Origin of the sequence: Bradyrhizobium sp. Mp27 (genome assembly GCF_029953005.1) — a bacterium.
In the GTDB taxonomy this organism is placed as follows: domain Bacteria; phylum Pseudomonadota; class Alphaproteobacteria; order Rhizobiales; family Xanthobacteraceae; genus Bradyrhizobium; species Bradyrhizobium barranii.
Genome location: NZ_JASAUS010000005.1, coordinates 114,156 through 171,409, shown reverse-complemented (window position 1 = coordinate 171,409; position 57,254 = coordinate 114,156). Strand labels below are relative to the sequence as shown.

The 57,254-nt window shown below is 64.4% G+C and carries 50 protein-coding genes and 1 pseudogene (2 of these 51 cut by a window edge); 38 read left to right on the top strand and 13 right to left on the bottom strand.

From position 1 onward, the window contains the following. From QJT78_RS05805 to QJT78_RS05755, 11 genes are all read left to right on the top strand, one after another. A protein-coding gene (locus QJT78_RS05805; protein WP_038942032.1) for a CmpA/NrtA family ABC transporter substrate-binding protein crosses the window boundary here: on the top strand, positions 1-797 show its 3' portion. 514 nt of this gene lie to the left of the window's left edge; 797 of the gene's 1,311 nt are visible here — the last part of the coding sequence; its start codon lies beyond the left edge, outside the window; its stop codon occupies positions 795-797. 60 nt (positions 798-857) lie between these two features. Then, positions 858-1,754, top strand: a complete 897-nt coding sequence (ntrB, locus tag QJT78_RS05800) for a nitrate ABC transporter permease (RefSeq protein ID WP_281460192.1) — start codon at positions 858-860, stop codon at positions 1,752-1,754. Between the two features lie 13 nt (positions 1,755-1,767). Then, complete coding sequence (locus QJT78_RS05795) at positions 1,768-2,562, top strand: ABC transporter ATP-binding protein (RefSeq protein ID WP_028146781.1); 795 nt, start codon at positions 1,768-1,770, stop codon at positions 2,560-2,562. A 336-nt stretch (positions 2,563-2,898) separates the two neighbouring features. Beyond that, positions 2,899-4,290, top strand: a complete 1,392-nt coding sequence (locus tag QJT78_RS05790) for an MFS transporter (RefSeq protein WP_028146782.1) — start codon at positions 2,899-2,901, stop codon at positions 4,288-4,290. Positions 4,291-4,411: 121 nt separating this feature from the next. After that, the gene (locus QJT78_RS05785; RefSeq protein WP_028146783.1) at positions 4,412-4,840 is read left to right on the top strand and encodes a globin family protein; all 429 of its coding nucleotides are present in this window, start codon (positions 4,412-4,414) and stop codon (positions 4,838-4,840) included. A gap of 10 nt (positions 4,841-4,850) precedes the next feature. Continuing rightward, on the top strand, positions 4,851-6,068 hold the full coding sequence (locus tag QJT78_RS05780; protein ID WP_193375898.1) for an FAD-dependent oxidoreductase: 1,218 nt from the start codon (positions 4,851-4,853) through the stop codon (positions 6,066-6,068). A 14-nt stretch (positions 6,069-6,082) separates the two neighbouring features. Then, positions 6,083-8,788, top strand: coding sequence for a nitrate reductase (locus QJT78_RS05775; RefSeq protein ID WP_038942036.1), 2,706 nt, complete (start codon positions 6,083-6,085; stop codon positions 8,786-8,788). A gap of 261 nt (positions 8,789-9,049) precedes the next feature. Further along, the gene (locus tag QJT78_RS05770) at positions 9,050-9,946 is read left to right on the top strand and encodes an SMP-30/gluconolactonase/LRE family protein (protein ID WP_049807419.1); all 897 of its coding nucleotides are present in this window, start codon (positions 9,050-9,052) and stop codon (positions 9,944-9,946) included. A gap of 71 nt (positions 9,947-10,017) precedes the next feature. Beyond that, on the top strand, positions 10,018-10,857 hold the full coding sequence (locus QJT78_RS05765) for an aldo/keto reductase (protein WP_038942037.1): 840 nt from the start codon (positions 10,018-10,020) through the stop codon (positions 10,855-10,857). 188 nt (positions 10,858-11,045) lie between these two features. Further along, a complete protein-coding gene (locus QJT78_RS05760) occupies positions 11,046-11,987 on the top strand; it encodes a DMT family transporter (RefSeq protein WP_028146787.1) in 942 nt (313 codons plus the stop codon). 60 nt (positions 11,988-12,047) lie between these two features. After that, complete coding sequence (locus tag QJT78_RS05755) at positions 12,048-13,127, top strand: zinc-binding dehydrogenase (RefSeq protein WP_038942038.1); 1,080 nt, start codon at positions 12,048-12,050, stop codon at positions 13,125-13,127. 108 nt (positions 13,128-13,235) lie between these two features. Here QJT78_RS05755 and ppk2 read toward each other — a convergent pair whose 3' ends face one another. Continuing rightward, positions 13,236-14,156, bottom strand: a complete 921-nt coding sequence (gene ppk2, locus QJT78_RS05750) for a polyphosphate kinase 2 (protein ID WP_028146789.1) — start codon at positions 14,154-14,156, stop codon at positions 13,236-13,238. Positions 14,157-14,252: 96 nt separating this feature from the next. Beyond that, complete coding sequence (locus tag QJT78_RS05745) at positions 14,253-14,714, bottom strand: Lrp/AsnC family transcriptional regulator (protein WP_014497003.1); 462 nt, start codon at positions 14,712-14,714, stop codon at positions 14,253-14,255. A gap of 135 nt (positions 14,715-14,849) precedes the next feature. Here QJT78_RS05745 and QJT78_RS05740 point away from each other — a divergent pair, with 135 nt between their 5' ends. Next, complete coding sequence (locus QJT78_RS05740; protein WP_038942039.1) at positions 14,850-17,213, top strand: transketolase; 2,364 nt, start codon at positions 14,850-14,852, stop codon at positions 17,211-17,213. Between the two features lie 269 nt (positions 17,214-17,482). Then, positions 17,483-18,913, top strand: a complete 1,431-nt coding sequence (locus QJT78_RS05735) for an aldehyde dehydrogenase family protein (protein WP_028146791.1) — start codon at positions 17,483-17,485, stop codon at positions 18,911-18,913. Between the two features lie 245 nt (positions 18,914-19,158). On the opposite strand, the gene QJT78_RS05730 is transcribed toward QJT78_RS05735, so the two are convergent. Then, entirely contained in the window at positions 19,159-20,127 is a 969-nt protein-coding gene (locus tag QJT78_RS05730) for an SMP-30/gluconolactonase/LRE family protein (protein WP_028146792.1), read from the bottom strand. A gap of 91 nt (positions 20,128-20,218) precedes the next feature. On the opposite strand from QJT78_RS05730, the gene QJT78_RS05725 reads away from it, so the two are divergent. Further along, the gene (locus QJT78_RS05725; RefSeq protein WP_028146793.1) at positions 20,219-21,043 is read left to right on the top strand and encodes an NAD(P)-dependent oxidoreductase; all 825 of its coding nucleotides are present in this window, start codon (positions 20,219-20,221) and stop codon (positions 21,041-21,043) included. A gap of 70 nt (positions 21,044-21,113) precedes the next feature. On the opposite strand, the gene QJT78_RS05720 is transcribed toward QJT78_RS05725, so the two are convergent. Both QJT78_RS05720 and QJT78_RS05715 read right to left on the bottom strand, forming a co-directional pair. Then, the gene (locus QJT78_RS05720) at positions 21,114-21,944 is read right to left on the bottom strand and encodes a potassium channel family protein (RefSeq protein WP_193375899.1); all 831 of its coding nucleotides are present in this window, start codon (positions 21,942-21,944) and stop codon (positions 21,114-21,116) included. Between the two features lie 31 nt (positions 21,945-21,975). Continuing rightward, positions 21,976-22,881, bottom strand: coding sequence for a transglutaminase family protein (locus QJT78_RS05715; RefSeq protein WP_038942041.1), 906 nt, complete (start codon positions 22,879-22,881; stop codon positions 21,976-21,978). A 192-nt stretch (positions 22,882-23,073) separates the two neighbouring features. On the opposite strand from QJT78_RS05715, the gene QJT78_RS05710 reads away from it, so the two are divergent. From QJT78_RS05710 to QJT78_RS05700, 3 genes are all read left to right on the top strand, one after another. Continuing rightward, a complete protein-coding gene (locus QJT78_RS05710; protein WP_028146794.1) occupies positions 23,074-23,337 on the top strand; it encodes a GlsB/YeaQ/YmgE family stress response membrane protein in 264 nt (87 codons plus the stop codon). Next, positions 23,334-23,747, top strand: coding sequence for a hypothetical protein (locus QJT78_RS05705; RefSeq protein WP_028146795.1), 414 nt, complete (start codon positions 23,334-23,336; stop codon positions 23,745-23,747). The genes QJT78_RS05710 and QJT78_RS05705 overlap by 4 nt, the downstream gene beginning before the upstream one ends. Positions 23,748-23,868: 121 nt before the next feature. Next, positions 23,869-24,108: a hypothetical protein gene (locus QJT78_RS05700; protein ID WP_155257695.1), complete on the top strand. Its 240-nt coding sequence runs from the start codon at positions 23,869-23,871 to the stop codon at positions 24,106-24,108. Positions 24,109-24,192: 84 nt separating this feature from the next. On the opposite strand, the gene QJT78_RS05695 is transcribed toward QJT78_RS05700, so the two are convergent. Beyond that, positions 24,193-24,879 carry a GntR family transcriptional regulator gene (locus QJT78_RS05695; protein ID WP_028146797.1) on the bottom strand — a complete coding sequence of 229 codons (687 nt, stop codon included), beginning with the start codon at positions 24,877-24,879 and terminating at the stop codon, positions 24,193-24,195. Positions 24,880-25,054: 175 nt separating this feature from the next. On the opposite strand from QJT78_RS05695, the gene QJT78_RS05690 reads away from it, so the two are divergent. From QJT78_RS05690 to QJT78_RS05675, 4 genes and pseudogenes are all read left to right on the top strand, one after another. Next, a complete protein-coding gene (locus QJT78_RS05690) occupies positions 25,055-26,773 on the top strand; it encodes an IlvD/Edd family dehydratase (protein WP_049810226.1) in 1,719 nt (572 codons plus the stop codon). Between the two features lie 61 nt (positions 26,774-26,834). Beyond that, positions 26,835-27,829, top strand: a pseudogene (locus QJT78_RS05685) (TRAP transporter substrate-binding protein). Positions 27,830-27,975: 146 nt separating this feature from the next. Then, positions 27,976-28,551, top strand: a complete 576-nt coding sequence (locus QJT78_RS05680; protein WP_028146800.1) for a TRAP transporter small permease — start codon at positions 27,976-27,978, stop codon at positions 28,549-28,551. Further along, positions 28,548-29,888 (top strand): TRAP transporter large permease, encoded by a 1,341-nt coding sequence (locus QJT78_RS05675; RefSeq protein ID WP_038952432.1) that lies wholly within the window; start codon positions 28,548-28,550, stop codon positions 29,886-29,888. The genes QJT78_RS05680 and QJT78_RS05675 overlap by 4 nt, the downstream gene beginning before the upstream one ends. On the opposite strand, the gene QJT78_RS05670 is transcribed toward QJT78_RS05675, so the two are convergent. Together QJT78_RS05670 and QJT78_RS05665 are read right to left on the bottom strand one after the other, a co-directional pair. After that, a complete protein-coding gene (locus tag QJT78_RS05670) occupies positions 29,881-30,462 on the bottom strand; it encodes a histidine phosphatase family protein (protein WP_038942045.1) in 582 nt (193 codons plus the stop codon). The two genes, QJT78_RS05675 and QJT78_RS05670, sit on opposite strands and share 8 nt — an antisense overlap. Continuing rightward, entirely contained in the window at positions 30,459-31,253 is a 795-nt protein-coding gene (locus QJT78_RS05665) for an enoyl-CoA hydratase/isomerase family protein (protein ID WP_028146802.1), read from the bottom strand. The genes QJT78_RS05670 and QJT78_RS05665 overlap by 4 nt, the downstream gene beginning before the upstream one ends. 242 nt (positions 31,254-31,495) lie before the next feature. On the opposite strand from QJT78_RS05665, the gene QJT78_RS05660 reads away from it, so the two are divergent. After that, positions 31,496-32,716 carry an FAD-dependent oxidoreductase gene (locus tag QJT78_RS05660; protein WP_038942046.1) on the top strand — a complete coding sequence of 407 codons (1,221 nt, stop codon included), beginning with the start codon at positions 31,496-31,498 and terminating at the stop codon, positions 32,714-32,716. Between the two features lie 40 nt (positions 32,717-32,756). Here the strand turns inward: QJT78_RS05660 and QJT78_RS05655 are convergent, their stop codons facing one another. After that, a complete protein-coding gene (locus QJT78_RS05655) occupies positions 32,757-33,662 on the bottom strand; it encodes a ribokinase (RefSeq protein ID WP_028146804.1) in 906 nt (301 codons plus the stop codon). A gap of 19 nt (positions 33,663-33,681) precedes the next feature. Further along, a complete protein-coding gene (locus QJT78_RS05650) occupies positions 33,682-34,575 on the bottom strand; it encodes a sugar kinase (protein ID WP_028146805.1) in 894 nt (297 codons plus the stop codon). A 208-nt stretch (positions 34,576-34,783) separates the two neighbouring features. On the opposite strand from QJT78_RS05650, the gene QJT78_RS05645 reads away from it, so the two are divergent. The 10 genes from QJT78_RS05645 (at position 34,784) to QJT78_RS05600 (ending at position 45,242) form a co-directional block, all read left to right on the top strand. Further along, on the top strand, positions 34,784-35,632 hold the full coding sequence (locus QJT78_RS05645) for a VOC family protein (RefSeq protein WP_281460194.1): 849 nt from the start codon (positions 34,784-34,786) through the stop codon (positions 35,630-35,632). A gap of 223 nt (positions 35,633-35,855) precedes the next feature. Further along, entirely contained in the window at positions 35,856-36,563 is a 708-nt protein-coding gene (locus tag QJT78_RS05640; protein WP_193375900.1) for a TetR/AcrR family transcriptional regulator, read from the top strand. Positions 36,564-36,885: 322 nt separating this feature from the next. Next, positions 36,886-37,695, top strand: coding sequence for an ABC transporter permease (locus QJT78_RS05635; protein WP_028146808.1), 810 nt, complete (start codon positions 36,886-36,888; stop codon positions 37,693-37,695). A gap of 56 nt (positions 37,696-37,751) precedes the next feature. Beyond that, a complete protein-coding gene (locus QJT78_RS05630) occupies positions 37,752-38,744 on the top strand; it encodes an ABC transporter substrate-binding protein (protein WP_028146809.1) in 993 nt (330 codons plus the stop codon). Then, positions 38,741-39,589, top strand: coding sequence for an ABC transporter ATP-binding protein (locus tag QJT78_RS05625; protein WP_028146810.1), 849 nt, complete (start codon positions 38,741-38,743; stop codon positions 39,587-39,589). The genes QJT78_RS05630 and QJT78_RS05625 overlap by 4 nt, the downstream gene beginning before the upstream one ends. A 5-nt stretch (positions 39,590-39,594) precedes the next feature. Then, positions 39,595-40,992: a hypothetical protein gene (locus tag QJT78_RS05620; protein ID WP_038942048.1), complete on the top strand. Its 1,398-nt coding sequence runs from the start codon at positions 39,595-39,597 to the stop codon at positions 40,990-40,992. Next, positions 40,989-42,140, top strand: a complete 1,152-nt coding sequence (locus QJT78_RS05615; protein WP_038942049.1) for a Gfo/Idh/MocA family oxidoreductase — start codon at positions 40,989-40,991, stop codon at positions 42,138-42,140. The genes QJT78_RS05620 and QJT78_RS05615 overlap by 4 nt, the downstream gene beginning before the upstream one ends. A 10-nt stretch (positions 42,141-42,150) precedes the next feature. Next, positions 42,151-43,341 (top strand): dihydrodipicolinate synthase family protein, encoded by a 1,191-nt coding sequence (locus QJT78_RS05610; protein WP_028146813.1) that lies wholly within the window; start codon positions 42,151-42,153, stop codon positions 43,339-43,341. Further along, a complete protein-coding gene (locus QJT78_RS05605; RefSeq protein ID WP_028146814.1) occupies positions 43,341-44,204 on the top strand; it encodes a sugar phosphate isomerase/epimerase family protein in 864 nt (287 codons plus the stop codon). The genes QJT78_RS05610 and QJT78_RS05605 overlap by 1 nt, the downstream gene beginning before the upstream one ends. 801 nt (positions 44,205-45,005) lie before the next feature. Beyond that, the gene (locus QJT78_RS05600; protein WP_038942050.1) at positions 45,006-45,242 is read left to right on the top strand and encodes a hypothetical protein; all 237 of its coding nucleotides are present in this window, start codon (positions 45,006-45,008) and stop codon (positions 45,240-45,242) included. 163 nt (positions 45,243-45,405) lie between these two features. Here the strand turns inward: QJT78_RS05600 and QJT78_RS05595 are convergent, their stop codons facing one another. From QJT78_RS05595 to QJT78_RS05585, 3 genes are all read right to left on the bottom strand, one after another. Beyond that, entirely contained in the window at positions 45,406-46,995 is a 1,590-nt protein-coding gene (locus QJT78_RS05595) for a Spy/CpxP family protein refolding chaperone (RefSeq protein WP_028146816.1), read from the bottom strand. Positions 46,996-47,505: 510 nt separating this feature from the next. Next, the gene (gene rocD, locus QJT78_RS05590) at positions 47,506-48,723 is read right to left on the bottom strand and encodes an ornithine--oxo-acid transaminase (RefSeq protein ID WP_028146817.1); all 1,218 of its coding nucleotides are present in this window, start codon (positions 48,721-48,723) and stop codon (positions 47,506-47,508) included. Between the two features lie 75 nt (positions 48,724-48,798). Further along, on the bottom strand, positions 48,799-50,031 hold the full coding sequence (locus QJT78_RS05585) for a cytochrome P450 (protein ID WP_028146818.1): 1,233 nt from the start codon (positions 50,029-50,031) through the stop codon (positions 48,799-48,801). Positions 50,032-50,139: 108 nt separating this feature from the next. On the opposite strand from QJT78_RS05585, the gene QJT78_RS05580 reads away from it, so the two are divergent. The 6 genes from QJT78_RS05580 to QJT78_RS05555 form a co-directional block, all read left to right on the top strand. Beyond that, entirely contained in the window at positions 50,140-50,682 is a 543-nt protein-coding gene (locus tag QJT78_RS05580) for a phosphonopyruvate decarboxylase (RefSeq protein ID WP_038942052.1), read from the top strand. After that, positions 50,679-51,269 (top strand): thiamine pyrophosphate-dependent enzyme, encoded by a 591-nt coding sequence (locus QJT78_RS05575; RefSeq protein ID WP_028146820.1) that lies wholly within the window; start codon positions 50,679-50,681, stop codon positions 51,267-51,269. Before QJT78_RS05580 ends, QJT78_RS05575 begins: the two co-directional genes overlap by 4 nt. 139 nt (positions 51,270-51,408) lie before the next feature. After that, positions 51,409-52,110, top strand: a complete 702-nt coding sequence (locus tag QJT78_RS05570) for a TetR/AcrR family transcriptional regulator (RefSeq protein ID WP_071915901.1) — start codon at positions 51,409-51,411, stop codon at positions 52,108-52,110. Position 52,111: 1 nt separating this feature from the next. Next, the gene (locus tag QJT78_RS05565; protein WP_028146822.1) at positions 52,112-53,305 is read left to right on the top strand and encodes an efflux RND transporter periplasmic adaptor subunit; all 1,194 of its coding nucleotides are present in this window, start codon (positions 52,112-52,114) and stop codon (positions 53,303-53,305) included. Between the two features lie 70 nt (positions 53,306-53,375). After that, complete coding sequence (locus QJT78_RS05560) at positions 53,376-56,471, top strand: MexW/MexI family multidrug efflux RND transporter permease subunit (RefSeq protein ID WP_028146823.1); 3,096 nt, start codon at positions 53,376-53,378, stop codon at positions 56,469-56,471. A 149-nt stretch (positions 56,472-56,620) separates the two neighbouring features. Further along, positions 56,621-57,254, top strand: partial view of a HAMP domain-containing histidine kinase gene (locus tag QJT78_RS05555; RefSeq protein ID WP_028146824.1) — the 5' end (the start) only. The gene runs 1,415 nt beyond the window's last position; 634 of the gene's 2,049 nt are visible here — the first part of the coding sequence; its start codon is at positions 56,621-56,623; its stop codon lies beyond the right edge, outside the window.

The window sequence follows — 57,254 nt, the reverse complement described above, 5'->3', positions numbered from 1 at the left end:
GCGGCAAGGCCGTGAAGGCCGCGATGACCTTCCCGGGCGGCACGCATGATCTCTGGATCCGCTACTGGCTCGCCGCCGGCGGCATCGATCCCGACAAGGACATCGAAACCATCGTGGTCCCGCCGCCGCAGATGGTCGCCAACATGAAGGTTGGCACCATGGACTGCTTCTGCGTCTGCGAGCCCTGGAACCTGCAGCTCATCCATCAGGAGATCGGCTACACCGCGATCACCACCGGCGAGCTCTGGGACAAGCATCCCGAAAAATCGTTCGGCATGCGCGCGGCCTGGGTCGACAAATATCCGAAGGCGGCGAAGGCGCTGCTGATGGCGGTGATGGAAGCCCAGCAATGGGCGGAGAAGGTCGAGAACCGCGAAGAGGCCGCGGTGATCTGCGCCAAGCGGCAATGGATCAACTGCCCGGTCGAAGACATCACCGACCGCATGAAGGGCAAGTTCGACTACGGCACCGGCCGCGTCGTCGACAATTCGCCGCAGCAGATGCGCTTCTGGAAGGACCAGGCGTCCTATCCGTTCCAGAGCCACGACCTCTGGTTCCTCACCGAGGACATTCGCTGGGGCAAGTACGAGGCCGGCTTCGACACCAAGGCGCTGATCGCCAAGGTGAACCGCGAGGACCTCTGGAAGGATGCGGCCAAGACGCTGGGCGTCGCGGCTTCGGAGATCCCGGCCTCCACTTCGCGCGGCAAGGAGACCTTCTTCGACGGCAAGGTGTTCGATCCCGAAAATCCGGCTGCCTATCTGAAATCGCTCGCGATCAAGCGCGTCGAAGTCTGATGGAGCCTGCGGCCGCCGTCAGGCGGCCGCGTCGTCCTTGAAGCCGGAGAGGGATTTTCAATGAACATGCCTGCCACGAAGATTGAGGTTGGGACCGCAACGCCTGCGGGTGCCGCCGCGTCGGTCGTCGCGATGACGCTCAAGCGTCCGCCGCGCGGCGAGGCCTACGCCCGCATCGCCAGGGAGACCGCCGTGCGCGTGATTCCGCCGTTGGTCGTGATCGCGCTGCTGGCGCTGGTGTGGGAGCTGGTGTGCCGCCGCGCCGGCTCGGCGCTGCCGCCGCCGTCAAAGGTGTTCAAGGATACCAAGGAGCTGATCTTCGATCCGTTCTTCGATCATGGTGGCATCGACAAGGGCCTATTCTGGCATCTCTCCGCCAGTCTCCAGCGCGTCGCGCTCGGCTATTCGCTGTCCGCGGTCGCCGGCATCGCGCTCGGCGTGCTGGTCGGGCAGTCGGTCTGGGCGATGCGCGGGCTCGATCCGCTGTTCCAGGTGCTGCGCACCATCCCGCCGCTGGCCTGGCTGCCGCTGTCGCTCGCGGCGTTCCGCGACGGCCAGCCCTCGGCGATCTTCGTCATCTTCATCACCTCGATCTGGCCGATCATCATCAACACCGCGGTCGGCATCCGCAACATCCCGCAGGACTACCGCAACGTCGCCGCGGTGGTGCAGCTCAATCCGCTCGAGTTCTTCGGCAAGATCATGATCCCGGCGGCGGCGCCCTACATCTTCACGGGCCTGCGCATCGGCATCGGCCTGTCCTGGCTCGCCATCATCGCGGCCGAAATGCTGATCGGCGGCGTCGGCATCGGCTTCTTCATCTGGGACGCCTGGAATTCCTCGCATATCAGCGAGATCATCCTGGCGCTGTTCTATGTCGGCATCGTCGGCTTCGTGCTCGACCGCCTGATCGCGGGTCTCGGCAAGATCGTCACCCGCGGCACGGCGCAGAACTGAGGGAGAAGGGCACATGAACGCCTATCTGAAGCTCGACCATATCGACAAGGTCTTTACCCGCGGCGCCGCCAGCACGGAGGTGTTGAAGGACATCAATCTGACGATCGAGAAGGGCGAATACGTCTCGATCATCGGCCATTCCGGCTGCGGCAAGTCGACCCTGCTCAACATCATCGCAGGCCTGACCGGCGCCACCACCGGCGGCGTGCTGCTCGAGAACCGCGAGGTCAACTCGCCGGGTCCCGATCGGGCCGTGGTGTTCCAGAACCACAGCCTGCTGCCGTGGCTGACCGTCTACGAGAACGTCAAGCTCGGCGTCGACAAGGTCTTTGCCAGGACCAAGTCCCGCGCCGAACGCGACGCCTGGGTCATGCACAATCTCAACCTGGTGCAGATGGCCCATGCCAGGGACAAGCGTCCCTCGGAAATCTCCGGCGGCATGAAGCAGCGCGTCGGCATCGCCCGTGCGCTGGCGATGGAGCCGAAGGTTCTGCTGCTCGACGAGCCGTTCGGCGCGCTCGACGCGCTGACCCGCGCGCATCTGCAGGATTCGGTGATGGCGCTGCATCAGAAGCTCGGCAACACCATTCTGATGATCACCCACGACGTCGACGAGGCGGTGCTGCTCTCCGATCGCATCGTCATGATGACGAACGGGCCGAGCGCGCGCATCGGCGAGGTGCTGGAGGTGCCGCTCGCACGTCCGCGCAAGCGGCTCGATCTCGCGACCAACTCCACTTATTTGAAGTGCCGCCACCGCGTGCTCGAGTTCCTCTACGAGCGTCATCGCTTCGTCGAGGCCGCGTAAACGAAGGTTAAACGCGGAAGATTGGCGCGCCTAAATAATCGACACCTCGCTCAATCCTTGTGCGCCGCACAAGGATTGAGCGAATCGCAAAATTTGCGAGCGAAATACACCTGGAACAATTTCGGGCAAGGCGAACAAGCCCCTGAATTCCCTGTATTTCCCGAACGCGCGCAATTGGCACGGAAATTGAAATACCTTTTCCGACGCCAACGACGACGTCCCTCAACATCATCAATCAGCATCGTGAACTCGCCACCGGGGCATGGCCTCGGCGCGCGCCTCCGCGTGGAGGCTGAGCCTGCAACGACGCAGCGGTGAGCCTAGAAGGGATTATCAATGACGACGAATCCGACTCGAAGTCCGACGTGGATTTCTGATTGGCGCCCCGAAGACGAGGCGTTCTGGAATGCGGGCGGCAAAGTGATCGCCCGGCGCAACCTGATCTGGTCGATCGTGGCCGAGCATATCGGCTTCTCGGTGTGGCTGATCTGGAGCATCGTCACCACCAAGCTGCCGCAGGCGGGCTTCCACTACACCACCGACCAGCTGTTCCAGCTCGTGGCGGTGCCCGGGCTGATCGGCGCATTGATGCGCTTCCCCTATACGTTCGCGGTCACGACCTTCGGCGGCCGCAACTGGACCATTTTCAGCGCGGCTGTCCTGTTCATCCCGACGCTGTCGCTCGCCTATTTCGTCGGCCAGCCCGACACCCCGTTCTGGCTGATGCTGCTGATCGCATCGACCGCGGGTCTCGGTGGCGGCAATTTCGCCTCCAGCATGACCAACATCTCCTTCTTCTTCCCCGACCGGATGAAGGGATGGGCGCTGGGACTGAACGCGGCGGGCGGCAATATCGGCGTCTCCAGCGTGCAGCTCTTGACCCCGATCCTGATGACGCTCGCGGTCATCAACCTGTTCCAGGCGAGCCCCGTCGACGGCATCTTTCTTCAGAACGCCGGCCTGATGTGGGTGCTGCCGATCGCGATCGCGGTGTTCGGCGCGGTGTTCTTCATGAACAACCTGACCACGGCCAAGTCGTCGATCAAGAACCAGCTTGCCGTCGTCAAGCGCAAGCACACCTGGATCATGGCGTATCTCTATATCGGCACGTTCGGATCCTTCATCGGCTACTCGGCGGCGTTCCCGCTGCTGATCAAGACGCAGTTTCCGGCGATCTCGATCTCGATCGCGTTCCTCGGGCCGCTGGTCGGTTCGCTGTCGCGACCGCTCGGCGGCTTGCTGGCCGACAAGATCGGCGGCTCCATCCTCACCTTCTGGAATTTCATCGCGATGGCGGCGGCGACGGTCGGCGTGCTCTACTTCGTCGGGCACAAGGACTTCACCGGCTTCCTTGCGATGTTCCTGATCCTGTTCGTGACGACGGGCATCGGCAACGGCTCGACCTACCGCATGATCCCTTCGATCTTCCGCGAGCAGAACCTGTTCAGGGTGCGGGGCAAGGGCGATGCGGCGCGCGCGGCGGCCTTGAAGACCGCGAGCATCGAGAGCGGTGCAGCGGTCGGCTTCATCGGCGCGATCGGCGCAGTCGGCGGCTATCTGATCCCGACCGGTTTCGGCAAGTCGATCGCCATGACCGGCGGGCCGTCGCTCGCGCTCGCGATCTATCTCGCTTTCTACGCCTCTTGCCTCGGACTGACCTGGTGGTTCTACCTGCGTCGCAGCCCGCAGGGTGAGGGCGCGTCAAGCCTCGCGGAAGCGCGAGTCTGAGTTTGGCACGAATGTCGCTTCTCCCCGTACGCGGGGAGAAGACTCTCTGATGACGTTTGACCCATGAACCTTGTTCGCAACGGCGCGGACAAAGGCAGACCGAAACAGGCAGGAGAACATCATGACTTCAGAACAGATCACCCTCGTCCAGCAGAGCTTTTCCAAGGTCGCGCCGATTTCAGAGGCGGCCGCGGTGCTGTTCTACGATCGCCTGTTCGAGGTAGCGCCGTCCGTGCGCGCGATGTTTCCCGAGGACATGACCGAGCAGCGCAAGAAGCTGATGGGCATGCTCGCCGCCGTCGTCGGCGGACTGTCGAAGCTCGAGACGATTCTTCCCGCGGCCTCGGCGCTCGCCAAGCGTCACGTCGCCTATGGCGCCAAGGCCGAGCACTATCCGGTGGTCGGCGCGACCTTGCTCTGGACCCTCGAGAAGGGCCTCGGCGAGGCCTGGACGCCCGAGCTCGCCGCGGCCTGGACCGACGCCTATGGCGTGCTGTCCGGCTACATGATTTCCGAGGCCTATGGCGCACAGGCGCAGGCCGCCGAATAGGAGATGCCTTGTGAGTGAACCGCTGGTCATCGTCGGTAACGGTATGGCGGCCGCGCGTCTGGTCGACGAGCTCGCCAAGACCTCGCTCGGCCGCTACGCGGTCGCGGTGATCGGCGAAGAGCCGCGGCTCGCTTACAATCGCGTGCTGCTCTCCTCCGTGCTGGCCGGCGAGACCGGCTCGCACGAGATCGAGCTGAGGCCGGCGGACTGGTGGCGCCATCGCGGCGTCACCGTGCGCTACGGCTACCGCGTCACCGAGATCGACACCGGCCGCCGCGAGCTGAAGATCGAAGGTGAAGAGAGCGTCGAATATTCCAAGCTCGTGCTCGCCACCGGCTCGACGCCGCTGCGGCTCAACGTGCCGGGCGCCGATCTCACCGGGGTGCACACCTTTCGCGATACGCGCGACGTCGATCTGCTGCTGACGCTCGCCGCGGCGAAGAAGCGTGTCGTCGTGGTCGGCGGTGGCTTGCTCGGGTTAGAGGCGGCCTATGGTCTTGCGAAAGCCGGCGCGCCGGTGACGCTGCTGCACCTGATGGACCGGCTGATGGAGCGCCAGCTCGACCTGCCGGCCGCCGACCTGCTGAAGACGCTGGTCGAGCGCAAGGGCATCCGCATCCAGCTCAACGCCTCCACTGCGCGCATTCACGGCGAGGGCCATGTCGAAGCCGTCGAGCTCGCCGACGGCACGCGCATCGAGGCGGATGCCGTGATCTTCGCCGCCGGCATCAGGCCGAATGTGGCGCTTGCCAAAGAGGCGGGCATCGCGGTCAACCGCGGCATCGTCGTCAACGACGAGATGCAGACGGCCTCGCCCGACATCTACGCGCTCGGCGAATGTGCCGAGCATCGCGGCACCTGCTACGGCCTGGTCGAGCCCGCTTACGAGCAGGCGCGCGTGCTGGCGCGGCATCTCGCCGGACGTCCCGCCGCCTATCAGGGCAGCGTGGTCTCGACCAATCTGAAGGTGTCTGGCGTCAGCGTCTTCTCCGCCGGCGACTTCATGGGCGGGGACGGCAGCGAGAGCCTGGTGCTGTCAGACCGCAGGCGCGGCACTTACAAGAAGCTCGTGATCGCCGACGGCCGGCTCACCGGCGCGGTGCTGATCGGCGATACCGTCGATGCGCTCTGGTATCTCGAGCTGATCCGCAATCGCGACAAGGTGACGGCGATCCGCACCGACATGATGTTCGGCCGCGCGCTGGCGCGTCCCTCCAAGGCGGCTTGATAAGGCAGCTCGATATGACGGCGATCGATCCCACGCTCCGCGCCACCAAGACGACCTGTCCCTATTGCGGCGTCGGCTGCGGCGTGCTGGCGACGCCCGACGGCAACGGTGGCGCGGCGATCGCGGGCGACCCGGATCATCCCGCCAATTTCGGCCGGCTGTGCTCGAAGGGCTCGGCGCTCGGCGAGACCGTCGGGCTGGAGAGCCGGTTGCTCTATCCGATGATCCGCTGCAAGGGCGTGCTGGAGCGTGTCGCCTGGAGCGATGCGCTCGATCACGTCGCCCATCGCATGCAACACATCGTGGCGCGCGACGGCGCCGATGCGGTCGCGTTCTATCTCTCGGGCCAGCTCCTGACCGAGGACTATTACGTCGCCAACAAGCTGATGAAGGGCTTTGTCGGCACGGCGAATGTCGACACCAATTCGCGGCTCTGCATGTCGTCCTCGGTCGCCGGCCACCGCCGCGCCTTCGGTGCCGACACCGTGCCGGGCTGCTACGAGGATCTCGACCAGGCTGACTTGCTCGTGTTCGTCGGCTCGAACGCGGCCTGGTGCCATCCCGTGCTGTTCCAGCGCATGCTGAAGAACCGGCAGGAACGCGGCGCGCGCATGATCGTGATCGATCCGCGCCGGACCGACACCGCAAGCGACGTCGATCTTTTTCTGGGCCTCAAGCCCGGCACCGACACCGCCTTGTTCTCCGGCCTGTTCGTCCATCTCGCCGACAATGGCGCGCTGGACCAGGATTACATCGCGCAGAACACATCGGGCTTCGATGACGCGCTGGCACGCGCGCGCAACATCGCCGGCAGTGTCACCGCGACTGCGCTGGCGACGGGCCTGTCCGAACAGGACGTTGCCGCCTTCTTCAAGATGTTCCGCGACACCGAGGGCGTCGTCACGCTCTATTCGCAGGGCGTCAACCAGTCGGCGCAGGGCACCGACAAGGTCAACGCGATCCTGAACTGCCATCTCGCCACGGGGCGCATCGGCAAGCCGGGCGCCTCGCCGTTCTCGCTCACCGGCCAGCCCAACGCGATGGGCGGCCGCGAGGTCGGCGGCCTCGCCAATATGCTCGCCGCACACATGGGTTTCACGCCGCCGGACATCGATCGCGTGCGGCGGTTCTGGAAGGCGCCGCGCATCGCGACCCATGAGGGATTGAAGGCGGTGCAGCTTTTCGAGGCCATCAACCGTGGCGAGGTCAAGGCGCTGTGGGTGATGGGCACCAACCCGGCGGTGTCGCTGCCCGATGCGGACTTCGTGCGCGAGGCGCTGAAGAAGCTCGAGCTGTTCGTGGTGTCCGAGAACGTGCTCTCCAACGACACGGTCGAGGCGGGGCCGCATGTTCTGCTGCCAGCGCTCGCCTGGGGCGAGAAGTCGGGCACGGTGACCAACTCCGAACGCCGCATCTCGCGCCAGCGCTCGTTCCTGCCGGCGCCGGGCGAGGCGCGGCCGGACTGGTGGATTCTGAGCGAGACCGCAAAGCGGCTCGGCTTCGGCGACAGCTTCAACTACAAATCCGCCGCCGATATTTTCCGCGAGCATGCCGCGCTCTCTGCTTTCGAAAACGAGGGCAGCCGCGATTTCGACATTGGCGCGCTGACCGCGCTCTCGGACGAGGCCTTCGACGCCTTGAAGCCGGTGCAGTGGCCGGTGCGCGAAGGCGAGGCGGCCGGCGCGCGGTTCTTCGCAAACGGCGGATTCTTCACCAATGACGGCAAAGGCCGCTTCGTCGCGCCGGACGTGCCGTCGCTGCGCGGCGAGACCGGCCCGTCGCGCCCCCTGCGGCTCAACACCGGACGTATCCGCGACCAGTGGCACACCATGACGCGCACGGGTCTCAGCCAGCGTCTCGGCGCGCATCTGCCGGAGCCGTTCGTCGAGATCCACCCGGATGATGCCAGCAAACACGGCATCGCACATGACGGCTATGCCCGCATCACCACCGATTACGGCCAGTGCATCCTGAAGGTCGTCGTCAGCGACCGTCAGCAGCGCGGTACGCTGTTCGCGCCGATCCACTGGAGCGCGATGAACGCCTCGCACGGCCGCGTCGGGGCGCTCGTGCAGTCCTTCACCGATCCGTTCTCGGGCCAGCCGGAGTCGAAAGCCACGCCGGCGGCGATCTCGCCTTATGAATACGTCTTCCGCGGCTTTGCGCTGTCGCGCAAGCAGCTCGATCTGCCGCCGAACCTGATGTGGACCCGTGTCACGGTTTCGGGCGGCTTCGGCTATCTCTTCGCCGACAATGCGGATCTGTCGCGCTGGCCGGCCTGGCTCGACGGCGTCGCCGGTGAGGACGTCGCCGACTATCGCGACTTCGGCGGCGGCGTTTATCGCGCGGCCTCGTTCGCAGACGACCGCATCGAGACCTGCCTGTTCGTCGGCCCCGCGCATGACGCCGGCGACTGGGAGGTGGTGAAGAGCCTGTTCGTGGCCGATCACGTCACCGACGAGCAGCGCCGCATGCTGTTGTCAGGCAAATCGACGGAGGGCGCGGCCTCGACCGGCCCCATCGTCTGCGCCTGCTTCGGCGTCGGCCGCGGCACCATCTGCGACACCATCGCGAGCGGCGCGCGCACGGCGGCCGAGATCGGCGCCAAGCTCAAGGCCGGCACCAATTGCGGGTCATGTATCCCCGAGCTGAAGCGGCTGATCGCGACGACGGATGTGGCGCCGGCGAAGCAGGCGAAGGTCGCGGCGGCTGCGGGGTAGGGGATCTCTCCAGACTGGGAGACGGTCTCGTGCCCCGGACGCTGCGCAGCACGAAGTGATGCGCTGCAGAGCCGGGGCCCATCAAACAGCAGAGTGTTTGGCCTTTCTGGGTCCCGGCTCTGCGCAGCAGCGTTTCACGCTGCAGCGCGTCCGGGACACGAGAGTGACGTGGACGCAGCCATGTCCTTCGCCCAATCGACGCGCCCGCGATTGTGCCCTATGTTGCCGCGATCCCCCTCCACATGCACAAAAACAACAATGATGTACCTGGAAACGCCGCCGCGCCTGATCGAAACCAAGATCTTCTCCGCCATGCCGGACCAATTCCGCCGCAAGGGCGTGCGGACCGATTGGGCCGACGCCAACCGGCCGGGCGTGCCGACCGATAGTTTTGTCGAAGGGCCGTCGTTCGACAAGGACGGCAATCTCTACATCGTCGACATTCCCTTCGGCCGCATCTTCCGCATCGCGCCTGATGGCGCGTGGTCGCTCGTGATCGAATATGAGGGCTGGCCGAACGGGTTGAAGATCGCCGCCGACGGCCGCATCCTCGTTGCCGACTACATGCACGGCATCATGGAGCTCGACGCCGGGGCAGGGCGCATCAGGCCCATCCTGACCGCGCGCAATTCAGAATCGTTCCGTGGCTGCAACGATCTGCATCTCGCCTCCAACGGCGACATCTTGTTCACCGATCAGGGCCAGACCGGCCTGCACGACGCAAGCGGCCGTGTCTATCGCCTGACGCCGAGCGGCCGGCTCGATTGCCTGCTCGACACCGGCATCAGCCCGAACGGCCTGGTGCTCGACCCCAGCGAAACCGTGCTGTTCGTCGCCATGACGCGCGACAATGCGGTGTGGCGGTTGCCGTTCATGAAGGACGGCAGCGTGTCGAAGGTCGGCCGCTTCTGCTCGCTGTTCGGCACCAGCGGTCCTGACGGCATGACGATGGACGCGGCCGGTCGCCTGTTCGTCGGCCACGCCTCGCTCGGCCACGTCTTCGTGTTCGCGCCGAACGGAGAGCTGATCGCGCGGATCAAGTCGTGCGCGGGTCCGAGCTGCACCAATGTCGCCATCGGTGGCGTCAAGAAAGATCGGCTCTATATCACGGAGTCAGGGACCGGCAGCGTGCTGGTTGCGGATATCAGCGGATTGTAGTTCTTCGCCTCTCCCCGCTTGCGGGGGCCCCGTGAGGACGGGGAGAGGGAGAATGAACAGCGGAGAATGACATGAACACAAAACCCTTCGGCAAGATCGGCGCCAACGTATCCGTCATCGGGCAGGGCACCTGGTATCTCGACCATGGCGACCGCAAGCGCGCAATCGCGGCGCTTCAGCGCGGGCTCGATCTCGGCATGACCCACATCGACACCGCCGAGATGTATGGCGATGCCGAGCTCGTCATCGCCGATGCGATCGCAGGCCGCCGCGATGAGGTGTTCCTCGTTTCGAAGGTGCTGCCGAGCAACGCCTCGCGCGGCGGTACCATCACGGCGTGCGAACGCTCGCTGAGGCGGCTGAAGACCGATCGTCTCGATTGCTATCTGCTGCACTGGCGCGGTTCTCATCCGCTCGAGGACACGGTCGCCGCGTTCGAAGAGTTGGTGAAGGCCGGCAAGATCAAATCCTGGGGCGTCTCCAATTTCGACGCCGACGATCTCGACGAAATTCTCGACGTCTCCGGCGAAGGCCGCATCGCGTGCAATCAAGTGCTCTATCATCTGAAGGAGCGCGCGATCGAGCATGCGGTGATCCCGTGGTGCGAGAAGCATGGCGTCGCTGTCGTCGCATACTCTCCGTTCGGCCACGACGATTTTCCCGCAAGCAGCAGCAAGGGAGGCGCGGTGCTGGCACGCATCGCGGAGGCGCGTCGTGTGACACCGCGGCAGGTCGCGCTGAGCTTCCTCACCCGTGCAACTACGGTGTTCGCGATCCCGAAGGCCTCGTCCGCGGAACATGCCGGCGAGAATGCGGCGGCCGGCGATCTCGTGCTGACGAAAGAGGAGATTTCGGCGCTCGATGCGGCGTTTCCGCGCGGTCCGAAGCCGCGCAGTCTGCCCATGTTGTAGTGCACAAACGCCTATTATTAATGGAGTATTGACGCGCGGGGTCATCAGCGCATATCGGCATCCTGTTTTCGGAAGTTGTGAAAGCGGCGCATTTGTCGTTTTTTACGATCGTTCCCGAATCGTAGTTTTCCCAGGTTCCAGCCGTGACACCGCCGCCCGCCGTAGCCGCAAGGCTCGACAGTATTCCCATGCCCGTGCCGGAGAAGAAGCAGGAGGCTCGCCGCGCGCCTGCGCGCGTCGATCACCCCTTCAAGGGCATCGCGCTGGTGCTGCTCTCGACGGTATTCCTCGGCTGCTCCGACGTCACCGCAAAGTATCTGTCGACGAGCCTGCCGTCGATCGAGATCACCTGGATTCGCTTCGTCACGTTCGCGCTGATGTTCACGCCGGTGATGCTGCCGGGCTCGCCGCTGCATGCGATGCGCACCGATCGCCTCGGCCTGCAATGCATGCGCGGCGTCGCGCTGCTCGGCTCCTCGCTGTTCTTCATCACCGGTCTCCGTTTCCTCCCCATCGCGGAAGCCTCGGCCACCGGCTTCGTCTCGCCGCTGTTCGTCACCGCGCTGTCGATCATCTTCCTGAGCGAGAAGGTCGGCATGCGCCGCTGGATCGCGACCGCGATCGGTCTCATCGGCGTGATGATCATCCTGCGTCCGGGCTCCAATGCGTTTCACGCCGCCGCGTTCTTCCCGATCATCTCGGCATTCTGCTGGGCCGCTGCGCTGATCCTGACGCGCATGATGAGCGGGCGCGAAGCCGTCCTCACCACCATGGCCTATTCGGCGCTTACGGGCGTTGCGATCCTCAGCCTGATGGTGCCGTTCGTCTGGGTGACGCCGAGCTGGACCGCGATCGGGCTCGGCATCGTGATCGGCGTCGCGTCGACCGTGGGCCAATGGATCATTGTGCTGGCCTATCGCTACGGCGATGCCTCGGTGCTGGCGCCGTTCTCGTACACGCAGTTGCTGTGGGTCAGCATTCTGGGCTTCTTCCTGTTCGGCGAAGTGCCTGACGTCTGGACCGTCACTGGTGCGGCCTTCATCGTCGCCAGCGGTCTCTACATCGCCCATCGCGAGCGCATCCGCCGCGCCCAGTTGCTGGTGCTGGAAGAGCGCTCCCCGAACCCCTGACGCAAGTTCGCAGCTTCCGCTTCGTGCTATCAACGGCTCCAACAATACGGGAGGAGCCGGATGCGCGCTGCGATTTTCAGGAACGGTGAGATTGTCGTCGACCGGATGGCCGAGCCGAAGCCGGGCAACGGTCAGGTGCTGGTCAGGACGCTCGCCTGCGGCATCTGCGGCTCCGACCTTCATGCGCGCCTGCATGCCCCCCGCATGGTAGAGATGGCGAGGAAGACCGGCCGCAAGCCGATGGATCTCGCCCGCGACGTCGTGTTCGGCCATGAGTTCTGCTGCGAGATCGTCGATTACGGTCCCGGAACCGCGCGCAAGCTCAAGCCCGGCACCCGCGTCTGCTCGCTGCCGGCGCTCGTGACGCCGCAGGGCATCGAGGGCATCGGCTATTCCAACGACAATATCGGCGGCTATGCCGAGGCGATGCTGCTCAGCGAGCCCCTGCTGCTTGAGGTGCCCAACGGTCTCGCGCCCGAACATGCGGCGCTGACCGAGCCGCTCGCCGTCGGCGTCCACGCCGTGGCGAAAGCCAACATCCGGGGCGGCGAGGTACCGTTCGTGATCGGCTGCGGCCCGGTCGGCCTCGCGGTGATCGCGGCGCTGAGGATCAAGGGTCTGCATCCGATCGTCGCGGCCGACTATTCGCCGGCACGGCGTGCGCTCGCGGTAAGGCTGGGCGCCGATATCGTCGTCGATCCCAAGGTGACGCAGCCCTACGCGACCTGGGCCGAGCACGCGCAGATGTCGGAGGCCGAGAAGGCGGCGCGGCCGCCGTTGCAGGCCATGCTGCCGGCACTGAAGCCCGCGATCATCTTCGAATGCGTCGGCGTGCCAGGCCTGTTGCAGCAGGTATTCGAAGGCGCTCCGCGTGACGCGCGCATCGTGGTGGTCGGCGTCTGCATGGAGACCGACAGGAGCGAACCCATGCTCGGCATCATGAAGGAGCTCAATGTCCAATATGTGCTCGGCTACACGCCGGAGGAGTTCGCAAGCTCGCTGCGCCTGATCGCGGAAGGGCAGGTGGATGCGGCGGCGATGGTGACCGCCGAGGTCGGCCTCGACGGCGTCGCAAGAGCGTTCGCTGATCTCGCCAACCCCGGGGCGCACACCAAGATCATCGTGCAGCCGTGGAGATGACAGCCAAGTAGGGTGGGCAAAGCGTAGCGTGCCCACCATTCTCACCACAAACGTGGACGCATGGTGGGCACGGCGCGCTGCGCCTTTGCCCACCCTACGATACCTCCGTCAATATTTCGACGGCACGTACATCTCCGGCGGAGTCGGGTCGCGGTGATAGTCGGGGTTGCGGACGCGCGGCGGCAGCACCACGGGCACGCGGGCGACTCCCTGGTACGGCATCTGGCTGAGCAGATGCGCGATGCAGTTGAGGCGGGCGCGCTTCTTGTCGACGGCGTCGACGATCCACCACGGCGAGTCCGGGAGATGCGTGTGCTCCAGCATCGTCTCCTTGGCCTTGGTGTACGCCTCCCAGCGGCTGCGCGCCTCGACGTCCATCGGGCTCAGCTTCCATTGCTTCAGCGGATCCCTGATGCGCATGCTGAAGCGAAACTGCTGCTCGTCGTCGGTGATCGAGAACCAGTATTTGACGAGAGTGATGCCGGAGCGGATCAGCATCCGCTCGAACTCCGGCACCGTCTTGAAGAATTCCTGGTACTCGTGCTCGGAGCAGAAGCCCATCACACGCTCGACGCCCGCGCGGTTGTACCAGCTGCGGTCGAACAGCACGATCTCACCGCCGGCCGGCAAATGCGATACGTAGCGCTGGAAATACCATTGCGTGCGCTCGCGCTCGCTCGGCGCCGGAAGTGCCGCGACGCGGCAGATGCGGGGATTGAGCCGCTGGGTGATGCGCTTGATGACGCCGCCCTTGCCGGCGGAATCGCGGCCCTCGAACAGCACCACGACCTTCTTCTTCTCGCTCTGCACCCAGTCCTGGAGCTTGACCAGTTCGCCCTGGAGGCGGAGCAATTCCCGGAAATAGAGCCTGCGATCCACCGTTGGGCGGAGCGCGTCCGTCTCGTCGAGCAGCTCGTCGAGCCTGCTGTCATCGAGCTCCATCTCCAGCTCTTCGTCGAGATCGTCGGTCATTTCCCGGATGATGCGCTCGCGTTTGGCCATTTCAGGGGTGCGGTCGGATGCGGTCATGGATCCTTCTTTCGGCAGGGTGCCTGTCGCCCGTGACCATCGGCGGGGTTTATTGCGCCCATGTGACACCGGTTCCGAAATAGCCCGGCGGGGCCGTCAGACCGGCAGGGCGATCGAATATTTGACCTGGCTCAGCGCGAAGCTCGACTCGATCGAGGCAATGCCGTCGAGCCGGGTCAGCTTGGTCTTCAGGAAGGTCTCGTAGGAGGCGAGGTCGGCCGCCACCACGCGCAGGAGATAGTCGCGGTTGCCGGTCATCAGATAGCACTCCAGCACCTCGTCCCATTTCGAGATCGCGCGGGCGAAACGATTCAGATCCTCCTCCTTCTGCCGCGCCAGCTTGATTGAGATGAAGACGCTGACATGCAGCCCCAGCGCCTTCTGGTCGACGGTGGCGATGTAGCGGCTGATGACGCCGCGCTCCTCCAGCAGCTTGACCCGGCGATGGCAGGGCGACACCGAGAGCCCGACCTTGTCGGCCAGTTCCTGCATGGTCAGCCGGCTGTCGTTCTGGAGCAAAGCGAGGATTTTCCGGTCGATGGCGTCGAGGTCTGGCATTGGGATGAAACCTGTCTGAAGTGCTGATCCATTGGTAAGATATCCCAATATTTTGAGGCATGGCGCGAAAAATTGAGAAGTTTGGCGCCGCCCGCAGGCGTATCATCGTCCGAACTGTTTCCGGGAGCCATTGTCATGCCCGTTGATACCGCCCGTCTGGACACGTTGACCGCGCTGGCCCGCAAGGCGCTGTGGCTGTCGTCATGGACCATCCATCACGCCAACCACATCCGCGCCAACGCGGACGGGCTCAAGGTCGGGGGACACCAGGCCTCGTCCGCCTCGCTCGCGACCATCATGTCGGCGCTGTATTTTAGCGTCCTGCGCCCCGAGGATCGCGTCGCGGTGAAGCCGCATGCGAGCCCGGTGTTCCACGCCATCCAGTTTCTGTTCGGCCGGCAGACGCGCGAGAAGCTGGAGAACTTTCGCGGGTTCAAGGGCGCGCAGTCCTATCCCTCGCGCACCAAGGATGTCGACGACGTCGATTTCTCCACCGGCTCCGTCGGCCTCGGCGTCGCGCAGACGCTGTTTGCCTCGCTGGTGCAGGACTACGTCAAGGCGCATGGCTGGATGAAGGATCGCCGCGAAGGGCGGATGATTGCCCTGGTCGGCGATGCCGAGATGGACGAGGGCAACATTTTCGAAGCGCTCGCCGAAGGCTGGAAGCACGGCCTGCGCAACACCTGGTGGGTGGTCGACTATAACAGGCAGTCGCTCGACGCCGTCGTGCGCGAGGGGCTCTGGGAAAAGTTCGAGACCATGTTCCGCAATTTCGGCTGGGACGTGGTGATCGTGAAATACGGTCGCCTGATGCGCGAGGCCTTTGCCGAGCCGGGCGGCGAGGCACTGAAGCGCTGGATCGACAATTGCCCGAACGCGCTCTACGCCGCGCTGTGCTTCCAGGGCGGTGCCGCCTTCCGCAAGCATCTGCACGACGAGATCGGCGACCAGGGCCCGATCACCAAGCTGATCGACAGGCGCAGCGACGAGCAGCTGCTGGCGCTGATGTCGAACCTCGGCGGCCACGACATGGCGAGCATGTTGGAGGCGTTCGAGTCCATCGACCACGATCGCCCGGTCTGCTTCATCGCCTACACCATCAAGGGCGTCGGCCTACCGTTCCAGGGCCATAAGGACAACCACGCCGGCCTGATGACGGTCGCGCAGATGGAGAAATATCGCGAGAGCCAGAACATCCGTCCAGGCCACGAATGGGACAAGTACGAAGGCCTCGCGCTAGCTCCTGCCGAGCTCGACGCCTTCCTCGCGCGCGTGCCGTTCAACCAGGACGGCCGCCGGCTGACGGCGCCCGTCGTCGAGGTGCCCCAGCAACTCGCGTTCAAGCCGTCGCCGCAGATGTCGACCCAGCAGGGCTTTGGCCTCGTGCTGAACGAGATCGCGCGCGGCGACAGCGAGCTGGCGAGGCGCATCGTCACGACCTCGCCCGACGTCACGGTCTCGACCAATCTCGGTCCGTGGGTGAACCGGCGCGGCCTGTTCGCGCGGGGCGAGAAGGCGGACTTATTCCGCAGCGAGAAAATTCCCTCCACGTTCAACTGGGACTTCTCGCCCAAGGGCCAGCATCTCGAGCTCGGCATCGCCGAGATGAACCTGTTCATCATGCTCTCGGCGCTCGGTCTGTCGCACCAGATCAATGGCGAGCGACTGCTGCCGGTCGGCACGCTTTACGATCCCTTCATCGAGCGCGGCCTCGATGCGCTGAACTACGCCTGCTACCAGGATGCGCGCTTCATGGTGGCAGCGACGCCATCGGGCATCACGCTGGCGCCTGAGGGCGGCGCGCACCAGTCGATCGCGACGCCGTTGATCGGCATGGCGCAGGACGGGCTCGCCTCGTTCGAGCCGGCTTTCGTCGACGAACTCGCCGTGATCATGGCGTGGGGCTTCAATCACATGCAGCGCGATCCGGGCGAGGGCGGCTCGGTCTATTTGCGGCTCTCGACGCGCAGCATCGAGCAGGCGCAGCGGATCATGACGCCGGAGCTTGCGCAGGGCATCACCGACGGCGCCTATTGGCTGCGCAAGCCGGGGCCCAATGCCGAACTCGTGATCGCCTATACCGGCGCGGTCGCGCCCGAAGCGATCGAGGCGACCGGCTTCATCGGCGAAAGCCGCCGCGACATCGGCCTGCTCGCGATCACCTCGGCGGATCGCCTGCATGCGGGTTGGACCGCAGCGCGGAAATTGCGGCGCGATCGGCGTGGTGTGCAGCATCTCAGCCACATCGAAAAGCTGCTCGCGCCGCTGCCGCGCGACTGCGGCATCGTGACCGTGATCGATGGCCATCCCTCCGCGCTCGGCTGGCTCGGCGGCGTCCGCGGTCATCGCGTCGAGGCGCTTGGCGTCGAGCAGTTCGGCCAGACCGGCACGATCGCGGACCTCTACCGCCATTACGGCATCGATGCGAACGCCATCATCGATGCGGCCGAAAGCCTCACCACCGGCGCGCCGGTGCTGCATCGGAAGATGGCGGTGTAGTCGAGGTAACTGCCGTGTCATTCCGGGGCGACGCGTAGCGTCGAGCCCGGAATCCATGCTCCCGATCATGGTTATGGATTCCGGGCCCGCGCCAAGTGGCGCGTCCCGGAATGACACCTGAGGGAGCCTTGCCTCGTTCCCGTCATCGGCTCATATATCCTCCGTCCGCCGCAACGCTGGCCCCGCATATGGCGGGTTCAATTGCCGGCGCTTTCGTGCAAGGATGCCTGCCGAAACGCCCCCTCCAAGCCCCCAAGAAGAGGTTAACGATGGTCAATCGCATGCAATTCTACATCGACGGCGCCTGGGTCGATCCCGCCGTCAAGAAGTCCGCTGCCGTGGTCAATCCCGCGACGGAAGAGGCGATGTACGAGGTTGCGCTGGGCTCCAAGGCTGACGTCGACAAGGCCGTCACTGCTGCCAAGCGCGCCTTTGCAACTTTCTCCCAGACCAGCCGAGAGGAGCGCGTCGCGCTGCTCACGAAAGTCATCGAGATCTACAAGGGCCGCCTCAAGGAGATCGGCGCCGCCGTCTCCGACGAGATGGGCGCGCCGCTGCCGATGGCGGAGAAGCTCCAGGCCGGCGCCGGCCTCGGCCACCTCATGACCACGCTCGACGTGCTCAAGAACTACCATTTCGAGGAACCGGTCGGCACCGCCATGGTGCTGCGCGAGCCGATCGGCGTGGTCGGCATGATCACGCCCTGGAACTGGCCGCTGAACCAGATCGCCTGCAAGGTCGCGCCTGCGCTCGCCGCCGGCTGCACCATGATCCTGAAGCCGTCGGAGTTCACCCCGACCTCGGCTTTGATCTTCGCGGAAATCCTCCACGAAGCCGGCGTGCCGAAGGGCGTGTTCAACCTCGTCAACGGCCTCGGCCCCGAGGTCGGCGCCGCCATGAGCGAGCATCCTGACATCGACATGATCTCGTTCACCGGCTCGACCCGCGCCGGCATCGACGTGGCCAAGCGGGCCGCGCCGACCGTGAAGCGCGTCAGCCAGGAGCTCGGCGGCAAGTCGCCGAACGTCATCCTCGAAGGTGCCGACCTGACCAAGGCGGTGACCGGCGGCGTGATGCACATGTTCAACAACTCGGGCCAGTCCTGCAACGCGCCATCGCGCATGATCGTGCCGCTGTCGAAGATGAAGGAAGTCGCCGCGATCGCGAAGGCTGTCGCCGACAAGACCAAGGCTGGTGATCCGCGCGCCGAAGGCACCACCATCGGCCCGGTCGTCAACCGCGGCCAGTGGGACAAGATCCAGGGCCTGATCAAGAAGGGTATCGACGAGGGCGCAACGCTCGTCGCCGGCGGCCCGGGCCTGCCCGAAGGCGTAAACAAGGGCTTCTATGTCCGTCCGACCATCTTCGCCGACGTCACCCCCGACATGACGATTGCTCGCGAAGAAATCTTCGGACCGGTGTTGACCATCATCGGCGCCAAGGACGAGGCCGAGGCCGTGCACATCGCCAACGACACGCCCTATGGGCTTGCCGGTTACGTCACGGCCGACACGGTGGAGAACGCCAAGCGCGTCGGACGGCAGATCCGCGCCGGCAACGTCAACCTCCAGGGCGTGCCCAACGACCGCACCGCGCCGTTCGGCGGCTACAAGCAGTCGGGCAACGGCCGCGAGTGGGGCAAGTACGGCCTCGAGGACTTCCTCGAAGTGAAGGCGGTTGCGGGCTTCAACGCGGCGTAAGCTTTTCGCCTGAACGAACAACGCGCCGGAGCGGGAGACCGCTCCGGCGTTTTTTTGTAGCCCGCATGAAGCGAAGCGTAATGCGGGACCGGTCCCCGGATTGCGCTTCGCTCCATCCGGGCTACACGGCTCCTTCGTAGGGTGGGCAAAGGAGCGAAGCGACGTGCCCACCATTCCGCGACGAACAAGAAGCGGTGGCCACGCTTTCGCTTTGCCCACCTTACGAGACCGTCTCTGCGGAACGCCTATCCCCCGACCGCGCCCTGCGTGTTCACATACAGCGCGTAGATCGACTGGCTCGCCGCCATGAACAGGCGGTTGCGCTTGACGCTGCCGAAGCAGAGATTGGCGCAGCGTTCGGGCAGCGCGATGCGGCCGATCATGACGCCGTCGGGCGCGAACACCACGACGCCGTCGAGCTCGGGATCGCCCATGCCCCAGCCGCACCAGAGATTGCCGTCGATGTCGCAGCGCATGCCGTCCGGTGTGCCCGGGCCGGCATCGATGTGGACGCGCTTGTTGGAGATCGTGGTGCCGTCGGTCGAGACGTCATAGGCGAGGATCTTTCGGTTCGGCACGCCGCGCGATTCCACGACATACAGAATCTTCTCGTCGGGCGAGAAGCACAGCCCGTTCGGACCGAGCACGCCTTCGGCGACGATGGTCGCCTTGCCGGTCACGGGATCGAGCCGGTAGACATTCGGATCGATCTCGGGCTCGGCCTTGTAGCCTTCGTAATTGCCGAGCAGGCCGAAGGTCGGATCGGTGAACCAGATCGAGCCGTCCGATTTAACAACGACATCGTTCGGCGAGTTCAACCGCTTGCCGTTGAATTGATCCATCAGCACGGTGATGCTGCCGTCATATTCGGTGCGCACCACGCGGCGCCCGCCGTGCTCGCAGGTGACGAGCCGGCCCTGGCGGTCGCGCGTGTTGCCATTGGCGAAATTCGAGGGCTTTCGGAAAACCGAGACGGTTCCGGTTTCCTCCTCCCATTTGATGATGCGCTGGTTCGGAATGTCGCTGCAGAGCAGATACCGCCCGTCGCCGAACCATACGGGACCCTCGGCCCAGCGCAGGCCGGTCGCCAGCCGCTCCACCGCCGAAAGCTTTAGCCAGTATTTTTCGAAGCGGGGGTCCAGTGCTTTTATCGCTGGATCGGGGTAATAGGTCGCCGGCCGCCAGCCTTGAGTGTGGGACGATGCATCGTTCATGTGCAGGTCTCTTTGTTGCGTTCCCTCTGTCCAAGTCTGCTAGCATCAGTTATCTACGGCCGCAAATCGGTCACCACAGGCGAGGGAAGACATGCCGCGTATTTTGATGACGGGAGCTTCGGGCGGAATCGGCACGAGCCTGCGAAAACTGCTGCCGCCGATCTATCCGGATCTCCTGCTCTCCGACATCAAGCCGCCCGCCGATCTCGGCGCGAACGAACAATTCAAGGCGGCGGATCTCGCCGATCTCGCGCAGTGCGAGGCGATCTGCGAGGGCGTCGACGGCATCATCCATTTCGGCGGCTATTCGGTCGAAGGCACCTGGGACCAAATCCTCCAGGCCAACATCATCGGCGGCTACAATCTGTTCGAGGCGGCTTACCGCAAGGGCGTCAAGCGCGTGGTGTTCGCCTCGTCCAACCACGCCGTCGGCTTCTATCCCCGCCACCACAAGATCGGGACCGACGTCACTCCGCGCCCCGACGGCCGTTATGGCGTCAGCAAGGTGTTCGGCGAGGCCGTCGGTGCGCTCTACGCCGACAAGCACGGCCTGAAGGTGACCTGCCTGCGCATCGGCAATTTCGGCGACATGCCGCTCGACCAGCGCCGGCTCTCGATCTGGCTGAAGCCCGACGACCTCGTGCAGCTCTGCCGCATCGGGCTCGAACATCCCGACATCCATTTCGAGGTCTTCTACGGCGCCTCCCTCAACGAGCGCGCCTGGTGGGACAACCACCGCGCCTACGAATTCGGCTATCGCCCCACCGGCCGCGCCGAGGATTTCCGCGAGCACGCGATGGCCGAGCAGGCCAAGCTGAAGCCGGATCCGGTCGGCGATCACTATCAGGGCGGCGCGTTCTGCAGCCACGAGTTCGACGGCGACGCGAGCCGGATCATTGATTGGAATAAGCGCTGAAATGCCATGCCCCCTCTCCACAGTCATGAGGTGAGGGGGCCTCTCCGCGGCACTCGCGCCGGCATGCAGCCTAGTCCATGCCTTCATCGGGAATGTTCAATACGGTGCCGCAAGCTTTGCAATGCACCGCGTCGACATCGTGGCGCTGCAGGGCGCACACCGGACAGGGGAAGCGTACCTTGGAGGGCGCGAGCAGTGCCTTGGCGAGATTCAGGAAAAGGGTCACGCCAAAGATCATGATGACGACGGTGATCAGGCGGCCGACGGTCCCGGGCAAGGTGATGTCGCCGAAGCCGGTCGTGGTCAGTGCGGTGACCGTGAAGTAGAGCGCGTCGGCATAGTTGGCGATCTGATGGTTGTGGGATTTTTGGGTCTCGTAGACGATCCCCGTCATCACGAAGATGAACACGCCGAGATTGGCGACCGCAAAGACGACTTCCTCGTTTCGCCGGAAGAAGGCGCTGTCGACCCGGAGCCGCGCCACCATTTGGTAGTCGCGCAGCAGCCGCAATGTTCGAAATGCGCGCAGGAAGCCGCCGGCCTCTCCGGCGAGCGGCGCAAGGAACGAAATGATGACGACGATGTCGGTCCAGGTCGACAATCGCGCGAGGTCATGCAGCGGGTGATGGCTGATGATCATCCGTGCGGCGAAATCCGCAAGGATCAGCACGCCGAACACGACATCGAGCGTCTCGATGGCCCTGTTGCGAGGCAGGAACGAGGTCGCGATGATGAACAGAACCGTGACGATATCCAGTGCGAGCAGGGCATATCGGAATTTTATGCAGCCGAACGTGTCGCCTTCGTAAAGTTGCCGGATCCTGCCCTTCAGGGCCTCAAACGGGACGGCGACGGCGTCGAGCGGCCCATGTCCCTTCGTACTGTTGCGATAAAATGCCATGGTCAGCGACCGCCGCGCCTATCTCGGTTGCCTACGCCTCCGAAGGATCGAGCATTTCGCCAATTTTGTTGACGGCGACATTGATCGACATGCCCAAATAGTCGCCGGGATCGCCGAACCACGAGCCAGCCAACGGCACAGCCTGGCCCGGATGCCGCGCAATGGCCACCGGAATGAGGTCGAAGCCGGCGCTCAAACTGTTGGTTGGATCGTAATCCAGCCAGCCGGCGCCGGGCAGGAATACCTGCACCCATGCGTGGGTCGCGCCCGAGCCGGTCATGCCCACGGCGCCGCCATCGAGCGCCGCATCATAGAGATAACCGCTGACGAAGCGAGCGGCGAAGCCGAGCCGGCGCAACGTCTCGATCATCAGCCAGGCGAAGTCCCGGCAGGTGCCCGATTTCGTGCGCAGCGTTTCGCCGGGTGACTGTGTGCCTTCGGCATCTCTGCCGCGATAGCTGAAGTCGCTGCGAAACTTGCCGAGCATTCGGCGCAGCACGTCGACGGTCTGATCCTGATCGCCGGCAACGAAGCTCTTGGTCCAAGCCGCATGACTGCCGTCTGCATCGTCGGCATGCGGGCGCAGGTAACCGGCAAGGTCGGTCCATTCGTCCGGGGTGTACTGCACGGGGACCTCCTCGGCCCGGGGCTCCAGCGGAAATGTCTCCAGGCCCTTGATGCCGAAATAGACGCCACGAACCCTAAACGTGAATGTCAGCTCGCTGCCGGGTTCGCTGAAGTCCATCACCGTGACGGCATTGGAGCGGGAGTCGGTGACCCAATGCACCTTTGACGGCAGGCTGGTAGCAGCGGACCAGCGAAGCAGCCGGGTCGAGGCGCCGCGCCGCGGCAGGAACATCGCCCGGTGCGTGCCGAACGTCACCGGCTTTGCATAGCGGTAGGTCGTGGTGTGCGTGATCTCGCCTATGATCGCCATGCACTGATCCGCTTCGCGTTGCGGGGCTCGTTGAGCACCGTCCGCACAAGAAAGAGCAGGCGCCAGCTTTCGGCTCGGCCGCTGCTGCCCATTGATCTAGATCAACGTCGTTCCCGGGATCGTCTGGCCCATCAAGCGATCACGCATTCCTTCAGACGTTGATGTGCAAACCGACCGAATGGAGCGATGGACATGGGTATCCTTTGGACGATCATCATTGGATTTATCGTCGGCGTAGTCGCGAAATTCATCATGCCCGGCGACAAATCCGAGCCCACGGGGTTCATCCTGACGACGGTCTTGGGAATCGTCGGCGCGTTCGTCGCGACGTGGCTCGGTCAGGCCGTGGGATGGTATAAGTTCGGGGAGGGCGCCGGCTTCATCGGCAGCGTGGTCGGCGCCATCATTCTCCTCTTCCTGTACGGGCTTGTTATGGGTCGTCAGGGCCGCGCTTGAAAATCACGCTATCAACCGCCGCGATGCTCGCGATGATCGTCTCAGAGCCGGCGCGGGCCGCAACGCTCAGCGACGCTGAAGCGGCGTTCCTCGACCAGCTCGTCACCGCATCCGTCGTGCTGGAGCAACGATGCGTCGGCTACGAGGTCGATGGTGCCGGCGGTGTCCAGCTCGGCGCCCGGCTGCTCGGCAGCCCCGAGGCGGCGATGGCCATGATCGACGCCTATGCCGCGGCCATCAAGGCCCGCGACGGCGAGCGCTACGATCCCGGTAAATTTCGTCCCGAGGTTGCCGACGCGGCCGGCAAGACGTTCAGGCGCGTCCGGACAGATTTGATCAAGAATCCGACAAGGGCCTGCGCCGGCTACGGCGATCCCAGCGTGGATCGCGGCTTGCTGAGGCGATACTGAATGGAAACAAGCTCTGATTGAGAAGGACATGTCACTCGCGTCGTGCTATCTTCTGTTTCGGGACGTGCATTTGCCGTCCCGGGTAACAAGAACAGGGAGGATGGTTATGAAGACGTTAGCGATGTCAGCGTTGACCCTTGCTACCTTGTCGATCGCGTCGGTGAACGCCGCACCGGTCAGTCCCGCGGCTCACCTGAACCCAAACCAAGGTCCCGGATGCTCGCTCTCCGGCGGCGCGGTTGCGAATTGCAAGAACGTCCTCAACTTCAAGTCCTACTACGAGTGCCGGAGTAACCGCATGGAGCGGGGCTGGACCGGCGTTGAGAGCGGCTACTACTGCCGGGCACTCGACCTCAAATAAGAGCGCGGGTCAGTTCAGAATTTTGGGAGGCCGTCTGCGTTGGCGGCCTCTTTCGCGGCTACCCCATGTTGGTGAGTGCTGGCCCTACCGAGTGGCTTCCTCACCCGCAATCCGCGCCAGATAATCCGACTTGCTGAACTGCATGTGGTCGACACAGAGCTGCGCCAGCGCCCAGCTGTCGCGTCCCTTCAACAGCTCGATCATCAACTCATGCTGACGCCGCGATTGCGCGAGGCCATCGCGGTCGGCGAGGTTTTTCGCGCGCATCGGCAGCGTTAGGTTCATGTAGTCCTGGAGCGAGCGGACGAGATAGGGATTGCCGCAGGCCGAGAACAGCGCGAGGTGGAAGGCGTCGTTGGCCTCGTGGATGCCGCGCAAATCCTGCACATCGGCCTTCGCGCAATATTGCCGCTGCAGTGCGGTCAGTTCGTCGATCAGGCCTTGCGGCGCGGGCAGGGGGATCATCAGTGCGGCCTGCCGCGTCAGCATCTCGCGGACCTCGTAGATCTGCCGGACTTCCTCGGCCGAGTAGAACCGCACGGTTGCGCCGACATTCTTCTCGCGGCGGACGATGCCGCGCCGCTCGGCATCCACCAAGGCCTGCCGCACGAAGTGCCGGGAGGTGCCGTAGCGCGACATCAGCGCGTCCTCGGTGAGGCGCGCGCCCGGCGGCAGGCGGCCGAAGATGATGTCCTCTTCCAGCCGCGCGACGACATCGTCCGGATCGTCGCGCCGGACCGGCAGTGCCTCAGCGGTGCGAATGTCGGACATGCCCTCAGCCTCCGGCATCTGCCGGTTCGCCTTGTGGAGCAGGGCGAGGCCAGATTGTCAATAATTTGTGTCCACAGGCGGTGTCCAGAGCCAGAAAGCGCGACGATCTGGCCCAATCTTATTGACAATCAGGGGGCAGGCTGTAGCACAATGGCAAGCGAGAAGGAGCGGCATGATGACGAGTGGTTTGCGTAAGGGTCTGACGAGCTATGGCGATGCCGGCTTCTCGCTGTTCCTGCGCAAGGCGTTCATCAAGGCCATGGGCTATTCCGACGACGCGCTGGAGCGCCCGATCGTCGGCATCACCAACACCTACAGCGACTACAATCCCTGCCACGGCAACGTCCCGCAGATCATCGAGGCCGCCAAGCGCGGCGTGATGCTGTCGGGCGCGATGCCGTTCGTATTCCCGACCATCTCGATCGCCGAGAGCTTTGCGCATCCGACCTCGATGTATCTGCGCAACCTGATGGCGATGGACACCGAGGAGATGATCCGGGCCCAGCCGATGGATTCGGTGATCGTGATCGGCGGCTGCGACAAGACCCTTCCTGCGCAGGTCATGGCCGCGATCAGCGCCGATTTGCCGACCGTGGTCATTCCCGTCGGTCCCATGGTGGTCGGCCATCACAAGGGCGAGGTGCTCGGTGCCTGCACCGACTGCCGCCGTCTTTGGGGCAAATATCGCGCCGGTGAAATGGATGATGCCGAGATCGAAGCGGTCAATGGCCGCCTCGCGCCGTCGGTCGGCACTTGCATGGTGATGGGCACGGCCTCGACCATGGCCTGCATGATCGAAGCCATGGGCCTGTCGCTGCCGATGAGCGCGACGATTCCCGCGCCGCATGCCGAACGCTTTCGCTTGGCCGAAGCGAGCGGCAGGGTTGCCGCCGAGATGGCCAAGACCAAGGGGCCGAAGCCGAGCGAATTGTTGACGCCGGCCTCGTTCAGGAATGCGCAGGTCGTCCTCCAGGCGATCGGCGGCTCGACCAACGGCCTGATCCATTTGACGGCGATGGCGCACCGCTCGCCCCACCGCCTTGATCTCGAAGTGTTCGACCAGATCGGCCGCGAAGTGCCGGTGCTGGTCGACCTCAAGCCGTCGGGCGAACATTACATGGAGCATTTCCACCACGCCGGTGGCGTGCCGAAATTGCTGGCGCAACTCGGCGATCTCGTCGATCTCGACGCGAAGACCATCAGCGGCCAGACGCTGCGCGATGTCGTCGCGAATGCGGAGGACGTGCCGGGCCAGGATGCGATCCGCCCGCGCGACAATCCGATCAAGAAGGAAGGCGGCCTTGCCGTCCTGCACGGCAATCTCGCCCCGCGCGGTGCCGTCATCAAGCAGTCAGCCGCGAGCCCCAAGCTGTTGCAGCACACCGGGCGTGCGGTGGTGTTTGAATCCGTCGAGGACATGACCTTGCGGGTCGACCATCCCGATCTCGACGTGAACTCCGACGACGTGCTGGTGCTGCGCAACGCGGGCCCCAAGGGTGCGCCCGGCATGCCGGAGGCGGGTTATCTGCCGATCCCGAAGAAGCTCGCGCGCGGCGGCACCAAGGATATGGTGCGCATTTCGGATGCGCGCATGAGCGGCACCGCGTTCGGCACCATCGTGCTTCACATCACGCCGGAATCCGCCGTCGGCGGACCGCTCGCGCTGGTGAAGAACGGCGACATGATTCGGCTGGATGTTGCCAAGCGCAGCATCGAGCTGCTGGTCGATGCCGCCGAGCTGGAGCGTCGGCGCGCCGCATTGAAGCCGGCCGCTGCGCCGGACGAGGCGCGGCGCGGCTACGCGTGGCTATTCAACGAGACCATCATGCAGGCCGACGAGGGCTGCGACTTCGATTTCATGCAGAGGACTGGGAAGCAGACTGAGAAGGGGTGACGAACCACCCGAACGACCGCTCAGACCGCACAAGCGGCGGGCGATAAAACAGGGGGAAACGATGATTGCACGATCCATGCGTGGGTTGGTGGCCATGGCCGCCGTACTTTTCGTCACCGGGGCCGGGGCACAGGAGGTGAAGCATTATCGCTTTGCCTACGATCAGCCGCGCAACACCGGCTATTCCATCGCGGGCGACCTCTTTGCCGACAAGCTCAAGGAATTGAGCAAGGGCACCATGATCATCGACCAGTATCCGGGCGCGCAACTGGGCCAGGAGCCGCAGCTGCTCCAGCTCGTCAAGGCCGGCGACATCGAATTCGCGATCATCTCCTCGGCCAACACCGCGACGATCTCGCCGCAGGCCGGCGTGATGTCGCTGCACTCCTGTTCCGCGACGAGAAACACGTGATCAACGGTTTGGCCGACCCCCGCGTGTTCGAAGCCCTCAAGACCATGATCGACGAGACCACGCAGGGCCTGCATGTGATCGCGACGGGGTCGCAGGGCGTGCGCCACATGTACTCCAAGAAGGAGATCCACAATGTCGGCGACATCAAGAGCCTGAAGGTGCGCGTGCAGGCGACTGCGACCGAGGACATGATGTTCCCGGCCTACGGCGCCCAGACCGTGCATATGCCGTTCGGCAGCGTCTACACGAGCTTGCAAACCGGCGTCGTCGAGGTCGCCGAGAACAGCATCAACGTCTACCTCGTCAACAAGCACTACGAGGTCGCCCCGGTCCTCAACATCACCGAGCACGAGGCCAACAACGCGCTGGTGTTCGTCTCCGACAAGCTCTGGCAGAGCCTGTCGGCCGAGCAGAAGCAGTGGGTGCAGACCGCGGCCAATGAGGTCAGCACGAAAGAGCCCGCGAAGGCGTTCGACCTCGAGCGCACGGCGGCCGAGAAGCTGAAGAAGATGGGCGTGAAGGTCGTCGACAATGTCGACAAGAAGAGTTTTACGACGATCGCCGATCCCTATCTCGACAAGCTTGCCAAGGAGCTCGGCCCGCAGGCCGAGAAGATCAAGAATTTGATCCGGTCGATCAACTAGTTTCAGCAAAGTCGTCATGCCCGGGCAGAAGCGCGCCTTCGCGCCAGATGTCCCGGGCATCCACGTTCTTCCTTCGAGCCCGCACCAAGTGCGTGGATGGCCGGGACAAGCCCGGCCATGACGGAAAGCTGCAGCCGGGAGCAACAATGTCCATCGCCGACAAACTGCTGGTGCAACGGCAACGCCACCTGAAATGGCGCTGGCTCGACTGGCTCGAGCTTGCGTTGATGATCCTGTGCGGCGTGCTCTGCTTCGGCTTCTCGCTGTCGGTCACCGCCGATATCGTCACCCGCGTCATCGGCCATCCCTGGCTGTGGCTCCAGGAAGTCACCTCGACGCTATTCATCTACGCCATCTTCGTTGGCACGGCGGCCGCGACCCGGCGCAACGACCACCTCTATCTCACCGCGATCTCCGAGGCGATGCATGGCACGTCGCGGCTGATCGTCGAAGTGATCATCCGCCTCGTGGTACTCGGCGTCGCCTTCTGCCTGATCTGGTACGGCTATCAGAACTATCTGCGCGGCTTCGGCAGCTTTCGCCTGCCGTCGGGCACGCCGATCGCCTCGCTCTACGCGATCATCCCGTTGTCGGGTGTGCTGATAGGCCTGTTCACCATCGAACAGCTCGTCAACGGCCTGCGCAACGGCTTTGACCATCCCGAGCCGCCCGAGGAGGACGGGCCTGTTATCACCGACGCGCAGATGAGGGCGCAGCCGTGAGTGCACCCATTGTCCTGGCGTTGATGACGATCTGCTTCCTGTCGTTCGGCTATCTCGGCGTGCCCGTGCCGTTCTCGCTGATGGCCGGCGTCTTCATCGGCGCGCTCCTGTCGGACGTCTCGCTCGCCGCGATCATCCAGAAGATCTTTGACGGCGTGGACTCCGAGGCGCTGCTGGCGATTCCGTTCTTCCTGCTGGTCGGCGAGCTCATGAGCTCGGCCAATGTGGTGGTACGAATAGCCAATCTGTCGGTGTCGCTGGTCGGGCATATCAGAGGCGGGCTGTCGCAGGTCGTCGTTGTCTTCAGCATGTTCTTCTCGGAAATGTCGGGCTCGACCACCGCCGACGTCGCCGTGATGAGCCGTGCGCTGGGCGGCCCGATGAAGCGCGAGGGCTACGAGCCCGCCTTCATTGCGGCGATCATCGCGTCCGCCTCGACCATCGCCGCGCTGGTGCCGCCGAGCATCACGGCGGTGGTCTATGGCGCCGTCGGCAATGTCTCGATCGCCGGCCTGTTCATGGCGGGTGTCGTGCCCGGGTTGATGATCGGCTTTGGCCTGATGATCTACTGCTATTTTTTCGGCCCCTCCGGCTTGCGCAAGCCCCGCGCGCCGCTGCGGCAGGTGGTGTTTGCCGCGGGTGACGCCGCCCTGCCGCTGATGATCCCTGTCATTTTGCTCGGCGGCATCCTCACCGGCTGGTTCACGCCGACGGAAGCCGGCGTCGTCGCCGTGGTCTGGATTGTCGTCGTCGTGATCCCCGCGCTGAACCGCGGGCATATCAAAAAGATCCCATACGATTTCTGCCTTGCCGGCCTGATCTTCTCGCTGCCGCTGATCACGATCGGCGCCGCCAATGCCTTCGGCTGGATGCTGGCTTACCTACGCGGTGCGACCTATATCGCCGACATGATCACCTCGATTGCCGGCAACGATCCGCATCTGATCATGCTGCTGATGGTGCTGCTCTTCACCGTGGTCGGCGACTTCATCGAGCCGGTGCCGACCATCATCATCTTCATGCCGCTGGTCAACGCGCTGACCGAGGCCGGCGACATCAACGCCGTGCACATGGGCGTCGTGTTGATCGCCACGCTCGCCTTTGGCCTGATCACGCCGCCATACGGGCTGGTGCTGCTGATGGCCTCGAAATTCGTCGGCATCAGTTTTGCCAAGGCCTTACGCGCCGCCTTGCCGATCTATGTGGTGTTCCTGGCCACGATCGCGTTCGCGATCTATTTCCCGAGCGTGGTGCTGTGGCTGCCGCAGCACGTGCTGCCGGAATCGGTCGGATGCTTCAAATCGCCGGCGGGGACGGGCTACATCTGTCCTAAGTGACGAGCTGCTCGACGCGCCATTGCTCGTCTTCGCGGACGTAACGAAACGGCGTGCCGTGGCTGTTCTTGAAATAGCTGCCGCACAGCGACTTCGCCATTCCCTGCATCACCGCGTCGTGGCAGACGAACAGGAAGTCGTCGTCGGGATGACGGTCGAGCCACGCGGAGACGCAAGCCAGCGACCGTTCGGTCATGGCGTCCCAGTTTTCGCCGTCGGCGGGCAAGATCGAGACGAGGCCCGTCGCTGAGTTGACGCCGTGCTTGATCATGAGGTCGCGGACAGGGAGGCCCTCAAAGCTTCCGAAATCGAACTCGATGATGCCGTCGTCGATCGAGAGCGGCACCGAGATGGCGTCCGCGATGATCTTGGCCGTTCGCGCCGCGCGCACCAGCGGGCTCGCGACGATGCGGCTGATGCCGGTCCCGCGCAACATGTCCGCGGCCTCGTGCGCCTGCGCAAGGCCGTCCGCGTTCAGCGGGTTGTCGGTTCGTCCTTGAAACAGCCCCTGCCTATTCCAGTCGGTCGCGCCATGGCGCAGGCCGCAGAACGAGCGCGCCGGTGCCGGCGCGCTCACTTGCCCTTGCTCGTGAATTTCTTCACGGCGACGCGGAAATCCTCCGTGTTCATCGCCATGATGATCTTGTGCTCCTCGGCATCGAGCTGCTGCTTCACCGGCGTGGTCGCGGCCTGGTAGACCAGCGACTTGGTGCCGGCGATCGCCGCCGGCGGATTCTGCGCCAGGCGCTCGGCGAGTTTTCGCGTGGCCGCCTTCAACTCCGCGGCGGGGACGACCTTCGCAACCAGGCCCCATTCATAGGCCTGCTGCGCGGTAAAATTGTCCTCCGACAGGAAGATCTGGAGGGCGCGTCGCGATCCGACCGTCCCGACGACTCCGACCGTCGAGCCGCCGTCCGGCGACACCCCGATCTTGGCATAGGCCGGCGTGAACTTGGCATCCTCCGCGGCGATGCAGAGATCGGTGACGAAGGCGAGGCCCATGCCGGCGCCGGCCGCCGAGCCGTGCACGCTGGACAGCGAAATCTTCGGCATGCGCCGGATGATCTCGATGAAGGCGTGATAATGCTTCAGCAGTTCGCCGACGACCGGCGTGACCGCGCCGGCTTCGGCCGCAGCGCCGATCGTCTGCAGATCGCCGCCGGCTGAGAAGGCGCGGCCTTCTCCTTCGAGCACGACGACCCTGATGTCGTCGGCGCCTTCGAGATAGGTCGCGAGCTGTTCGAGCTTCTGCGCGATAGCAAGGTTGACCGAGTTGAACGCGGCGGGGCGGTTGAGCGTGATGGTTGCGATCGGGCCGTCGATCCGCAGCAGGGCGGGATCATCGGGTTTGGAGACGGGAGCTGGCATCTGGAATATCCCCGGCATGAGGTCGTTGCTGCAACTAAATCGCAGAAGGTCGGGGGTGACAATCCCCGGCCGCCAGTGCCCCGCATACCGCTCTTGCGCAGGACGGAATGATGGGCTCAAATGGGCCGCCTTCGTTTAGGAACGGACACGAGCGCCGGCTCCTCCTGGGCAAGCCAAGCCAATATCAGCGAGAGAGGAGACGACATGGGTGACGCTCGTGTCTCCGGAAATGGGCTGTTCCAATGACGGGTGGTCCGGTGATCATTGTCGGTGCCGGCCATGGCGGCTATCAGGTCGCGGCATCCCTGCGTCAGGCGGGCTTTTCCGATCGCGTCTGCCTGATCAACGACGAGGCGCATCTGCCCTATCAGCGGCCGCCGCTGTCCAAGGCCTATATCAAGGGCTCGGCCGGGCCGGAGAGCCTGATGTTCCGGCCGGAGAAATTCTACCAGGATCAGAAGATCGAGCTGATCGCGGGCCGCGCGGTGTCGATCGATCGCACCGGCCACAAGGTGCATCTCGCATCCGGCGAGACGCTGCCTTACGGCCACCTCGTGCTGGCCACGGGCGCGCGCAACCGGCTGCTTGATTTGCCGAATGCGAATTTGCCCGACGTGAAATATCTGCGCATCCTCGACGACAGCGAGGCGCTGCGGAAGATCATGCCGTCGAAGAAGCGCGCGGTGATCATCGGCGCCGGCTTCATCGGCCTCGAATTCGCGGCCACCGCGCGGATCAAGGGCATCGAGGTGGATGTGCTTGAGCTCGCCCCGCGCGTGATGGCGCGCGCGGTGACGGCGGAGGTCTCGGAGTATTTTCAGGCGCGGCATCGCGAGGCCGGCATCCGCATTCACCTCGGTGTGCAGGCAACCTCGATCGAGGCTGAGGGCGGCAAGGTCACCGGCGTTTCCTTGAGCGATGGAAGGCATCTGCCGGCCGACCTCGTCGTGGTCGGTGTCGGCGTGCTGCCGAACATCGAGCTTGCGGCGGAGGCAGGGCTTGCCGTCGCCGCCGGCATCATCGTCGACGAATATCTCTCGACGTCAGATCCTGACATCTCCGCGATCGGCGACTGCGCGCTGTTCGCCAGTCCGCGCTTTGGCGGATCGCAGCGGCTGGAGTCGGTGCAGAACGCCACCGATCACGCCCGCTGCCTCGCTGCGCGGCTGACCGGCGACCGCAAGGCCTATGACAGCCATCCCTGGTTCTGGAGCGACCAGGGCGACGACAAGCTCCAGATGGCGGGGTTGACCACCGGCTATGACCGCGTCGTGCTGCGCGGCGATCCCGCGAAGAAAGCCTTCTCGGCGTTCTGCTACAAGGGCGACAGACTGCTCGGCATCGAGTCGGTCAACCGCGCCGGCGACCACATGTTCGGCCGCCGCCTGTTCGGCCTGGAGCGCTCGATCACGCCGGAGCAGGCCGCGGATGAAGGCTTCGACCTGAAGAGTGCGCTGACCTGATCGCGCGGTTTGCGGGGCGAGGTGAAGAAAGCGCCACGCTCTACAAGACCGCGGCGACTTCCGCGGCCGTCGGCATCGAAGGACCTGCGCCCATCCGCTGCACGCTGATCGAGGCGGCCGCGTTGGCGAAGGCGAGGGCGGCGCGCAGTTGCACGCCGCTCGCCAGCTGCGCCGCAAGCGCGCCGACGAAGCAATCGCCAGCGCCGGTGGTGTCGACCGCCTTCACCGCGCGGCCGGGCACCGCGAATTCCTCGCGGCCGGCGAGCGCGAGCACGCCGCGTTTGCCGAGCGTGACGCAGATGGTCTGGTCCTCGCGTGCCTGCAGTTGTCGCGCGACGTTGATGATTGTTGCGGCCTCGTCGCCGTCGGAGAGCTCCACGCCCGCGAGGAAGCCGAGCTCGGTCTCGTTCAGCACGAGGATGTCGACGAGCGCCAGCAGCTCGGCGGACATCTTTTGCGCCGGTGCCGGGTTGAGCAGCGTCGTGGCGCCGGCGCTTCGGGCGCGCTGGAAGAAGGCGGCGATCGTCGGCAGCGGAATCTCGAACTGGCTGACGGCCACATCGCCTGTCGCCAGCGGAACGTCCGCGACATCGTCGGCGCCGACCAGCGCATTGCTGCCGGGGATGACGACGATGGTGTTGTCGGAGGCCGCGACCGTGATGATCGCGGTGCCGCTATGCGTGTCGGCGTCCTGAACAGAGCCGAGATCGATGCCCTGCGCACCGAGGAACGTCCGCAGCTCAGCGCCAAACGAATCCTTGCCAAGCCGGCCGATCAGCGTGGTCTTCGTACCGAGCCGTGACGCCGCGACGGCCTGGTTCGCGCCCTTGCCGCCAGGAAAATACAGCACCTGCCGGCCGGCGACGGTCTCGCCGACTTTGGGGTGGCGATCGGCGGTCGCCACCACATCCATGTTGATGCTGCCGGCGATAAAGACGCGCCCCATGATATGCCCTTACAAAATCCTAGACCCTGACTTCGAACTCGTGCCTGACTTTGGCGATGTCCACAAGGGTCGGCAGCCCGGCCTCGTTGCCGAGGCGCTGGATCTTGAAGGTCGAGGCGGCGCGGGCAAAATCAAAATGCTCGCGCCAGCTTTTGCCGGGGTGGGCGAGGTAGGAATAGACATAGGCGCCGTGGAAGACGTCGCCGGCGCCGTTGGTGTCGATCACGCGCTCGCGCGGGATCGGCATCGCCGGCATGACCTCGACCGCACCCGTTTCATTGTACCAGAGCAGACCCTTCTCACCCATGGTGACGCCGCCGATCTTGCAGCCGCGGCTCTTGAGGTGGTCGAGCATCTTCTCGGGCGTCAGGTCCATCTGCTCGCACAGGCGTTCGGCGACGATGGCAACGTCGATGAATGCGAGCAGTTCATGCGTGTTGGTGCGCAGGCCGCCGCCGTCGAGCGAGGTCAGGATGCCGGCCTCGCGGCAGACCTTTGCATAGTGGATCGCCGCATCGGGCTGATGGCCGTCGATGTGCAGGGCGCGGCAGCCGCCGAGATTGAGCATCGGGAACGGATGGATATGCTCGTCGTCGCGGCAGCGGACGATGGCGCGCTTGCCGTCCTTGGGCATGATGAAGGACAGCGAGGACTGGTTCACCTTCCGCCCGTGCAGCGAGATCGCGTATTTCGCGCACATGTCCTGGAACATGCGCCCCAGCCAGTCATTGGCGGCCGTGGCGATGAGATCGGGCACGATGCCGAGCTTGGCGCAGCAGAACGCCGCCGTAACCGCGTTGCCGCCGAAGGAGACCGCGTAGTCCGTTGCCACGTGCTTTTCGTCGCCGGTCGGCATGTGGTCTGTGATGAAGACGACGTCGATGTAAGTCTGACCGATAAAGAGAGCCTGCATTGGTTGTCCGTGATGCGCTGGGTGGTCCCGGCCGGCGGGCTTACTCTAACACCGGTTCCGCTCTAGGGACGCTGAAATTATTCGCAAATCTGCCGCCCGAGCGCTTGAGGTCGGCATGGGGCCGGAATACGACCATCACCGGTCCATGCCAAGCCCGGACAAACGCCGTCCTTCGGAACATGGTTCCAGGTCGATCAAGGGGGGAATGATGATCACCGGCCTCGATCACGTCGTCGCCCTGGTGAGAGATATCGGTGCGGCCAAGGCGGCGTATCAGACGCTGCTCGGGCGCGCGCCGGCCTGGCAGAATTCCGGCGAGGGCGCCGACCGCGTGCTGTTCACGCTTGCGAACATGACGATCGAGCTGATGGCGCCGAGCGGCTTTAACGTGGCGGCGGACCGGATCCGCGCGCTGCTCGACGACTGCGAGGGCGTGCTCGCCAGCCTGTGCTTTCGTGTCGCAGACATGAGCAAGATGCACCGGCGGCTGGAGCGGGTGGCCTTGAGGCCGGATCCGGTCGCCGAGGTCGAAAGCAGCGACGTCGCGAGCGGCGCAGCCCTGCACTGGAAACGCACGCGTGCCGCAACCGAATTGACGCGCGGCGTGCGCATGTTCTTCCTCGAGCTCGCCGCGGAGCGGCCGCTGTCGGCTGCGACCGACATCGCGCCGATCGATGGGCTCGACCACGTCGTGGTCACCACCGAGGATTCCGACCGCGCCGCCGCGCTCTATGGCGCGCGGCTCGGCCTTGATCTCGCACTGGACCGCTCGCACCAGGATTGGGGCCAGCTGATGTTCTTCCGCTGCGGCGACCTCATCGTCGAAGTGGTGCGCCGCCCCGTGGCTGGCGGGGATTCCCTGCATGACCGTCTCTGGGGCCTGAGCTGGCGGGTCGCCGACATCGACGCCACCCGCGCCCGCCTGATCGCCGCCGGCCTCGACGTCACCGAGGTGCGCAACGGCCGCAAGCCGGGCACGCGGATCATGACGGTGCGGAACGGCACCTGCGGGATCCAGACGGTGCTGCTGGAGCGCTCGCCGAAGCCGGCGGAGTAAGGGGCCGCACTCTTCCCGCGTCGTTGTGCGGATGCGACGAAGACTCCCGTAGGGTGGGCAAAGCGGAGCGTGCCCACGTCTTTGCCCAATTGATGAGAAGACGTGGGCACGGCGCAAATGCGCCTTTGCCCACCCTACGAAGCTGCGTCCGGGGCACGAGATCGTTCTCAAACGCGCGTGCGCGTGTTACATGCGTCTTATAAGCACCCAGCGAGCAACCGGTTTGGCGAAGGCAAAGCGAACTCTGAAATGGCAGCGCGACCCCGAGGGGATGCGGCTGCGCATTCTCGAAGCCGCCAAGCAGGAATTCTCCACCCACGGGCTCGCGGGCGCGCGTGTCGACCGCATCGCGGCGAAGGCCGGCGCCAACAAGCGCATGCTCTACTATCACGTCGGCAACAAGGACGAGCTCTATCTCGCGGTGCTCGAAGGCGCCTATGACAAGATCCGCAGCGAAGAGCGGGGGCTGGATCTCGAGCATCTCGATCCGCCCGAAGCGATACGGCGGCTGATCGAGTTCACCTGGAGCTACTTCCTGCGCAACCCGGAATTCCTGTCGCTGCTCCAGACCGAGAACCTCGCGCGCGCAAAGCACCTCAAGCGCTCGACCAAGGTCAAGTCGATGCACTCGCCCTTCGTCGAGATGATCCGCACCGTGGTGCTGCGCGGCGTCGAGAGCGGCGATTTCAGGGTCGCGGTCGATCCGGTGCAGCTCTATATCTCGATCGCCGGGCTCTGCTTCTTCTATCTCTCCAATTCGGCCACGTTGAGCGTGATCTTCGGCCGCGATCTGCTGGCCAAGGACGCCAAGGACGAGCGGCTTTCGCACATGGTCGGCCTCGTGCTGGCCGCGCTGACGGGGCGATCGACCGCGCTGTTCGAGACCGCCAAGGCGCCGAAGTCGCGCAGCGCAGTGGCGCAGACGGTTTAGTGGCCTAGTCCGCGCGTTGGTGGACTAATCGTCCGTCGTTTCCTCAATCTCCGCCGTCATTGCCCGCGAAGGCGGGCAATCCAGTATTCCAGAGACGGTTGAGATTGAACCGAGAAGCCGCGGCGTACTGGATTCCCCGCCTTCGCTTGGAATGACACCGAAGGTGAGGCGGTCTCGTGCCCCGGACGTAGCGCAAGCAGCGCGTCCGGGACACGAGAGGAAGCCAGGAACCGGCACAAAACGTCACAGGGAAAGCTCTGGACAGTATTTATCCAACGAGTTAATTTCTCCCCCGAACGAAGAAGAATGCCGGGAGTGAGACGTGGCTGAGTTGAAGCCGCAAAGTGTGGTATCCAAGATGCTGAATGCGGCCTGGGTCCGGCCGTTCCTGTTCCTGGTCTTCATCGTCGTCGCCTGGGATCTTGCGATCCGCCTGTTCAAGATCCCCGCCTATCAGATCCCGGCGCCGGGCGATGTTCTCGCCGTGCTGCGCACCGAATGGCCGGAACTGCTGCGCCAGTCCTGGCCGACCACATATGCGACCGTCTGCGGCTTCCTGCTGTCGGCGCTGTTCGGCATCCCCGTCGCCATGCTGATCGCGGGCTCAAAGACGATGGAGAGCTATGTCTATCCGCTGCTGGTGTTCTCGCAATCCGTGCCGAAGATCGCGATCGCGCCGCTGTTCGTGGTGTGGTTTGGCTTCGGCATCATTCCAAAAGTGATTTCGGCGTTCCTGCTCGGCTTCTTCCCCGTGGTCGTCTCCGCCGTGCAGGGCTTCAAGTCGGTCGACCCTGATATGGTCGATCTCGCCCGCGCCATGCAGGGCAGCCGCTTCCGGGTTTTCCTCGCGGTGAACCTGCCGCATGCGCTGCCTGCGATCTTCTCCGGCCTCAAAGTGTCGGTGACGCTCGCCGTGGTCGGCGCGGTCGTCGGCGAGTTCGTCGGCTCCAATTCCGGCATCGGCTACGTGATGCAGCGCTCGATCGGCACGTTCGACCTGCCGACCATGTTCGCAGCGCTGGTGATCCTGGCGCTGCTCGGTGTGATCCTGTTCTGGATCGTGGACCGGGTCGAGAAGCTGGTCATACCCTGGCATGTCAGCCAGCGTGAAGACGTGATTTTCGCCTCTTAACTCAAGCAACGAACGGCCACCAACGGCCGACGCAACAAGGGCAAGGGAGAGAAACGATGAAGCGGTGGATAGGAGCTGTCTCGGCTGCGCTGATGGTGTTTGCGGCGATGCCCGCGCAGGCAGCCGACAAGGTCGTGCTGATGCTGAATTGGTACGTCTATGGCGAGCACGCGCCGTTCTATTACGGCAAGGCCAAGGGCATTTACGCAGCTGAAGGCATCGATCTTGAGATACAGGAAGGCCGCGGCTCGGCTGCGACCACGCAGGCCGTCGCCGCCAAGACCGCCGACTTCGGCTATGTCGACGTCCCCACCATGATGCGCGCCGCGATCAAGGGCGCACCTGTCGTCGCGACCGGCGTGCTGCTGCAGACCAGCCCGATGTCGGCGATGGGCCTCGTCGACAAGAACATCAGGAAGCCTGAGGACATCAAGGGCAAGACGGTGGCGATCACGCCGGCCGATTCCATGACCCAGATCTGGCCGCTGTTCCTGAAGAAGACCGGCCTGAAGGAGAGCGATTTCCAGACGGTCGCCGGCGACGGCCAGACCAAGCTCAACGCCGTCATCAACGGCCAGGCCGATCTGCTGCTCGGCTACGTCATGGACCAGTCGATGAAGATCAAGGATGCCACCGGCAAGGACGTGTTCCCGATCAAGTTCGCCGACTACGGCATCAACATGGTCTCCTCCGGCATCATCGCCAACTCCGACTATGTGAAGGCCAATGCCGACCTCGTCCGCCGCTTCATGTCAGCGACGACCAAGGCGGTCGAAGCTGCCGAGAAGGAGCCGAAGGCGGCCGCGCAGTCGATCCTCGATGCCAACCCCAAGGGCGGCAAGATCGACACGCTGACGCAGGGCTTTGAGCTGACCATTCCGCTCTACCGGACCGCGGAGACCAAGAGCAAGCGGCCGTTCCAGGTCACCGACCAGAACATGACGGACTCCGTCAATCTGATGGTCGAATATGGCGGACTGGATGCCAAGGCCAAGGAGAACCCGAAGGCCTTCTACACCAACGACTATCTGCCGAAGAGTGGCTCGTGAAACCTGCGACAATCGTGAGCGAAACCGTGCAGCAGGCCGCGCATCTGAGACTGGTGAGCGACCGGGCTGCCGGCGATGCGTCGGGCATCAAACTGTCCGGCGTGTCGAAGACCTACCGGACGCGCGACGGCGACGTGCCGTCGCTGCGTCCGCTCGATTTCCACATCAACGACGGCGAGTTCTTCGTCGTGGTCGGCCCAAGCGGCTGCGGCAAGTCCACGCTGCTCAAGCTGATCTCGGGGTTGCTGCCGCCGACATCAGGTGAGGTCCTGGTCGAGGGCGAGAAGGTCACGAAGCCGCACGGCAATGTCGGCATCGTCTTCCAGAACGCGCTGCTGCTGCCCTGGCGCAACATCCTCGCGAACGTGATGCTGCCAATCGACATGAAGCGGCTGCCACGACAACACTATCTCGATCGCGCCAAGGCGCTGCTGAAGCTGGTCGGCCTCGAAGGGTTCGAGAAGAAGCTGCCCTGGCAGCTCTCGGGCGGCATGCAGCAGCGCGCCTCGATCTGCCGTGCGCTGGTGCACGATCCCAAGATCATGCTGATGGACGAGCCGTTCGGCGCGCTCGACGCGTTGACGCGCGAGCGCATGAATGTCGAACTGATGCGGATCCAGCGCGAAACGAAGAAGACGGTGCTGCTGATCACGCATTCGATTCCGGAGGCCGTGTTCCTTGCCGACCGCGTGCTGGTCATGACCGAACGTCCCGGCGCGATCGCGGCGATCTACGACGTGCCGCTGCCGCGCCCGCGGTCGCTCGATGTGATGGCCGATCCTGTTTTCACCGAGCTCGTGCAACGCATCCGCAAGCATTTCTTCTCACAGGGTGCACTGGACTGACGATCATGGCGCCGCGCCTGAAGCTGCGAGACATCGCATTCTTCGAACGTCCCGTGCATTTCGCGCGGCCGTTCCGCTTTGGCGCGATCACCATCAATGGGACGCCGCAGCTGTTCGTGCGGGTCGAGATTGAGGTCGAGGGCAGGGGGAATGCGGTTGGTGCCAGCGCCGAGCTGCTGGTGCCAAAATGGTTCGACAAGCGGCCGGAGCTATCGCCGGCGCAGACGGTCGACGGCCTGCGGCGTTCGCTGGAGATTGCGCGGGGCCTTTATCTTGCGCGGACTGGATTCTTGACGGCGTTCGATCTGCATGCCTCGTGCATCGGTGCCCAGGTCGCGACTTGTGCGAAAAAGAATATTCCAGCGCTTGCGGCGGCTTATGGCCCCGCGGAAATCGACAAGGCGATCCTCGACGCACTGCTGCGTGCCATGGACACCAACTTTTTCGACGGGATGGCCGGCAACGTTGCGGGCATCGATGCGCGACTTTCTCCTGAGCTGAAGGAAACGGATATCGCGCAGTTTCTCGCGGGCCGAAAGCCGCTGCCGCGCGTTGCCATCAGGCACACCGTAGGCCTCGACGATACCGTCGAAGGTGAGGGCGGTGTTGCCGATGCACGCGAGAACGCCGGTGCCAATTACTTCAAGCTGAAGCTATCAGGGGATTTCGTGGCTGATGCAGCTCGGTTGACGCGTATTGGCAAGGAGCTCGATACGCTGGGGCGTGACTACAAGGTGACGCTTGACGCCAACGAGCAGTATGCCGATCTCTCCGCACTGCATGCGCTGACCGACCGGCTCGACCACGATGCAGCGCTGCGGTCAATCGCGTCACGGCTGCTCTATGTCGAACAGCCGATGCCGCGCGATATCACGCGGCAGTCGCCGCTGGGATCGCTCGCCGCGCACGGCTTCATCATCGACGAGGCCGACGATTCCTACGATGCCTTCCCAGCGGCGCGTACGCTCGGTTATTGCGGCATTTCCTCGAAATCCTGCAAGGGCCTCTACAAGTCCATCGTCAATGCGACCCGCGCGGCGAAATGGAGCGCGGGCGGCGCGCGGTTCTTCGTGACCGGCGAGGACCTGACCTGCCAGGCGGGTCTCGCCGTGCAGCAGGATCTCGCGCTCGGTGCCTTCATCGGCGTGACCCATGCCGAGCGCAACGGCCACCACTATGTCGACGGCTTTGGCGAGACGCCCACCGCTGAAGCTGCGGCCTTCGCGGCCGCGCATCCCGATCTCTATGTCGACGCGGGGCAGGGCGTCCGGCTCTCCATTCAAGACGGCGATCTCCTGACGGGATCGCTCGCCACAACGGGCTTTGCGACGTCGGTCCATCCGGACTGGTCGGCGCTCGCCCCGCTCGAACAGCCAAAATCACTTCAGGAGCAATTGGCATGACCACCCAACGCCTCGGCCTCATCATGAACGGCGTCACCGGCCGCATGGGGCTCAACCAGCATCTGATCCGCTCGATCGTCGCGATCCGCGAGCAGGGCGGCGTCAGGCTGAAGAACGGCGACCGCGTGATGCCCGATCCGATCCTGGTCGGCCGCAGCGCAGACAAGGTCGAAGCCCTCGCCAAGCGCTACAACATCACGCGCTGGACCACCGACCTCGATGCGGCGCTCGCCGACAAGAACGACACCATGTTCTTCGACGCCGCGACCACGCAGGCGCGGCCCGGTCTTTTGACCCAGGCCATCAATGCCGGCAAGCACGTCTATTGCGAGAAGCCGATCGCGACGAACTTCGAAGAGGCGCTCGAGGTCGTCAAGCTCGCCAACGCAAAGGGCGTCAAGCATGGCACGGTGCAGGACAAGCTGTTCCTGCCTGGCCTGAAGAAGATCGCCTTCCTGCGCGATTCCGGCTTCTTCGGCCGCATCCTCTCGGTGCGCGGCGAGTTCGGCTATTGGGTGTTCGAAGGCGGTTGGCAGGAGGCGCAGCGGCCGTCCTGGAACTACCGGGACGAGGACGGCGGCGGCATCATCCTCGACATGGTCTGCCACTGGCGCTACGTGCTCGACAACCTGTTCGGCAACGTCCAGAGCGTGGTCTGCATCGGCAACACGGATATCCCCGAACGTTTTGACGAGCAGGGCAAGAAGTACAAGGCGACCGCGGATGATTCCGCCTACGCGACCTTCCAGCTCGAGGGCGGCGTCATCGCCCACATCAACATGTCCTGGGTGACGCGCGTCTATCGCGACGACCTCGTCACCTTCCAGGTCGACGGCACACGCGGCTCGGCGGTCGCGGGCCTGTCGGATTGCATGATCCAGGCGCGGCAGGCAACGCCCCGGCCGGTGTGGAATCCCGACGAGAAGCGGCTGCATGACTTCTACGGCGACTGGCAGAAGCTGCCCGACAACGTCACCTACGACAACGGCTTCAAGGAGCAGTGGGAGATGTTCATCCGCCACGTCTACGAGGACGCGTCCTACAAGTTCACGCTGCTCGAAGGCGTCAAGGGCGTGCAGCTCGCCGAATGCGCGCTGAAGAGCTGGAAGGAGCGGCGCTGGATCGACGTCGCCCCGATCAAGGCCTGAGGAGGGACACATGAACAAGCCCGTCCAGCCAATGTCGTCATTGTCGCTGAAGTTGCCGAAAGCGGATCGTTCGATCGAGACCTACCGGCTCGCGGCGTCGCGAACGTTCCCCGCGAAGCTCGATGGACCTTTGAACCGCATCGCGTTCTCGGCCGTGCACACGGTTGTCGATCCCTTTGCGGACAACGATCCCTGGCTCTCCGCCGCCGTCGACTGGGACAAGACCATCGCCTTCCGCGAGCACGTCTGGGACCTCGGTCTCGGCGTCGCCGAAGCGATGGACACCGCGCAGCGCGGCATGGGGCTGGACTGGCCGACTTCGCTGGAGCTGATCACCCGCTCGGTCGGTGCCGCCAAGCGGCGCAACGCACTGGTGTTCTCCGGCGCGGGCACGGATCATCTTGCGGTCGAGGATGCCAAGAGCCTCGACGATGTGATCCGCGCCTATGAGGAGCAGATCTCGGCCGTCGAGAAGGTCGGCGGCCGCATCATCCTGATGGCGTCGCGTGCTCTCGCAAAACTCGGCCGCAGCGCCGACGATTACGCCAAAGTCTATAACCGCGTGCTGTCGCAGGTCCGCGAGCCCGTGATCATCCACTGGCTCGGCGATATGTTCGATCCCGCTCTGACCGGATATTGGGGCACCAAGGACCTCGACAGGGCGATGGACGTTGCGGTGGCCATCATCAACAACAACGCTGCCAAGGTTGATGGCGTCAAGGTCTCGCTGCTCGACAAGCAGCGCGAGATCGACATGCGCAGGCGCCTGGACAAGCCCATCAAGATGTACACCGGCGACGATTTCAACTACGCGGAGCTGATCGCCGGCGACGACCAGGGCTTCTCGCACGCGCTGCTCGGCATCTTCGACGCGATCGCACCCGCTGCGTCCTACGCGCTGTCGCGGCTCGCGGCAGGCGACGAGGCTGGCTTCCACGACGTGCTGGGGCCGACGGTGCCGCTGTCACGCCACATCTTCAAGGCGCCGACGCGGTTCTACAAGACCGGCGTCGTCTTCATGGCCTATCTGAACGGCCATCAGGATCATTTCACCATGGTCGGCGGGCAGGAAAGCGCGCGCTCGATGCTGCATCTGGCCGAGCTGTTCCGCCTTGCCGATCAGGCCGGCCTGCTCGCCAATCCGGAACTGGCGACGCGGCGGATGAAGACCGTGCTGGCCTCGCACGGACTGGAAGACTGATGCGCGATTTCTCGTCCGACCATCGCTGGCTGTCCCTCAACACGGCGACGGTCCGCAAGCAGGGTGACCTCGTCGAAATCATCGAGGCCTGTGCAAGGCATGGCATCCGCGCCATCGATCCCTGGCGCGACCAGGTCGCTTCCGTCGGTCTCGATCGCGCCGCGCGCGCGGTGCGTGAGGCCGGCCTCGAGCTGTCGGGCTACTGCCGTGGTGGCATGTTCACCTCGGACGCATCGCGTCGCGGTGAGGTTCGCGACGACAACCGCCGCTGCGTCGATGAGGCCAAGGCGCTGGGCGCGCCCTGCATCGTTCTGGTCGTCGGCGGCCTGCCGCAATATTCGCGGCCGGGCAGCGAGGCGTCCAAGAACATCGTCGTAGCGCGCGGTCAGGTCGAGGAAGCACTGGCCGACATGCTTGACTACGCCAGACAGGCAAAGCTGCCGCTGGCGATCGAGCCGCTGCATCCGGCCTACGCTGCCGACCGCGCCTGCGTCAACACGACGAAACAGGCGCTCGACATCTGCGATCGGCTCGACCCCGGCCGCAGCGGCATGCTTGGCGTCGCGCTCGACGTCTATCACATCTGGTGGGATCCGGAGCTGATGGCCCAGATCGCCCGCGCCGGCAAGGATCGCCTGCTCGCGTTCCATGTCTGCGACTGGCTGGTGCCGACCAGGGACATCCTCAACGACCGCGGCATGATGGGCGACGGCGTCATCGACATCAAATCGGCGCGCGCCGCGGTCGAGGCGCAGGGGTTTGCCGGCTATTCGGAGATCGAGATCTTCTCCAACGACTGGTGGGGCAAACCGATGGACGAGGTGCTGCGCACCTGCATTACGCGGCACAGGACGGTGGTGTAGCTCCCACGCGCGCTGTCTTCACGGGCTTGCGACTTGTTGCCGCGTGTTGAAGCGCGCCTTCCGCTTCACGGCACTGAAGCGGCGGCCTCGGGCGAATTCAGCGAACCGGTCGGAGTACCACCAACGAGAGGTGGACAGCCGTCAGCTTTCAGGCAGAATGATATCATCCCGATGCCGCAGCCTCGCCACGGTCTGCGCCAGATCGGATGCGGTAATCAGTGGCATCAACGATCGGCAGGCACGGCGGATGTACCCACGCCTGATGATCTTGGATGGCCCCGACGCGCAATCGTCGGGGCCATTGTTGTGATCGGCGGGGCAACGCTAGCGACTTTTGCCGGAGGCCCCGGCGTGTTCCAGCCCCAGGCCATTCTATTACGGCGATAAGGAAAGACCGCCCGAAGGCGGTCTTGCAGTCCAATGTGCCGGGCCAAAATAGTTTCGGGATCAAACCTTGTCCGGCCCAGTCTGATCGCCAGCTAACCACTATCGCGGGAAGGCCGCTGACAATTAAGATTTCAGTCCTGAAATGGAATGCACCTGCGACTTAGGAACCCGTCGTCCGAGGTGAGTCTTGGTGCGCACCTGCGTACGGCGCTGGCCGAAGGGGCTGCGGCGCTGAGAGTTCGACTAGCTCTCAGGGCTGGAGGTGCTCACGTCAGTGAAAAGTCAGACGATTGCGCTATCATCGATTGACCGTCAAACACCGGACTATCACTCGTCAATTCAATCTGCGAAATTGTGACAACATAAATGCGCTTGTAAACAAGCTGGCGCGAAGGGAGGTTGGCAGTGGAGGCAGTGGAGAGAGTGCAGCGCTTGCGTGCGATGGGTTCGCTGTGCCGCCAACAGGCCGCGTACAACAGCATGAACAAATGGAAGCTGCTCGCAGAAGCAGAATACTGGGACCACCTGGCCGATCTTGAGTTGTCTGCTCACTTCCAGCGATGCAACGCCAATAGCGCGGATGAGAAAGAGCGGCCTCAAGCGATCCCAACCGCGAATGACGCTGGGCCGAAGACGATTTCCGCCGCGTGAGGTCAAGACGAGGCGGTTGTTTGCATTCCGTGCCACCGCACTTCTCGTAGAGAGAAGCAGCCCGGACACGTATGTTCTGGTCGAACTGTGGAGCAGGGCGATGACGGCACCCCGCGTCGCTCGGCCGCTGCTCGAATTGCAACGAGAGAATGCGACGCTGCCGTCATGGGCCCGCGAGCTGTTGCAGCGTGTTGAAGCGCGCCTTCTGCTCGCTGCTCAGCGTGGCATAGAACTCGTCCAGGGCGGGCTCGACCAGCTTGGCGGCCTGAAGCATGGCCTCGAGCCGGTGCTGCATCGCCTCCAGTCGTCCGACCGGCGTCAGCGGCACATCGTTCGGACAGGCTGCCTGTAGGCCCTCAACGCCCTTCGCCGTCGCTTCGCTGAGGCGGTCGAGCGCTTCCTTCTGCTTGCCAGCGGGGTGGAGCACAGCCTCGATCCTCTGGATCGGCAACTGTGTCAGGCTGGACTTCGGATCGCCGCAGCCTTCGGCATTGGCTTCCTGGGCACTGGCTTGCTGCTGCCGAGGCGAGCGGTCGCCGATGTGGGGGCCGAGCGCGTTGAAGCGGGCCTGCTGCTCGTCACTGAGCGAGTTGTAGAAAGTCTCCAGTGCCGGTCGCACGATCTTGACCGCATCCAGTGTCGCGCTGACGCGGTTCATCATCGCCCGCAAGCGGCCAGGCGGCGTCAGTGCATAAGTCTCCGCGCAGGAGTCCTTGAACACACCGGCGGCGTTGGCCGCCGCGGTCTTCAACGCGTCGAGCAGCGCGCGTTGCTCCGCCGTCGGCCGCACCGCCCGCGTGATATCGTCAAGCGGCCAGGCGGTGACGCCCTTGTCCGGTGTGCCGCACAATTGCTGCAGCGTTTGCGGGCTCACGCTGGCGCGCTGGCGCGCGCGGGTGCCGCCGCCGGCTTGCGGATAGTCATTCGGGTTGGTGCTGGCATAGGCGGAATAGGGGCTGTCATCGCCCCAGAACACGGTGTCGACGAAGTTGTCATACGCGTACGCCCAATAGCCGGGCTCGTAAGCATAGGACCAGAACGTGTAGTCAAAAATGTCGGAATAGGCGTAAGGCCAGAACACAGGTCCAAGCCATGCCACGAACACCGCGGGATGGCGGTGTCGCCAGGCCTTCCGGGGAGCCCAGCCGCTGTGGCGGGCGACAAGGGCCGCTTGGGTTTGCGCAGTCGCCCGCTCGCGGAAGTGCGCGGCAAACCGCCCGCGCGCGGCGGCAGCCGCTGCGGCTGTTGCCGCGGGGGCCTGCAGTCCCAGCCTCTGCTGGCGCGCCAGATCGATTTGCTGCGTCCGTTGCTCGTGCTGCAGCAGACGGTTCTGCGCCTGCAGTGCGCGCTCTTGTGCGCGTTGTGCGCGTGCGCCTTCAGGTTTTTGCGACTGCAAGGTCTGCACACGTTGCTGCAGGCGATCGATGCGGGTCTGGCGCTCCGTAGTTTGGCGCGACAGCATCTCGCGCTGTCGCTGCTCGACGTGCTGCTCACGCTGTTGGACGCGCTGCTCGCGCTCCAGCAGCCTATTCTGCGACTGCAGCAACCGCTGCTGCTCGCGTTGCGCTCTTGCGCCTTCCGGCTTTTGCGATTGCAATGTCTGCACACGCTGCTGCAAGTGGTCGATGCGGCCCTGGCGTTCCGAGGCTTGGCGCGACAGCGTCTCGCGCGGCTGTTCCCGCCGCTCGCTCACGGCCGGCGGCGCGCTTGGGTGTGAGGGGGCGGCGATATGCGGCGTCGGCTGCGGTGCCATCGCCGGACGTTGCGGAGCTGCCGGCGCGCGGTGGAATTCAGGTCGCGGTGCCGCCACGTGCGGGGCAGCTCGCGGTGGCGGTGCAGCGAAGTGCGGGGCCGGGCGCGGTGGCGGTGAGGCCATGCGAGGCGCCGGATTCGGCGCCATGGCCGGTCGCTGCGGCATGGCCGGGGGATGAAATGCCGGCGCGGCGGGACGCGCCATCGCAGGTGGCGCCGCCGGTCGGGCCATCGCAGGTGGCGCCGCCGGTCGGGCCATCACAGGCGGCGCTGCCGGTCGGGCAGCCGCTCCCGGCGGCCCACCCCGACCATGATGGTCCTGGGCGGACGCACCGACGCTCGCCGCGAGCATCGACACACCGACAAAAAACGCCGAAAGGCACACGGCACGCGGAAGCATGATCGCAACTCCACGCTCGTCCCAGTCGCCCGGAACCGTTCAACGCCCAGGTGGCGAAATCGTTCGTTGTTGACTGCCAGCGGCCTTGCGGTCTTCCGACGCAGGCAGACCTCACGCGAAATCCAGCGTCAGGGTGGCAGCGATTCTCTCCAAGGCCCAATCAACCTGGTCACTGGTAATCACCAGCGGCGGGGCGAAGCGGATCGTGTGCTCGTGGGTATCCTTGGCGAGGATGCCTTCGCTCTGCAGAGCCTCACAGTAGCGGCGCGCACGGCCGGCTTCAGGATTGAGCTCGACCGCCAGCATCAGCCCTCGTCCGCGCACGTCGCGCACCGTGTTGGCGCGGATGCTTCTGAGGCCTTTCAGGAAGCGTTCACCTTGCACCGCAGCGTTCTCGATCATCCCTTCCTCGACGAGAACCCGGAGCGCCGCCCGCGCCACCGCGCAGGCGAGCGGATTGCCACCGAATGTTGAGCCATGCTGACCTGGTTTCAGCGTGCCGAGGACCTCGTTGTTGGAAAGCACGGCCGAGACGGGATAGAAGCCGCCGGACAAAGCTTTGCCGAGCAGCGTCACATCCGCCTCGATGCCTTCGTGCTGTTCCGCAAGCAGCTTGCCGGTGCGGCCGAGTCCAGTCTGGATCTCGTCGAGGATCAGCATCACGTCGTGCGCCGTGCAGAGCTCGCGCACCCCCGTGAAATAGCCTGCCGGTGGAATGATGACGCCGGCTTCGCCCTGGATGGGTTCGACCAGGAAGGCGACGGTGTTCGGCGTGATGGCCTCTTCCAGCGCGGTGAGATCGCCAAAGGGAATGATCTTGAAGCCCGGCGCAAAGGGGCCGAAATGTTCGCGCGTGGCCGCGTCGGTCGAGAAACCGACGATACCGAGGGTGCGTCCATGGAAATTGTTGGCGCAGACGATGATCTCGGCTTGCCCGTCGGGCACCCCCTTCACCTCATAGCCCCATTTGCGCACGGACTTGATCGCGCTCTCCACGGCTTCGGCTCCGCTGTTCATCGGCAGCACCTTGTGAGAGCCGGTGAGTTCCGCGATCTCCTCGTAGAAGGGAGCGAGCTGGTCGTTGTGGAATGCACGCGAGGTCAGGGTCAACCGGCCGGCCTGCTCAACCATGGCGGCCAGGATTTTCGGGTGGCAATGGCCCTGGTTGACCGCCGAATAGGCGGAGAGGCAGTCCAGATATCGGTTGCCCTGGGTGTCCCAAACGAAGACGCCTTCGCCGCGCGACAGGACAACGCCAAGCGGCTCGTAATTGCGGGCGCCGAAGCGCGCCTCCCTCGAGATGAAATCAGCGACTGGCGGACTACTCATTCGTCACTCCAGCTCACGTGTCTCACGCATTCTAACAGATAATGCGCGGCTCTTTCGAAATGATGCGCGCGGGCCTCAACCTATGGAGCAGGGCACGCTCAGGAAGCCGCGGAACCGCACCCGTCCGCCCCGCACCGGATGGCCGCTCACGGCATAATTCGGGAAGCGCGCCAGGAAGCGCGAGATCGCGATCGCGCCTTCGAGCCGCGCCAATGCCATGCCGGCGCATTGATGTGCGCCGGTGGCGAAGGCGAGATGCCGGTTCGGCGTGCGCGCGACGTCAAAGCGTTCGGGCTCCGGAAACTGGGCGGGATCGCGGTTGGCCGCCCCGATGCACAGCGTCACCGACGTGCCGGCGTCGAGTATGACGCCGCCGAGCTCGATCTTCTCTGTCGTCATGCGGTTGCCGAGCTGGTTCGAGCTCTCGTAGCGCAGCATCTCCTCGACCGCAGTCTTAATCATGTCGGAGTTTTCGATCAGCCGCTGCTTCTGGTCCGGATTCCGGTGCAGCGCGACGAGGCCGTTGCCGATCAGATTGGTCGTTGTCTCGTGCCCGGCATTGAGCAGGAAGATGCAGTTGTGCAGCAGCTCCTTCTCGGTCAGCCGCTCGCCGTTCTCCTCGCCGTCGCCTTCTCCCTGGATCAGGCGCGTCAGCACGTCACGCTCGGGATTGCCCGGCTTCTGGCGCCTGCGCGCGACCAGGGTTTCGAGATAGGTGAGGAAGTCCTTCACCGCCTTGTTGCCGCGCGCAGCCACTTCCGGCGACACCACCGGCTCGAGTGCACCGAGGATCGCCAGTGACCAGTCGCGCAGCGGCTCGCGTTCGTCGTGGGGAACGTCGAGCAGATTGCCGATCACTTCGATGGGGATCGACGCGGCGAAGTCGTCGATCAGCTCGCAAGCTCCCTTGGCGGCGATGGCATCGAGCAGGCCGTCGACCAGCTTGACGATATCAGGCTCCATCCCCGCGATCGCGCGCGGCGACAGCGCGCCCATGATCAGGCGGCGCACGCGGGTGTGGGCGGGCGGGTCGTTGAAGACGAGGCTCGTGGTGTGGTGCTCGTAGAGCGGCGTGTCGCCGTATTTCGGCGCGAACTCGCGCTTCTTGTCCGAACTGAACGACTTTGTGTTCTTGTAGGTGGTGACGAGATCGTCATAGCGGGTCAGGAACACAGTGCCGTTCGGGAGGCGCTTGACCGGCTCGTTTTCCCGCAGTGCACGATAAGTCGGGTAGGGATCGTCGTAGAATTCGGGTGTCAGCTTCTCCAGATCGAAATTGGCCGCCAGTTCTTTCGCACTTGCGTTCATCGCCGCCATACTCGCCGGTTGAGACCGATATGCTGTTTTCGCTCTTTCGAGCGGCTCGGCTCACCGTCTACAGTCGTGTCGTGATTTGCAAGCCGACCGGACAGGAAAATGCACGCCCGCGCTGATGCTGCTGACACGGCCTCGAATTGGCCCGACGATATTTTCGCGACATTGCAACGCTTCGACGTCCGGCAGGTGCCTTACGTGCCCGACGCCGGCCATTCGAAGTTGATCCAGCGCGTGCTGGCCTCATCCACGATGCGCGGCATTCCGCTGACGACGGAGGAGGAGGGCGTCGCGCTCCTGGCCGGGGCCTGGACCGGCGGACAGCGTGGCGTGCTTCTGATGCAGTCGAGCGGGGTCGGCAATTGCATCAACATGCTGTCGCTGATCCCGATCCTGCGCTTTCCGTTCCTCACGCTCGTGACCATGCGCGGCGAGTGGGGCGAGTTCAATCCGTGGCAGGTGCCGATGGGATCGACCACGCAGGGCGTGTTCGAACTCTCGGGCGTCCAGGTGCTGCGCGCGTCCAATGCGGCCGAGGTGCCGGCGGTGCTGGAGGCGGCAGCAGCGCAGGCCTACAACGCGCTCACGCCCACCGCCGTCCTGCTGTCGCAGCGCCTGATCGGCGCCAAGGTTTTCACCAAATGAGCAAGGCCAATCTCCTCGACCGCCGCCAGGTGGTGTCCACCCTGCTTGCGAACCGCAAGGACGTCGTTGCGATCGGCGGCCTCGGGGCCTCCACCAACGACATCTGTGCCGCCGGCGACCACGCGCGCAACTTCTACCTCTGGGGCGGCATGGGTGGCGCGGCGATGATCGGGCTTGGCCTGGCCCTGGCGCAACCAAAACTGCCGGTACTGGTCATCACCGGCGACGGCGAGATGCTGATGGGGATGGGGAGCCTTGCCACCATCGGCCTGCAGAAGCCGTCCAATCTCTCGATCGTGGTGCTCGACAACGAGGCCTATGGCGAGACCGGCGGCCAGACCAGCCACACCTCCGCGGCTGCCGACCTCGTCGGCGTCGCTAAGGCCTGCGGCATCGGGGACGCCCGCGCGATCTCGACCATGGCCGAGGTCGAGGCCTTTGCCAAAGCCGTCCACGACGTCTCGGCGGGGCCGCGATTTGCCAATGTGAAGATCGACAGCGCCAGCCTCGACCGGATTCTCCCAGTCCGGGACGGGACTTACATCGTCAACCGGATCCGTGGCGATCTCGGCTTCCAGCCGATCTAGCCTCCCCTAGCCGTCCTGAGCAACGTTCCGGGCTCTCCGGGCGGGGAAGTGTGGCCATTTTCCAACAAGCTCGCACCCACATAGGTTGCGCCGCAGCATTCTGCTTGACTTTTGCGTGGGTGAGTGCTTACTCACTAACATGAGCTCATTGCGAATGACGAGCGACCTGAGGCGTCAATTGATCCTCGGTGCCGCAAAACGCTGCTTTGCCCGACATGGCTATACCGGCACCACGACCAAGAGCGTGGCGGCCGCTGCGGCCATTTCCGAGGCGCTGCTGTTCAAGCATTTCCCGTCCAAGGCGGCGCTCTACGCCGAAATCCTCAGCGACGAATGCGAAGCCGATCCGGCACTGATGGACCTGCTCGAGCGGGAGCCCTCGACGGCCACGCTGGTCGAGTTGATCCGCGGCATGGTCCAGCATTTCCTCCACATCGCCGACGGGCCTGATCAGGAAGAGGCGCAGCGCCTGCGACTGATGGCCACCAGCCATCTGGATGACGGCGAATTCGCCCGTCTGCTATATGCCAAGATCGAGAAGCTGATCGGGGCGGTCTTCCTCGCCTCGCTCGAGCGTGCGGTTGCCAGCGGTGACGCGCGGCCGTTCAGCGGCGATCCGCTCAACCTGTTCTGGTTCGCGCATCATTCGGTGATGATGGCTGCGCTGACCAGGCTGCCGGCCACGCCCTGCCTCGTCTACGGCAAGGCGAACGATCTGGAGCGGCAGCTCTGTGAGTTTCTCCTGAGGGGTATCGGACTTAACGACGCCGCAATTGCTTCGCATTTGGGCCGCGATCAGGCCGCGGATGCGGGCAAGACGGCGATTGCAGAAAGCGCATGACATGAACATCGTAACCGAACACAAGATTTCGGGCGAACCGATCGACACCAAGGCTCGCCGGCGTCCGGTTAGGCCAGTGCTGTGGTTCATCATCGTCGGCACGCTCCTGGGCGTGCTCGTTGGCGGCCTCGTCTGGTTCAATTACTTCCGCGGCCAGATGATCAAGCAGTTCTTCGCCAACAACAAGCCGCCGCCGACCGCGGTCAGCGCGGCCGAAGCGAAGTCCGAGGTGGTGCCGAACCTGCTCACCGCGGTTGGTGGCCTTGCGGCCGTGCACCAGGTCGACGTCAGCGCCGACGTCAACGGCCGCGTCACCGAGATCAAGTTCGAGCCGGGTACGCATGTCGATGCCGGCACGCCGCTGGTGCAGTTCTTCGACATGCCGGAGCAGGGCGACCTCGCCAACTTCAAGGCGCAGGCGACCGTCGCACAGCTCTCGCTCGACCGCGCCAAGCAGCTGGCATCGCGCCAGTTCGGCCCGCAGGCGACCGTCGATAACGCGCAGGCCGCCTACGATCAGGCGCTGGCCGGCATCGCCAAGACCGAGGCGGTGATCTCGCAGAAGCTGGTGCGTGCGCCGTTCTCCGGCGATCTCGGCGTCCGCAAGGTCGAAGTCGGCCAGTACCTGACGGCCGGCACGGCGATCGTCTCGCTGACCGATCTGTCGGAGCTGTGGGCCAACTTCACGGTGACCGAAAAGGACTCGGGCAACCTCAAGGTCGGCCAGCCGGTCCGGCTCAAGGTCGACGCCTACCCCGGCCGCACCTTCGATGCCAAGATCACCACGATCGAGCCGCAGGTCGCGGCCGACACCCGCAACATCCGCGTGCAGGCGACGGTCGCCAATCCGGAGAAGATCCTGAAGCCGGGCATGTTCGTGACCACGACGGTGGTGCTGCCGGCGAAGCCGGCCGTGATCACCGTGCCGGAAACGGCGGTCGATTACACGCTGTACGGCGACTCCGTGTTCGTGATCACCGAGAAGAAGGAAGAGGACGGCAAGACCAGCCTCTCCGCGGTGCGCACCTTCGTGCAGACCGGCAGCCGGGTCGACGGTCGCGTCGAAATCATCAAGGGCGTGAAGGTGGGCGACAAGGTCGTCGCCGTCGGCCAGCTCAAGCTGCAATCGGGCGCTCCGGTGTCGATTTCGACCGACCCGGCTCCGCAGATCCCGGCGCAGCCGCCGCGCTACTGATCAACACCATCCAAGTGATCCGGCTCGGCCGGATCACTTTTCTTGAGACAAAGAAATCGAGATCGCCGCGATGCGCTTTACCGATATTTTCATCAAGCGACCGGTCCTGTCGGTCGTCGTCAGTCTGCTGATCCTGCTGATCGGCCTGCGCGCGGCGATGGTGCTGCCGATTCGGCAATATCCGAAGCTGTCGAACACGGTCATCAACATCACGACCGTCTATCCCGGCGCGTCCGCAGACCTGATCCAGGGCTTCATCACGACGCCGATCGAGCAGGCGGTCGCCTCGGCCGAAGGCGTCGACTACATGACCTCGTCCTCGGTGCTCGGCACCTCGACGATCCAGGTCTACATCAAGCTGAACTTCGATCCGAACCAGGCGCTCACCGAGGTGCTGGCGAAGACGAACTCGGTCAAGTACCTGATTCCGAAGGAATCCAACGACCCGATCGTCACCAAGACCACCGGCCAGACCACGGCCGTGATGTATCTCGGCTTCTCCTCCGAGGAGCTGTCGGGCTCGGCGATATCAGACTATCTGACGCGTGTGGTGCAGCCGGTGCTGTCGACGGTCGACGGCGTGGCCTCGGCCGACATTCTGGGCGGCCAGACCTTTGCGATGCGGCTGTGGCTCGATCCCATGAAGATGGCCGGCCGCAACGTGTCGCCGGCCGATGTCGCCGCCGCGATCACCGCCAACAACTTCCAGTCCGCAGCGGGGCAGACCAAGGGCTATCTGATCGTTTCCAACATCTCGACGAACACCAGCCTGACTGACGTCAACCAGTTCAGGAAGATGATCGTCAAGGCCAAGGACGGCGGCTTTGTGCGGATGGAGGACATCGCCACAGTCGAACTCGCCGCCCAAAGCACGGATGCCAGCGTCGCCTTCAATGGCGAGCATGCGATCTTCATTGGCGTGAACGCGACGCCGCAGGGCAACCCGCTGACGCTGGTCAAGGGCGTGCGCGCGCTGTTCCCCGAACTCGAGCGCAATCTTCCGCCGTCGATGAAGATGAAGGTCGCCTACGACTCGACCAAGTTCATCCAGTCTTCGATCGACGAGGTGGAGAAGACGCTGGGTGAAGCCGTGATCATCGTGATCGTGGTCATCTTCCTGTTCCTGGCCTCGCTCCGTTCGGTCATCATTCCCGTCGTCACCATTCCGCTGTCGATGATCGGCGTCTGCACCTTGATGCTGGCGTTGGGTTTCAGCTTCAACCTTCTGACCCTGCTCGCGATGGTGCTCGCGATCGGCCTCGTGGTCGACGACGCCATTGTCGTGGTGGAGAACATCCATCGCCATCTGGAGGAGGGGAAGACGCCGGTTCAGTCGGCGCTGGAAGGCGCGCGCGAAATCGTTGGGCCGGTCATCTCCATGACCATCACGCTCGCGGCGGTGTACGCGCCGATCGGCTTCCTCGGCGGCCTGACCGGTTCGCTGTTCCGCGAATTCGCCTTCACGCTCGCGGGCTCGGTGATCGTGTCAGGTGTGATCGCGCTGACGCTGTCGCCGATGATGTGCTCTATTCTGCTCAAGAATACCGAAGAGGGCCGCTTCGCCAAGCTGGTCAACAAGGTGTTCGGCGCTTTGACGCGCTGGTATGGGCGCAGGCTCGACCGCTCGCTCGATTACAAGGCGATCACCGGTCTGTTCGCGGTGACGATCCTCGGGCTGGTCGGCTTCCTCTACATGCACACCTCGAAGGAGCTGGCGCCTGAGGAGGACCAGGGCATCGTGTTCGCGGTGACCAAGGCGCCGAAATACGCCAACATCGACTATGTCGATTTCTACGGCGAGAAGCTCGACAAGGAATTCCAGAAGTTCCCCGAAACCGATCTGCGCTTCGTGCTGAACGGCATCAACGGCCCGCAGGGCGGCATCGCCGGCATGCTGCTGAAGTCGTGGGACGAGCGCAAGCGCTCGTCGATCCAGTTGAAGCCGCTGGTGCAGGCCGAGCTTTCCAAGATCGAGGGCGTGCAGGCTTTCGCGTTCAACCTGCCGCCGTTGCCGGGTGGCCCCGGCGGTCTGCCGGTGCAGATGGTGATCAATTCCACCGCGGGCTTCCAGACGGTCTATGAGCAGATGGAGAAGCTGAAGGACGCCGCGCGCAAGAGCGGCATGTTCATCGTCTCCGACAGCGACCTCGCCTACAACCAGCCGAACGTGGAGGTCACGATCGATCGCACCAAGGCGCAGGATCTCGGCGTTAACATGCAGAACCTCGGCTCTACGCTCGCGGTGCTGCTCGGTGGCAACTACATCAACCGCTTCAATCTGGAGGGCCGGTCCTACCAGGTGATCCCACAGGTGCCGCGCAGCAGCCGGCTCTCGCCGGAATCGCTCGGCGGCTATTATGTGACGACCAACACGGGCCAGCAGCTCCCGCTGTCGACCGTAGTCTCGGTCAGGACCAAGACTGATCCGAATTCGCTGACGCATTACAATCAGCTCAATTCGGCGACGTTCTCGGCTGTGCCGATGCCCGGCGTGACGGTCGGATCGGCGGTCGACTTCCTCGAAGGCGAGGCCAAGAAGCTGCCGGCCGGCTTCAGCCACGATTATCTCGCGGACTCCAGGCAATACGTGCAGGAGGGCAATCAGCTTGCGATCACCTTCGGTTTTGCGTTGATCATCATCTTCCTGGTGCTGGCGGCGCAGTTCGAGAGCCTGCGTGACCCGTTCGTGATCATGATCTCGGTGCCGATGGCGATCGTGGGTGCGCTGATCCCGCTGTTCTTCGGCATGGCGACCATGAACATCTACACCCAGGTCGGTCTGCTGACCTTGGTCGGCCTGATCACCAAGCACGGCATCCTGATGGTGGAGTTCGCCAACGAGCTCCAGGTCAACGAGCGGCTCGACCGCCGCTCGGCCATCGAGATGTCGGCCCGTATTCGTCTGCGGCCGATCCTGATGACCACGGCCGCGATGGTGACCGGCCTGATCCCGCTCCTGACTGCGTCCGGCGCGGGCGCGGCCAGCCGCTTCTCGATCGGTCTCGTGGTCGTCGCCGGCATGTCGATCGGCACGCTGTTCACGCTGTTCGTGCTGCCCGCGGTCTACGTCGTGCTGGCAACCGACCACCGCGCGGCGGCCGATTCCGAGCGGAACAAGGAGGTCAACGATCTCGACCTCAATTCCAAGGCGCTGCGACCGACCTGACCCGCAGGTCAGCGAACCAGAGGGCGGCAGCGGCATCCGTTGCCGCCCTTTTCATTTGCCCCGCAGCCTGCGGACGCCGTTAGGCCTAGGGGGAGTCCTTTCCGCGTTGGCGAGAGACAAGTTCCGGCCTTCTTGCTAGATTCGCCGGGATGAGCATCTCCCTCCACCCCGACACCCCGCAAGCCAGGACAACGCCGAGCGCGGCCGCGGCTGGCGTCGTGCCCGGCGAGGCGGGGGGGCGCGGGATCAGGACCCGGCTTTTCACCAAATATGTCGCGCTGTTCGTGGCCGTCGTCGCCATCGCGCTGCTGGCCAACGGGCTGTTCGAGGTCTTCTTCTATTATCGCGAGCACAAGGCCGCGCTGATCCGGGTCCAGCATGAGCAGGCCGAGGCGGCGGCGGCCAAGATCGGCCAGTTCGTCAAGGAGATCGAGAGCCAGCTCGGCTGGACCACGCAGCTGCCCTGGTCGGCGGGCTCGATCGAGCAGCGTCGGTTCGACGCACAACGGCTGCTGCGCCAGGTGCCCGCGATCACCGAGCTCGCCCAGGTCGATGCGACCGGCAAGGAGCGCTTGCGGGTCTCGCGGCTGGCCATGGACGCGATCGACAGCGGGATCGACCTGTCGGCCGACCCGAAGTTCACCGAGGCGGTCGCGCACAAGGTCTATTATGGCCCGGTCTATTTCCGCAGGGAGTCCGAGCCCTACATGACGCTCGCGTTGGCCGGCGCGCGCAAGGATGCCGGCGTCAGCATCGCGGAGGTCAATCTCAAGCTGATCTGGG

What these genes read in the sequence shown, in the direction of transcription:
- QJT78_RS05630 (WP_028146809.1), top strand. Translation starts at nt 37,752, where the DNA reads ATGAAGCGGTGGATAGGAGCTGTCTCGGCTGCGCTGATGGTGTTTGCG.
- QJT78_RS05770 (WP_049807419.1), top strand. Translation starts at nt 9,050, where the DNA reads ATGTACCTGGAAACGCCGCCGCGCCTGATCGAAACCAAGATCTTCTCC.
- QJT78_RS05615 (WP_038942049.1), top strand. Translation starts at nt 40,989, where the DNA reads ATGACCACCCAACGCCTCGGCCTCATCATGAACGGCGTCACCGGCCGC.
- QJT78_RS05610 (WP_028146813.1), top strand. Translation starts at nt 42,151, where the DNA reads ATGAACAAGCCCGTCCAGCCAATGTCGTCATTGTCGCTGAAGTTGCCG.
- QJT78_RS05620 (WP_038942048.1), top strand. Translation starts at nt 39,595, where the DNA reads ATGGCGCCGCGCCTGAAGCTGCGAGACATCGCATTCTTCGAACGTCCC.
- QJT78_RS05765 (WP_038942037.1), top strand. Translation starts at nt 10,018, where the DNA reads ATGAACACAAAACCCTTCGGCAAGATCGGCGCCAACGTATCCGTCATC.
- QJT78_RS05645 (WP_281460194.1), top strand. Translation starts at nt 34,784, where the DNA reads ATGATCACCGGCCTCGATCACGTCGTCGCCCTGGTGAGAGATATCGGT.
- QJT78_RS05580 (WP_038942052.1), top strand. Translation starts at nt 50,140, where the DNA reads ATGCACGCCCGCGCTGATGCTGCTGACACGGCCTCGAATTGGCCCGAC.
- QJT78_RS05660 (WP_038942046.1), top strand. Translation starts at nt 31,496, where the DNA reads ATGACGGGTGGTCCGGTGATCATTGTCGGTGCCGGCCATGGCGGCTAT.
- QJT78_RS05735 (WP_028146791.1), top strand. Translation starts at nt 17,483, where the DNA reads ATGGTCAATCGCATGCAATTCTACATCGACGGCGCCTGGGTCGATCCC.
- QJT78_RS05715 (WP_038942041.1), bottom strand. Translation starts at nt 22,881, where the DNA reads ATGGCGATCATAGGCGAGATCACGCACACCACGACCTACCGCTATGCA.
- QJT78_RS05785 (WP_028146783.1), top strand. Translation starts at nt 4,412, where the DNA reads ATGACTTCAGAACAGATCACCCTCGTCCAGCAGAGCTTTTCCAAGGTC.
- QJT78_RS05745 (WP_014497003.1), bottom strand. Translation starts at nt 14,714, where the DNA reads ATGCCAGACCTCGACGCCATCGACCGGAAAATCCTCGCTTTGCTCCAG.
- QJT78_RS05725 (WP_028146793.1), top strand. Translation starts at nt 20,219, where the DNA reads ATGCCGCGTATTTTGATGACGGGAGCTTCGGGCGGAATCGGCACGAGC.
- QJT78_RS05795 (WP_028146781.1), top strand. Translation starts at nt 1,768, where the DNA reads ATGAACGCCTATCTGAAGCTCGACCATATCGACAAGGTCTTTACCCGC.
- ntrB (WP_281460192.1), top strand. Translation starts at nt 858, where the DNA reads ATGAACATGCCTGCCACGAAGATTGAGGTTGGGACCGCAACGCCTGCG.
- QJT78_RS05730 (WP_028146792.1), bottom strand. Translation starts at nt 20,127, where the DNA reads ATGAACGATGCATCGTCCCACACTCAAGGCTGGCGGCCGGCGACCTAT.
- QJT78_RS05665 (WP_028146802.1), bottom strand. Translation starts at nt 31,253, where the DNA reads ATGCCAGCTCCCGTCTCCAAACCCGATGATCCCGCCCTGCTGCGGATC.
- QJT78_RS05755 (WP_038942038.1), top strand. Translation starts at nt 12,048, where the DNA reads ATGCGCGCTGCGATTTTCAGGAACGGTGAGATTGTCGTCGACCGGATG.
- QJT78_RS05585 (WP_028146818.1), bottom strand. Translation starts at nt 50,031, where the DNA reads ATGAACGCAAGTGCGAAAGAACTGGCGGCCAATTTCGATCTGGAGAAG.
- QJT78_RS05655 (WP_028146804.1), bottom strand. Translation starts at nt 33,662, where the DNA reads ATGGGGCGCGTCTTTATCGCCGGCAGCATCAACATGGATGTGGTGGCG.
- QJT78_RS05595 (WP_028146816.1), bottom strand. Translation starts at nt 46,995, where the DNA reads ATGGCACCGCAGCCGACGCCGCATATCGCCGCCCCCTCACACCCAAGC.
- QJT78_RS05680 (WP_028146800.1), top strand. Translation starts at nt 27,976, where the DNA reads ATGTCCATCGCCGACAAACTGCTGGTGCAACGGCAACGCCACCTGAAA.
- QJT78_RS05775 (WP_038942036.1), top strand. Translation starts at nt 6,083, where the DNA reads ATGACGGCGATCGATCCCACGCTCCGCGCCACCAAGACGACCTGTCCC.
- QJT78_RS05650 (WP_028146805.1), bottom strand. Translation starts at nt 34,575, where the DNA reads ATGCAGGCTCTCTTTATCGGTCAGACTTACATCGACGTCGTCTTCATC.
- QJT78_RS05605 (WP_028146814.1), top strand. Translation starts at nt 43,341, where the DNA reads ATGCGCGATTTCTCGTCCGACCATCGCTGGCTGTCCCTCAACACGGCG.
- ppk2 (WP_028146789.1), bottom strand. Translation starts at nt 14,156, where the DNA reads ATGACCGCATCCGACCGCACCCCTGAAATGGCCAAACGCGAGCGCATC.
- QJT78_RS05560 (WP_028146823.1), top strand. Translation starts at nt 53,376, where the DNA reads ATGCGCTTTACCGATATTTTCATCAAGCGACCGGTCCTGTCGGTCGTC.
- QJT78_RS05565 (WP_028146822.1), top strand. Translation starts at nt 52,112, where the DNA reads ATGAACATCGTAACCGAACACAAGATTTCGGGCGAACCGATCGACACC.
- QJT78_RS05695 (WP_028146797.1), bottom strand. Translation starts at nt 24,879, where the DNA reads ATGTCCGACATTCGCACCGCTGAGGCACTGCCGGTCCGGCGCGACGAT.
- QJT78_RS05740 (WP_038942039.1), top strand. Translation starts at nt 14,850, where the DNA reads ATGCCCGTTGATACCGCCCGTCTGGACACGTTGACCGCGCTGGCCCGC.
- rocD (WP_028146817.1), bottom strand. Translation starts at nt 48,723, where the DNA reads ATGAGTAGTCCGCCAGTCGCTGATTTCATCTCGAGGGAGGCGCGCTTC.
- QJT78_RS05575 (WP_028146820.1), top strand. Translation starts at nt 50,679, where the DNA reads ATGAGCAAGGCCAATCTCCTCGACCGCCGCCAGGTGGTGTCCACCCTG.
- QJT78_RS05720 (WP_193375899.1), bottom strand. Translation starts at nt 21,944, where the DNA reads ATGGCATTTTATCGCAACAGTACGAAGGGACATGGGCCGCTCGACGCC.
- QJT78_RS05790 (WP_028146782.1), top strand. Translation starts at nt 2,899, where the DNA reads ATGACGACGAATCCGACTCGAAGTCCGACGTGGATTTCTGATTGGCGC.
- QJT78_RS05570 (WP_071915901.1), top strand. Translation starts at nt 51,409, where the DNA reads ATGAGCTCATTGCGAATGACGAGCGACCTGAGGCGTCAATTGATCCTC.
- QJT78_RS05690 (WP_049810226.1), top strand. Translation starts at nt 25,055, where the DNA reads ATGACGAGTGGTTTGCGTAAGGGTCTGACGAGCTATGGCGATGCCGGC.
- QJT78_RS05710 (WP_028146794.1), top strand. Translation starts at nt 23,074, where the DNA reads ATGGGTATCCTTTGGACGATCATCATTGGATTTATCGTCGGCGTAGTC.
- QJT78_RS05760 (WP_028146787.1), top strand. Translation starts at nt 11,046, where the DNA reads ATGCCCGTGCCGGAGAAGAAGCAGGAGGCTCGCCGCGCGCCTGCGCGC.
- QJT78_RS05700 (WP_155257695.1), top strand. Translation starts at nt 23,869, where the DNA reads ATGTCAGCGTTGACCCTTGCTACCTTGTCGATCGCGTCGGTGAACGCC.